Genomic DNA, 56,391 nt, shown 5'->3' with positions numbered 1-56,391 from the left:
CCATCATCGGAGTCCTGAAGATCCCTGGGGCGATGGTGCAGACGCGAATTCCTGAGCGCGCCAGGTCGCGCGCGACCGGCAATGTCATGCCGACGACGCCGCCCTTGGACGCCGAATAGGCAGCCTGGCCGATCTGGCCGTCATAGGCGGCGACCGACGCCGTGTTGACGATGACGCCGCGTTCGCCGCCGGCGAGCGGTTCGAGTTTCGCCGCCCGGTCGGCGACCAGGCGGATCATGTTGAAGGTGCCGATCAGGTTGATCTCGATCACCTTGCGGTACTGGTCCAGCGGGTGCGGGCCATCCTTGCCGACCGTCTTCACACCAATGGCAATGCCGGCGCAATTGACCAGGATGCGCGGTTCGCCGAGCTTTGCCGCCACTTCGGCGATCGCCGCGCTGCCACTGTCTGCGCTGCTGACATCGCATTGGACCGCGATGCCGCCGATATCGGCGGCAACCTTGGCCGAGCGATCGATGCCGATATCGAGTATCGCTATCTTGGCGCCCTTGGTGGCAAGGGCGCGCGCCGTCGCTTCGCCAAGGCCGGAGCCACCGCCAGTGACGATCGCGATCTGCCCGTTCGGGGTCATGCCGGCGTCCTCCCAGAATTTCGGATCATGCTACGAAGCGCGCTGCTGCGGCGCAACCTGAATGACCGGATCGATCGAGGACTGCGGATTGGCCGAGGCGCGGACCGCGACCTGGGCCAGGTCGGCAACCCTCGCCGTATCAGCATGACAGACCTCACCGACGAACCGGGCCACCGCGCCAAGCCTGATTTCGTGATGGAGCAGCCGGTCGAGATCGACCGGACGCGGCATGGTGATCTGCCCACGCGGGAAGCGCTTGAAGCCGAGCGGCCCGTAGTAGGGCTCGTCACCGACCAGCATGACGGCCGGCGCGCCGGCCTTCGCGGCGGCTTCGAGCGCGATCGCGACCAGCCTGCGGCCTATGCCGAGATTCTTGAAGGCGGGCCGGACGGCAAGCGGGCCAAGCATCATGGCGCGTCCGGCGCCTGCCGCCACGCGCGTCATGCGCACCGAGGCGATCACCGTCTCGTCCTTGACGGCGACAAAGGACATCGAGCGGTCGTGCCCGCCCGCCTCGCGGATCTTATAGGCGGCCAGCACGAAACGGCCCGGCCCGAAGGCCTCGTCGTTGATGGCTTCGATTTCAGGATCGTGCGCCGGGGTCTCCGGCAGATATTTCACGTCGGCAAGGCTCATGGTCTTTGCGTTCCGGTATGCGAGGAAAGGTTTGCTGCAAGCGGCAGCGTTCGCCAGTCAGCGCTTCATCAAGCGCGGGCGTCCTTTCGTCGTCGGTCGAACCGGATCGTGGCAAAGTCAAACATGGGCGCTTCCGCTAGCATCAATTGTTCCCGGCTGCAATCGGCCCTTTTCACCTTTCTTTTCGTCGTTTGACGAACTGTTCAGCGCCTGAGGGCTTCGACATTCCGGGTAAGCGCCTAGATGTCGTTGGAACCGCAGGGAGATTTCGCATGGGATTGCTGGTTGAAGGCAAATGGCAGGACCGCTCGACCGTTGCCGACAGCAGCGGCAGGTTCGTGCGTGCCGAAGCGCAATGGCGCGACTGGGTGGCGCGCGACGGTGCGCCGGCGCAAGGGCGCAAACGCGGTTTCAAGGGGGAGCCCGGGCGCTATCACCTTTACGTCTCGCTCGCCTGCCCCTGGGCGCACCGGACCTTGATCTTCCGCGTCTTGAAGAAGTTGGAAGACATCATCTCCGTCTCCGTGGTGCACCATTTCATGGGCGAGAACGGCTGGACCTTCACATCCGAGGACGGCGCAACCGGTGACACGCTCTACGGCCTCGACTTCCTGCACCAGATCTATGCCAAGGCCGATCGCGGCTATTCGGGCCGCGCGTCCGTACCGGTGCTGTGGGACAAAAGACAGGAAACCATCGTCAGCAACGAGTCGTCAGAAATCATCCGCATGCTCAATTCCGGCTTCGACGAATGGGGTGATGCGAGCCTGGACTTCTATCCGCGGGCGTTGCGTTCCGAGATCGACAGGATCAATGCGCTGGTCTATCCGGCGATCAACAACGGCGTCTATCGCGCCGGCTTCGCCACCTCGCAGGAATCCTATGAGGAAGCGTTCGGCGAGCTCTTCGCAGCACTCGACACGTTGGAAGAGCGGCTGTCAAAGCAGCGCTATCTTGTCGGCGAGCGGATCACCGAAGCTGACTGGCGTCTATTCACCACGCTGGTGCGCTTCGATCCGGTCTATGTCGGCCACTTCAAATGCAATCTGCGCCGGATCGCCGACTATCCGAACCTGTCGAACTATCTGCGCGACCTCTACCAGGTGCCCGGCGTGTCAGGCACGGTCAGCCTGCATCACATCAAGTCGCACTACTACGGCAGCCACAAATCGATCAATCCGACGGGGATAATCCCGGCGGGACCTAAACTCGACTATGCCGCACCACATGATCGCGGCCGGTTCAGGAAGGCGGCATGAGTTACCAGTAGGCCGAGACCTGCTCGCCGCTGAAAATTTCGGCAATCCGACGTCGCGTCGCCGGCGTCGCATCTGCCGGCAAACGGTCGAGCGGAAAGAACGCCGCCTCGGCGATCTCATGGTCCGCCGATTTCGGCGCCGTCTGGTTGAAGGCTTCGACCAGATAGAGGCCGACGTGGTCGCGTGTGCTGGCGCGACGGTTGAAGTGCATCGATCTCAGCACCGGCGGAGCCGTCAACGCGATGTTGCCCTCCTCGGCGAGCTCGCGCGCCAGCGCCTCGACAAGCGTCTCGCCGACCTCGACGCCGCCGCCAGGCAACTGCCAGCCCGGAACATAGGTGTGGCGGATGAGGAAGATGGAGTTGGATGCGCGGTCGTAGATCAAGCCGCGCACGCCAAGCGTCATCGGGCGCCGCAGCAGGAAATAGAGATGGAACAGCCTTGCCCGCAGTCCCGCCCAGCCGGTCTGGCGGAACGCCTGTTCCGGATCGGCGCCAGTCATCCACGAAACCGCGAGCGGACAGGAAACGTTGAGTAGAAAGCCCGGACCGGGTCGCTTAAGAAGGGGCTATGCTCAGGCTTGCACATATTTCCGATGTCCATCTGGGGCCGCTGCCCGATGTAACCTATCGCGATCTCGCGTCCAAGCGCGTGCTGGGTTACGTCAACTGGCAGCGCAACCGCCGCCGTCATATGCACGATGCGGTGATCGACACGATTGTCGGCGATATCAAAGCCAACGCCCCCGACCACCTCGCGGTCACCGGCGATCTCGTCAACCTGGCGCTCGATGGCGAGATCGAGATGGCGAAACATTGGCTGGAGACGCTGGGCTCTGCGAATGACGTATCCGTGGTGCCGGGCAATCACGATGCCTATGTGCCGGGCGCCTTCGACAAGGTTTGCCGGTCATGGGCGCCGTGGATGACGGGCGACGGCATCAACAGCCCGATCGACCGCAATTCCTTTCCCTATTTGCGGGTTCGCGGTGATGTCGCTCTGATCGGCGTCACGACGGCGCGGGCCACGGCGCCCTTCATGGCCAACGGCTTCTTCATGGAGGGCCAGGCGGAGCGGCTCGGCAACATCCTCGACGCGACGGCCAGACAGGGGCTGTTTCGCGCCATCATGATCCATCATCCGCCGGTGCGTGGCGCGGTCTCGCAGCATAAGCGGCTGTTCGGTATCGCGCGCTTCCACAAAGTCATTCGCCGGTATGGCGCCGAGCTTGTGCTGCACGGCCACTCGCACTTGCCTTCGCTGTTCACCATCGGTCCGCGCGGCGTCAAGGTGCCGGTGGTCGGCGTGGCCGCCGCCGGCCAGGCGCCGGGCGGCGATCATCCCGCCGCTCAGTACAATCTGTTCGAGATCGGCGGAAAAAAAGGTGGTTGGACCATCCGCCTGACACGGCGCGGCCTGACCGGTCCGGCACTGCCGCCGTCGGACATTCAGGTGATCGAGCTCGGTGCCGATATGCCGGTGGTGCGCGAGCCCGTCGTCAGAAGCTGATCTTCATCTGGGCGATGCGGTCCCAGAACAGCACCAGCGATACCGCCAGGCCGACCAGGGCGCCGGCGGCGATCAAGCCGAGGCCGGCGAAGAAGGTCGTCCAGCCGTTGCGGCGCGTTGCAGCCTGCAAGGGCGGCTCGGCTTCCCGGACCTCGGCTCGATGCAGGCCAGTCACCGCGCTCTCGACCGCGCCTTCCATCATCCGCTGCCGCTCGACGACACGCTCGGCCACGTATCGCGTAACGGCATCGGCGACGGGCTTCATGTCGGTCGATTCGGCCAGCACCACGCGGCCGATGCGCGTGTCCTTAAGGAAGCGGAAGGTGCGGCGATCCCGCCCCATGGCGACATGGCTGACGGCATCGACCCACAGCCGCGGCTGCAGGCCGGAGGAGACGGCGAAGTCGAAATTGTCGATATCCGCCGGCACGTCGGCGAAAACGGGGGCGAGCTCCGCGGCCAGCAACTCGAGCCGCATGCGGTGCGCCTCGCGCATGTCGACCACCACATCATCGCGGTCGGCGAAGGCGTTCTTGACGTCGCGGATCGCGTCCGCGAGCTTTCGCGATGGCTCGATCGGGGTGATTTTGTCGCCTGCATCCTTCATGGCGCTGCCTCGCTGTTGGTAAACAGCGAGTTAACACAGTCGCCGGCAAAATGCACTGCGAGATGGGCTCAGCTTGCGGCTGCGCTGAACACCGGTCTCTGGATTCTGCCGCGGCGACGCGTGTTGCGGCGCACGGCCTCTGCAATCAGGTCAGGCGCCTCCTCGACCAGCATGTGGCCCGCCTCCAGCACGTGGTGCAGGTGGAAATGCGGCGGCAAGTCCTCGGCCTGGGCGACGGGCAGGACGGGATCGTCCGTTCCCCAAAGCACCATCACCGGCATGCTCAGGGTTTCCAGCCGTTCGCTCGGGATGACACCTTGCCGGTCTTCCCTGGTGATCACGGCTGCAGCACCGACGAGGGTCCGCAACTGGCCCGGCCGTTTGCGCGTGCCGCACAGCGCCTCCACCACGTGTTGAGGAGGAGAACTTTGCGGCCCCGACATGGCGGCAAGACAGGCGCGGATCTCATCTCGATCGGCCGCGGCCGCATAGCGCCGCAGCAACGGACCGTTGATCTCGGGGCCGAAGCCGCCGGGCGCCAGCAAGGTCAGCGAGGCCACCCTTTCGGGATCGGCAGATGCCATCAATGTCGCGATCGCGCCGCCCATGGAATGGCCGACGACGTGAACTTTGCCCAGGCGGCGCTTGCCCAGATCGGCCAGGATAACCCCAGCGGCCTGCTTGACTCCTGCCGCCTGGCACTCCAGGGAGTTTCCGTGGCCCGGCAGGTCGTAGGCAAGTGTCCTCACATCGGGCGTCAATCCCGCAATCACGTCGCGCCAGATCGAATGGCAAGCGCCGAAGCCGTGCAGGAAGACGATCGTCTTCGAGCCAGCACCGCTTTCGGCGACGTGAAGAGAGTTAAACATCGAGATTGTTGGCTGTGAAGCAGTATGAGGGGCAATTCAAGATTGTGGCTGAATTGCTCCCTGAGCAGGTCGATAGCCAGTAAAATCTTCGCGAATTCGCCGTGCGCGCCCCAATCGAACGCGTAAGCAGGCCTAAGACTCGTTGAGTGTCGACGCCCGCTGTGCCGAGCAGATCCGGCGTGCGAATTTAATATTCCAATCAGTCCGCACGTCAGCGAATGCTCCACGTTCGCTCAGCTCGGATTGCCAATCCCCGCAGAGCGCAAGGATTGCACCAGCCGGTCGATGAGATCGGCGGGGTACTTCCTGTCAACAAAAGTGGCGCGCGGATTGGCGGCGAATTTCGGGAATTCGGCCGTGAGCTCGTTCGCCAATTCGTTTGCGAGCTTGTCGCGGCCTGAGATCTTGGCGCCGATCAGGCGCGCCGCCAGGTAATGCGATTTGGACGCGGTGGTCCGCAGCGACTCGCTGGCAATCGCTGCCCTCTGGGTGTCGCCTTGCATGAAGGCTCCGACAAACAGGCCATAGTCCCACCAGGTCGGATGACCGCTGAAGGCCTCGACGGCATGGCCCAGGATCGGCGTCCCTTCCTGGTATCTGCCAGCGAAGATCAGGCCGTAGCCATAAGCGGCGGCCATGCCGAGATCGTAGGGGTTGAGCTCATAAGCCTTGCGCATCCAGCGGATCGCTTCGTCGGTGTTGCCGAGGCGCGAGTTGAGGTAGCCGTAGGCGCGATGCGCGTGCGGGCTCATCGGTGCCATCTGAATGGCGCGGTGGGCAAACGACATGGCCTGCTCGACCGTTGCGCCGGGCGGATAGGCGTAGCGGTTGTTGACGGCTTCCAGATGCAGGGAAGCCAGTTCCGAGTAGATGAGCGATGATTTGGTGCTTTCTCTGACCAGCTTCTCCAGACAGCGATACGCAGCTTCGTGCGCCTTGGCGCTCTGGTCGAGATAGTAGAGGTCGTCGAGCACCAGACATCCTATCTGGCTGGTCCGGATATCGCTCTGGTCGATATAGCTGTAGATCGCGCCCGAAGCGGGGACGGTAGAGCTCAGGAGATTGGCGATGTTGCTCTCGACCGCACCAGGCGCGCTTTCGGCCGATGTCAGGTTGCGTGACAGGAGAACCCGTCCCGTCGCGACGCTCTGCAGCTCGATCATGACGTCGCCGGCGGCTGTCCCGGGGATAAGATCGAAAACGAAGCTGATCGGATCGGCGGAACGATTGCGCGTAGCGTCGGCGTCGCGTCCGATGAAGTCTATCGTATCGAAGCCGGCCAGACCGGCGCGCAGCGAGGAAGCAACACGGGCCGCCTCGGGTCCGTCGGCTTTGATGGCCAAGTAGATCAAAGGCAGGCCTTCGAACGTTTGGGAAGCGACGCTGCTGGTCGCGCCTGCCGTTTCGACTTCAACCGGCGCGACCGCGTCGTCACCACGAAGAAAGGCGTTACCCTGGCGGACGACAAGGATACCCAGCATGGCGATGACCAGCACCATGGCGGCCCAGAAGAACCGCAACTGGCGCGTCAGCGATGACGCGGATTGGGTCGGTGCCGGGGTCGTCGTCAGCGGCACGGCGTCGACCGGTGCGGCGGCGGCCTCGGGCTTCTCGAAATGCTTGGAAGGCCGGGCGATCGGGGCATCCGCGGGTTTGGCGTCGGCTGGGAGCCGTATGGCGTTCAACTCGTAAGAAGGCACATAGCCGCCGCGCGGAATGGCGATGCGTACCGGCTCGCCAATGCCTTCGCTGGCGAAATATTGATCCAAAAGCTCGCGCAGCCGCCCCGCCTGGACCCTGACGACCGCGTCGGTCGATCCGTCGAAATCGCCGTCCTTGCCGAAGACATCCATGGCAATGGACACACCCTTCAGCCGGTCGGCTTCGCCTGCCTGCTCGCGTTCGACCAGATAGCGTAACAGCCTGCGGGCCCGCTCGGATCGTCCGAACGTTTCGCTGGCAAGCAGTCGCTCCAATGTCTCGCGCACTGCGGGGGCGGCAGGCGTGGCAGGCTCCAAGTGTCGGACCTTTCAGAGTCGGCACAGGTTAGGGCGCGATAATATAGCGCGCGCTCCAGCGCACAAGGAACCTTCTGTTATGTGATCGCGTAAGCCACGGGAAATTTACCGGCCGGTTAACGAATTTGAACGCGGCTCGCGCCTGCCATGAAGCGTGGCACGTCCGATGAACGCGCCACGCTTTATCAATCGAACAATCAGGCGGCCTTGCGGCCCAGGATGCGGTTGGCGGCCGAGACCACGGCCTCCAGCGAGGCGGCGACGATGTTGGTGTTTATGCCTGCGCCGAACAGCTTGCCGCCGGGATATTCCATCTCGACATAGGAAATGGCCGAGGCGTTCGAGCCGCGCTGCAAGGAATGTTCGGAATAGTCGAGCACCGACATGTCGACGCCGATATGGCGCGAAAGCGCATCGACGAAGCCGTCGATCGGGCCGGTACCGGTGCCGGTGATGGTGACTTCCTTGCCTTTGTCGACGATTTCGGCCTCGACCACGCGACGGCCCTTTACCGCGGTGTCCGGATAGGTGCGATGGTCGAGGAATTTCAGCCTGGCGCCGGGCTGGTCGACATAGGCTTCGAGGAAGCGCTCGTGGATGCGCTTGGCCGGCACTTCCTTGCCTTCGGCGTCGGTGATCGCCTGGATGTCCTGGCTGAACTCGATCTGCAGGTTTCGCGGCAGATTGAGGCCATAGTCGGCCTGCAGCACGTAGGCGATGCCGCCCTTGCCCGACTGCGAGTTGATGCGGATGATCGCCTCATAGGTGCGGCCGACATCGGCGGGGTCGATCGGCAGGTAGGGCACTTCCCACACCGGCGTGTTGGCTTTGCGCAGCGCCTTCATGCCCTTGTTGATGGCATCCTGGTGCGAGCCGGAGAAAGCGGTGTAGACGAGCTCGCCGACATAGGGGTGGCGTTCCGGGATCTTCAGCTGGTTCGAATATTCGTAGACGTCCTTCATCCGGTTGATGTCGGAGCAGTCCAGCTCGGGATCGACGCCTTGCGTGTACATGTTGAGCGCCAGCGTCACGATGTCGACATTGCCGGTCCGCTCGCCATTGCCGAACAGCGTGCCCTCGACGCGGTCGGCGCCGGCCATCAGGCCGAGCTCGGTGGTGGCGATGCCGGTGCCGCGGTCGTTGTGCGGATGCAGCGAGATGATCAGCTTGTCGCGGTTGTCGAGATTGCGGCACATCCACTCGATGCGGTCGGCATAGACGTTGGGCGTCGACATCTCGACCGTCGATGGCAGGTTGACGATCAGCTTGTTGTCGGCCGTCGGCTTCACGATCTCGGTGACGGCGTTGCAGATCTCCAGCGCGACCTCGAGCTCGGTACCGGTGAAGCTCTCCGGCGAATATTCGAAACGGAAGCCGCCGCCGGCCTTGGCGGCCATTTCGGTGATCATCTTGGCGGCATCCGTGGCGATGCGCTTGATGCCGGCGACGTCCTTTTCGAAGACGACGCGGCGCTGCAGCTCGCTGGTCGAGTTGTAGAAATGCACGATCGGGCGGTGGGCGCCCTCGAGCGCCTCGAAGGTCCGCGTGATCAGCTCGGGCCGGCACTGCACCAGAACCTGCAGCGACACGTCCTTGGGCACGCCGCCCTCCTCGACGCACCAGCGGGCGAAGTCGAAGTCGGTCTGCGAGGCCGACGGGAAGCCGATCTCGATCTCCTTGAAGCCCATGTCGAGCAGCAGCGCGAACATGCGCGCCTTGCGCTCATGGCCCATCGGGTCGATCAGCGCCTGGTTGCCGTCGCGCAGGTCGACCGAGCACCAGATCGGCGCCTTGTCGATCACCTTGGACGGCCAGGTGCGATCGGCGAGGTTGACGGTCGGGTAGGGCTGATATTTGCGGGCGGCATCGGCCATGTGGCCGGGCGCTTGCGCGCCCGTTTCGGCCTCGCCGGCGCGGATTGCTTCTCTTCTATTCATCGTCGTTTCTCCCGGCGGCTCGTGGGACCGCCTTCAGGCGGATCGGTGCCGAGCGGCGCCTTTACCAAAGAATTTCGTTCGCTTGATGTGACTTGCCAATCTAGCCAAGGAGCAGGCGCCCAAAGCGGCGGTTTTCGACCGCCGGGCGCTCCTTCAGCGAACCCGGCGATCGCCGATAAGGCCGAGAAGGAGCAGGGTCGAAGCAAGCGCGCGCACGGTCTCGCGGGCAAAGCCGGGGCGAGAAGAAGCGACGGAGCGGGTGCGCGTGGTCATGCCGGCTCTCTTACAGGAGCGGCCATCCGGAGGCAAGTGCCGGCCCGGCTTTAAGTCTTTGGTTTCATGCATATCGTCTTCCCAAAACCGCTGCACAGTTTTGGTCGACATGCTTTGGCGCGGCTCTTCCCCGCATCAGCCAAATGCGCCACACTCGCCTCCGGAGGACCTGATCCGAGGGGGAGGTCGTGCATGAATTTCGTGTTCTTCTCGCCGCATTTTCCGGGCAACGGCGCCGATTTCTGCGACCGGCTGAAGAAGGCCGGCGCTACCGTGCTCGGCATCGGCGACGCGCCCTATGAGACGCTGAGCAGCAAGCTCAAGGCGGCGCTTTCGGAATATTATCGGGTCGCGGACATGGAGAACTACGATGCCGTATTCCGGGCGATGGGCCATTTCATCCACAAATGGGGCCGCATCGACCGCTTCGAGTCGTTGAACGAGCACTGGCTGGAGCTCGAGGCCAATATCCGCACCGACTTCAACATCTTCGGCACCAAGCTCGACTTCGTGAAGAATTTGAAGCGCAAGAGCCGCATGCGGGCCTTCTTCCGCAAGAGCGGCGTCGAGACAATCCCGCAACGCAAATGCTCCGATCGCGCAGGCGCCATGACCTTCATCCGCCGCGTCGGCTATCCGGTGGTAGTGAAACCGGATTCGGGCTCCGGCGCCTCGAACACGTTCAAGATCTCCAACGCGAAGGAGCTCGACCAGTTCTTCAAGGACAAGCCCGAAGGCGTGACCTTCGTCATGGAGCAGTTCATCGAGGGGCTGGTGGTGACCTTCGACGGGCTGGTCAACCGCGACGGCGAGGTGGTGCTGGCGGCGAGCCACCGCTACGACCAGAGCGTCATGGAGGTGGTCAACCGCGACCGCCATATGAGCTACACCTGCTTCCCCGAGATCACGCCCGCGATCGAGGAGGCAGGCCGCAAGATCCTCATGGCGTTCGACGTACGTGAGCGCTTCTTCCACATCGAACTGTTCGAGACCAGGGACAAGCGCATCATTGCGCTGGAGGTCAACATGCGGCCGCCAGGCGCCTGGATGACGGATGCGATCAACTACACCTTCGACATCGACGTCTATGCCGAATGGGCCAACATGGTGGTGAAGGACGTGGCCGGCGGGCCCTACAAGGGCAAGTATTTCACGGCCTATGCCAGCCGCAAGCGGCACCTCGACTATTTGCACAGCCATGAGGACGTGCTAGCCGCCCACGGCGACAAGATCGTCCATCATCAGGCCATCGAAGAGGTTTTCAGCCGCGCCATGGGGAACTACGCCTACCAGATGCGCTCGAAGGACCAGAAGGCGCTGCGTCAGGCGGTTGACTATATCCACGCGGAAAAGGCGTGAGCCGATGGACGTCTCCTATCACAAGGCCCATGCCCGCAATCTCGGCCGCGACATGGAATACAAGCGCTACGGCCATGCCGGGCGGCCGGTGGTGGTGTTTCCCACCTCGCAGGGGCGTTTTTACCAGTTCGAGGATTCGGGAGGCGTCGCAGCACTCGCCGAATTCGTCGACACCGGCCGCATCCAGCTGTTCACGCTCGACGGCATCGATTCGGAATCCTTCTTCGACAAGCATGGCGATCCCATCAGTCGCATCGCCCGCCACGAAGCCTATTTCCGCTATGTGCGCGAGGAGGCGCTGCCGGAGCTGCAGGCGGTTGCCGCCAAGGCCAATGGCGGACGCGCCCTCAAGCCGCTGTTCTGCGGCTGCTCGATGGGCGGCTACCACTCGTCGAATTTCGTGTTCCGCTTTCCGGAGCTGGCGAGCGGCGTGATCTCGCTATCCGGCGTCTATTCGACCCGCGACTTTTTCGGTCGGGCGCTCGAGGGCAGCATCTTCTACAATTCGCCGCTCGACTATCTGCCGGGCATCGTCGACCAGAAGCTGCTCGGGCGGCTGAGGGCGCTGAGGCTGATCTTCTGCTGCGGGCAGGGCGCCTGGGAAGAACGAATGCTCGTCGAAACGCGCGAACTGGAGCAGGTGCTGCGCGAGAAATCCATTGCGGCCTGGGTCGACTATTGGGGCGGCGACGTCAGCCACGACTGGCCGTGGTGGCACAAGCAACTCGTCTATTTCTTTGGCCGCTGGCTCGATAACGACCTGATGCACAGGATCGACTGATGACCGCGCCCGACCCGATCCGCCGCTTGTCGAAGCCACCAATGCCGGCGACCCGGGGCCTTTCTCGAACCCTCACCGCCGATGCCTTGCTCACCGATTGGGGCCGTTCCTTCCGCGGACGCGAGCAGATCTCGCGCTGGAACCAATCCGACAGTATCGGCGTACAATCCCTTTTGATGCGCGTCGCGGGGTTGGCCGCCACCTCGGGTCATGTGGAATGGCGGCGTGGGCGCGCTGTCGCGATCCTCGCTCAGTAGGTTGCGCGCCCGCCGGACAGATCGAAGGTGGCGCCAGTGGTGAAGGAATTCTCGTCCGACAGCATGAAGGCGACCATGGCCGCAGCCTCCTCCACCTCGACGAATCGACCGCGAGGCACCTTGCTGAGCATATAGGTCACCTGGGCCTCGGTGAGCTGTTCGAGGATACGGGTGCGGGCGGGCGAGGGGGTCAACGCGTTGACGGCGATGTCGAGACCGGCGAGTTCCTTGCCGAGCGACTTGGTCAGCGCAAGCACGCCGGCTTTGGCGGCCGAATAGGCGGCGGCGTTGGGATTGCCTTCCTTGCCGGCCACGGAAGCGACATTGACGATGCGGCCGTAGTTGCGCGCGATCATGCCGGGCACCAGACGTCGGCAGCAGTAAAAGACGCCGTTGAGGTCGATTTCGATGATCTGCCGCCAGGCGGCGGGGTCATAGTCCACCACGGTCGCGGCCGGCCCGGCAATGCCGGCATTGTTGACAAGGAGATCGACAGGCCCGAGCGCCTGCTCGGTTTCGATGGCGGCGCGGTCGACGGCCTCGATCTGCGACTGGTCGCAAAGCAAGGCATCGACCCGGCCCAAGGGAGCAAGCTCGGCCACAGCGCTCGCCATCGCGGCCTGGTCGATGTCCCAGATGGCGACGCTTGCGCCCGACGACAGCAGGCGTCGGGCGACCGCAAGGCCGATGCCTTGCGCGCCGCCCGTCACGACCCCGACGCGGCCAGAGAGATCGACAGCATTCAAACGACGGTTCATGGCCAATTCCTCTGCTTCTCCATGCACTTGGTAGCGCGGATCAGTCCCTGACGTTTCGCGCCACAAGCTTGGCGACGCTTGGCCCAACAAGCAGCACGACGAGGAAACGGGCCGATTGCAGCGCCATGACGAAGGAGATGTCGACGTTCTGCGCGGCGGCGGCGATGATGGCGACGCTGTCCATGCCGCCGGGGCTGGTCGCCAGATAGGCGGTCAGCGGATCGATGCCGAGCACGCCGCTGATGACGAAAGCCATGCCGCCGCAGAAGGCGATCAGCGCTACGATCGAGGCGATGATCTGCGGCAGGGCGCGTGCCGCGTGGCGCAGGATCGGCCGGGTGAAGTTCAGCCCGATCGACCAGCCGACCATGGCGTAGCTGACGGCCAGCAGCCAGGGCGGCAATTGCATCGGCACGCTGAAGCCGAGATGGATTACCGCGCCAAAGATGAAGGTGCCAAGGAAGAAGGGCGAGGGCAGTCTGAGCAGCTTGCCGAGCAGGCCGCCGACGACCGCGATGCCAAGGGTGGCGCCAAAGGCCAATGGATCGATCGGCGGAAACCAGATGATGGGCGGCACTTCGACGCCCGACGTGTCGACCCACATCTTGGCGACGAGCGCCGCCGTCACCGAAACGAAGATGACACGCAGATATTGCATGAAGGCGACGAGGCGCTGGTCGGCACCGAAGGCGCCGGCCATCAGCACCATGGCGGTGGCGGCGCCCGGCGAGGAACCCCAGACCGCCGTGGTGCCGGGCAGGATGCGCCAGCGACTGATCAGCCAGCCTAGCAGGCTGGAGGCGGTGAGCGTCGCCACCACCATCCCGAAGAAGAGCGCCCATTCGGCGTAGAAGACCGGAAATATGTCGACCGAGATCGAATTCGCCACCAGGCAGCCGACCACGGCCTGAGCGGAACCGAACAGCGCGCGGGGTACGCGCACCGTGGCGCCGTTGGTGCCGGCCAGGATCGCGGCAAGCATCGGGCCGATCAGCAGCGCCGCAGGCAAGGCGGCCAATTCCAGCGCGCCGGCAAAGAGCAGCGAGAGCACCACCAGCGCCAGCCACTGCTGCAGCGGGCGCAATCGCGTCATGCGTTGAACAGACGGTTGCTCCAGTGACGGTCCTTCTGATGAAGAGTCCATATCCGGCTCTTAGCCCGGGCACGGACAAATGCGAACCCATTTTCCCGCGGAAATGCCGTTGGCGACGGTCTCGCGCTCAGCTGCCCTTCTCGGGGGCCGGAAGGCCGAAGCCGCCGACAGGATGGGTCTCGACCTGGAATTCGAAGCCGGCGATGAAAGGACGCGCCTTGGCGATTGCCGCCTGGACTTCGGGCAGTTGCAGGGACGCCTTATGGCTTGCCTGATCGGTCCACACTTCGGTGACCCAGATCGCGTCGGCATCGGCCGGATCGGTGGCGATGATGTAGCTCAGGCAGCCGGGCAGGGCACCGGTCGTCTCACGCAGCACGTCAATGACTGCATCGCGCTGGCCGCGTGCCGCCCGCATCTTGCCGATCAGTCCGAACATTCCCTTCCTCTCCCTCCAGGTTGCACGCTGAGCTGAGTATGCAATCGCCAGCTCACGGCATCAACTGGCCACCATTGACCTCGATCACCTGGCCGATGATGTAGCCGCTCAAGCGGTCGGAAGACAGGAACAGGTAAGCGCCGACGCAATCTTCGGCCCTTCCGGCGCGACCCTGCGGAATGGTGGCGACCATGCCCTTCATCTGCTCGGCGGTGGAATAGCGCTCGTGGAACGGGGTCAGGATGGTGCCGGGCGCCACGGCGTTGACGCGGATGCCGAAGCCGATCAGCTCCTTGGCCATGCCGCGCGTCACGTTGGAGACGAAGGCCTTGGACGAGCCATAGAGGCCGGCGCCGCCGCCGGCGCCGTTGCGGGCGGCGATCGAGGTGGTGTTGATGATGAAGCCGCCCTGGCGCTTCAGCCATGGGATCGCTCTGCGCGAGGCCGTCAGCACCGAGCGCGCGTTGAGATCCATCACCGCATCGTAATGGGCCTCGGTCTGCTCGGCATAGGCAACGCGGCCGAGCATGCCGCCGGCATTGTTGACCAGCCCGTCGAGCCGGCCGAAATGTTCAGCGCTCCCCTCGACCACGCGCTCGACGTCGGCGGGAACCGAAAAATCGCCCTGCGTCAAGAACACCTCGCCGCCGTCGTCGCGGATGGTTTTGGCGAGCTCTTCGGCGGCTTCCCGGCTTGAGTTGTAATGCAGCGCAACGCGGCATTTCTGCCGGGCATAGGCGAGGGCGAGGGCTGCTCCGATCCCGGTCGACGCGCCGGTGACCAGCACCGCCTTGCCGGCAAGATCGGGAATGACAAGCGTGGTCGGGTCAGTTGGCACGTCGATATCTCCAGGATTGCGCTGGCAATTGGTAGACGCTTCCCGGCCAGGTGTTCAAGTCAAGGCAAGATCAGGGCGCGAATTCAGGGCCGCAGATAGACATAGCCCTGGCGCTGCAGCTCCGCGAGCTTGACCACGCCGCCTTTCTCCGCGACCTGGAAGCCGGCAAGCAGGTCGGTCAGTGCGATGTCCATGCCATGCATGGTGTTGCTGCAGGCCTGCGGAACAAGTCCCTGCTGGACGAGGCCGGCAAAGCGGCTGGAGGTCGCGCCGGAAGCGCTCTTTGCCTTGAAGGCCGCAAGCGCCCGCCCGTGCACGACCAGCACGACCTCGACATTGCCGCCGGTGCCCTCATAGTGGTTCTTGATGTTGCCGAGGACGAAGTTGACCTTGTCGGCGTCGCTGAGATGGTAGGCGACCTTCAGCCTGTCTTCGCCGGCGGCGGCGCTCGCCTGTCGCAGACCGAAAAAACCGCCCACTCCGGCAAGACCGGCGCGGAAAACGTCACGGCGCAGCATCGCATCCTCCTCGATCCGGCGGCTCTCGCAAGTTTGCGTGGCCCAGCCTTCGTGCCTAGACTAGCATGAATCGCAATCACGTCCTGTCGGTGCGAGGAGAGGATCACATGACGTCGAGGATGGTGGCAGGTGCGGTGCTGGGTGCCGCGCTGTTCATTGCCGGCGCGGCGCTCGCAGATGATGCCCCCAAGCTGACCGAACTCAGCCCGAACGGCGCCGACGTCTGCTTCGGCCGGGTCTATGATGCCGCCCATCTCAAGGCGCATCCGCACCAGAAGGTGGCGCGCATCTTCTTCTACCATGGCCACGATCCGGCCAGCCGGCCGAACGAGGAGCCGAGCTCGATGTCCGACGCTGCCTATAACGGCTTTCTCACCACCACGGTGCGCGGCGCCAAGAAGCCGGAATGGGCGGCTGGCTGGTGCAACAAGGAGGATCCGAGCGACAAGGCGAGCGGCATCCGCTGCGGCATGGAATGCGACCGCACGCTGGCCTCGCTGAAAGTCGACGACAAGGGCCGGCTGATCCTCTCCAACGTGCAGCCTGACGTCTATCTCGACGCCGGCGCGGAGGAGGATCTCGGCAAGGCGAAATACAACGAGCAGGCGCTGGGCAGCGAAGACGATAATTTCCGTCTCGATCCGATGCCGGCCGACACCTGCAAGGCGGAGTTCGCGCGCATCGATCCGATCGACCCGGCGATCGGGGCCCCGCTGCGCGAGCGGCTGAAGCCGGACCAGCCCTTCTGCTACGGCCGCGACTATGACGACGCGCATCTGAAATCCCATCCGGACCAGATGACGCAGTCGATCCGCGTCTTCCGCGGGCCGATCGAGCTCGCTTCCTTTGCCGCCGGTGGCGATGCCGCCAACTGGCCAGACGGCGCCGACATCGCCATCTCGGTGACGACCAGGCAGAAAGAGGCCAAGGTTACGCAGACCTATTCCTGCCAGGGCGAGGCCGATCAGTGGCGCTGCTCGGCCAGCTCCAAGATGAGCGACTTTGCCTGCGACATCTCGCAGAAGGAGATTTTTCTCAAGCGGGGCGCCAGCGGCACGATGCTGCTGGCCAACCCCAACAATGCGCTCGCCATCGTCGACCTCTGCTCGAAGATGGCGGGCGGCAAGACCACGTCCGACGACAAGGTGTACAGACTCAATCCGATGCCGCAGTCGGCCTGCACGCCGTGAGTGTGCCACTTCGTCACTCTAAAGTGTGGCGCTTCGTCATCCTATGCGGAGCAAGGAGGGAAGCGACGCGCGCAGCCATAGGATCCATGCCGTTATGCTAAAGCGTTGAAACGGTGCAGAACTCTGCTTCGCTGCATGCTTCGGCCAAGGCCACGGCATGGATCCCAGGGGTCTCGGCGATGGAGCTTCGCTCCTGCTTCTTCCAGGGATGACGACACCGCGGAGGCCCGGCCAATTTTCCAAGGCGTGCCTGGAAATCGCTTCAGGCGAAAGGCACCGCCGTTGTGCCTTTCGGCAGCTTCGCCTCGTCGTCCGGCTCGACATGGATGGTGACGCGCACCGAGGGGATCTCGGCCTTCAGCGCGTCCTCGATGCGGTCGCAAATGACATGGCTGGCGCCGACCGTCATGTCGGCGTCGACGACGAGGTGGAACTCGATGAAGGTCGCTCGCCCGGCGATGCGGGTTTTCAGGTCATGCACCTCCAGCGCACCCTTCGAATTGGCCGAGATGATATCGCGGATCTGCATGTGCTCCTGGGTGTCGACGGCACGATCCATCAGTCCGCTCAGCGACTCTCCGGTAAGCTTCCAGCCCTGATAGAGAATGTTCAGCGCAACAAGAAGCGCAAGCAGCGGGTCGAGGATATGCCATCCAGTCATCACCGCGGCGACAAGGCCCACGATGACGCCGACCGAGGTAAGCACGTCGGTCATGATGTGCTGGCCGTCGGCGACCAGGGCCGGCGATCGTTCGCTGCGGCCGTTGCGGATCAGCACGAATGCCCAGACGGCATTGACGAGCGCCGCGCCGGCATTGATCGCTAAGCCCTGCCAGGGCTGTTCGAGCGACGCGGGATTCTGCAGCGATTGCCACACCTTGGCGATGATCAGCAGCGCCGCAACGACGATCAGAACACCCTCGAGCACCGCAGAAAAATACTCGGCCTTGTGATGGCCGAAGGGATGGTCGCTATCGGCGGGCTTATGGCTGATGCGGATCGCCCAGAGAGCGGCTGCTGAAGTGATGACGTTGACGATGGATTCCAAAGCATCGGAATAGAGGGCCACGGAGCCGGTCATCTGCCAGGCAACGAATTTCAGCCCCATCACCAGGAAGGCGATGACGATCGACCAGAAAGCGAGGCTGGCGATCTTGCGCTTCGCGGCGGCTCTTGCGGCCGCCGTCGCCGTGTCTTCCACCGCGGCCATCGTTGCTAGGCAGCCTTTTCCTTGGCCTTGCGCGGCAGATGCGCAACGATGTTCTCGATGATGCGCATGCCGGCATTGTGGCCGAGCGTCATGATCGATTCCGGGTGGAACTGAACGGCGGCGATCGGCTCCTTGCGGTGCTCGAAGGCCATGATGACGCCGTCCTCGGTCTCGGCCGTCACCACGAAACCTTCGGGCAGGCGCACCGGATCGGCGAAGATCGAATGATAGCGGCCGACGGTCACTTCCTTGGGCAGCCCCGAGAAGATGATGCCCGGCTTCGAGACACGGATGCGCGAGGGCTTGCCGTGCATCGGAATGTGCAACTGCCGCAACTCGCCGCCATAGGCTTCGGCCAGCGCCTGCAGGCCAAGACAGACGCCGAAGACCGGCAGGTCGCGGGCGCGCGCTCGTCTGATGGTCGCGGCGCAATCGAAATCCTTCGGCGTACCCGGGCCGGGGGAGAGCACGACGAGATCGGGCTTCAGCCGCTCGAACACCTCTTCCGGCACCGGCGTGCGCACGGTGGAAACAGTGGCGCCGGTCTGGCGGAAGTAGTTGGCCAGCGTGTGGACGAACGAGTCCTCGTGGTCGACGAGCAGGATGTTGACGCCGTCGCCGACGCGCGCGGTGGTGCGTTCGGTGCCTGCGGCGTTGCCGGTCTTGGCGTCGCGTATGGCGGAGAGCATGGCGGATGCCTTCAGTTCGGTTTCGGCTTCTTCTTCCTCAGGAACGCTGTCGAAAAGCAATGTGGCGCCGGCGCGCACTTCGGCGATACCGTCCTTGATGCGGATGGTGCGCAGCGTCAGCCCGGTGTTCATGTCGCCGTTGAAATTGACCATGCCGATCGCCCCGCCATACCAGGCGCGCGGGCTCTTCTCGTTCTGCTCGATGAAACGCATGGCCCACAGCTTCGGCGCGCCGGTGACGGTGACCGCCCAGGCGTGTGACAGGAAGGCGTCGAAGGCGTCCATGCCTTCGCGCAGCCGTCCCTCGATGTGATCGACGGTGTGGATCAGGCGCGAATACATCTCGATCTGGCGGCGGCCGATGACGCGCACCGAGCCCGGCTCGCAGACGCGCGACTTGTCGTTGCGGTCGACGTCCGAGCACATGGTGAGCTCGGACTCGTCCTTCTTGGAGTTGAGCAGCTTGAGGATCTGCTCGCTGTCGGAGATGGCGTCGTCGCCGCGCTTGATGGTGCCGGAGATAGGGCAGGTCTCGACCCGACGGCCGTTGACGCGCACGAACATCTCCGGCGAGGCGCCGATCAGATACTCGTTTTCACCGAGATTGATGAAGAAGGAATAGGGAGAGGGGTTGATCGACTTCAGCTTGCGGGAAATGTCGGAGGGCTGGGTCTCGCAACGCTCGTAGAACATCTGTCCAGGCACGACCTCGAACAGGTCGCCGCGCTTGAAGCTCTCCATCGCCCGGCGCACCAAATTGGCATATTCGCCGGGTTCGTGATCGCCGCGCGGCGGGATGCGGTCGGCGGTCCTGAACGGCTCGACATGAGCATCGCGGGCCAAGCCTTCCGTGGAAAACCCTTCGCCGGAATAGTCGTAGCGGTCGGTCCAGGCCTTGGTCGAATAGTGGTCGACGACGAGGATCTCGTCGGGCAGGAACAGCACCAGGTCGCGCTGGCTCTGCTTACGCTCGAGCTTGTAGTCGACCGGGTCGAACTGGAAGGCGAGATCGTAGCCGAAGGCGCCGTAAAGGCCGAGATTGGCGTCCTCGGCAGTCTTGAACAAAGCCGTGATGGCGCGCAGCACCGTGAAGACGGACGGCACGCGGCTGCGCTCTTCCTCGGTGAAGACGCGGCCGGGCTTGGCGACATCGAGGCGGATCAGCTTTTTCGAGCTCTCGGCAATCGCCACCTCGCTCAGCTCGCCAAGCGCCTTGCCGATCACCGGCAGCAGCACTTCGCCGCGCTGGTTGAGCGCCTCGATGCGCATGGCGCGGCCGCGCGCCGAGATCACCAGCGGCGGATCGATGATGGCCGTGTCCCAGCGCGTGTAACGGCCCGGATATTCGTAGTTCGAGGAGAACACCGCGCCGCGGCGGGAATTCAGGCCGTCGACATAGGCGTCAATCGCGCCTTCATAGGGCTGGTCATGGCGTTCGCGGGTGATCGTCACCCCGCCCGCGGTGACGAAGCGCTCCGCCCCGTTGTCCAGAACTGTAGTCGTCATTGCCGTCTCCATCAGCGTTTTGGGCAACGGACCCGGGAATGGCTTGGAAAAACAAATGGCCGCCCGGACATTCCGCTGCGGCCACCCTCATTTTCACGCATGCGCGTTCGAACCGGCCGCTGTCAGCGAGCCCACCACCAAACGGTCTTGTTCGAACGCATGTTCATGGCGACTCCCATAGCGGCGAATGACGGCCCACGCAACTGGATTTCACGCGAACGGTAAAGCCGGCCCGTCAGTCCTCCAGCGTGCCGGAGCGCGCGTCGGCGCTCCTCTTGTCGCCGGCAAGCTTCAAAAGATCCTCGCCGGCGCGAATGATGCGGCGCGAACGACGGGTCAGGATGAAACCCGACTGGGGCGCGAACACCTCGGTGCGGCCGCCGGCTTCGCCGGGCGCATGGACGATCGTCGCCAGCCGGTCGCCCTTGTTGACGCGGTCGCCGGGCTTGACGTCGTAAAGGATGGCGCCGGCCTTGGGCGAAGGCATCATCTCGATGTTTTCCAGCGGTACGACGGCGCCGGAGAAGCTGCTCGCCTTCGGGACGGAAGGGTCCTGGATGACGCCGCGCGTCACCAGCAAGCGGTAGAGGCCGGCGGCATCGGAGGCGGCCAAGCCGCTGTCGACATCCAGCATGCCGCGATATTCGACCGTGGTGGCGACGCGCCGGTCGAAGCGCGCGACGCTCGCAGGCACATTTTGATAGGGCATGATCGAGGCGCCCTCGAAGGTGCCGCTACTGTCCTCGCTCCACAGCAGGACGGCATCGATGCCCATCGCAGCCGCGCAGTCGGCCATATGCGGCCACAGGCTGGTGTGGATGTAGAGATAGGCAAGGCCCTCATCGTCGCAGTGGAGATCGAGCACGATGTCGTTGCCGAGCGAGAGTTCGACGAGCCGCTTCTTCAGCCGGCGGTCGGCGCCGCCGAGGTTGACATCCGCTAACAGCCTGGCGTCCGGCGCGGCAAGCAGCGGGAAGGCACGGTTGAAGTTGGTGCGGGTGCCGAGATTGAAGCGGCCCTGGTGCTCGCCGAAATGGTATTGCGCCCGACCGATTGGATTGGCCCAGGGCACCAACGTGATGGCGCCTCTAATGCGGCCTTCCGCTTCCGCCTTGGCAAGCATCGGCATCAGCGCGTCGATGGCGACGACACCTGGCAATTCTCCGGCATGAAGCGCCGCCTGCAAATAGGCCGAGGGCGCCGACTTGTCCGTGCCCTCGAAGCGGAAAACTGGGAACTCATAAGCAACGCCTTCGCTGTCGCCTGCGATGCGCTCGATGGTCTTTTGCATGGGGTTCCTCCGGTGGGTGGCCAGACATGCATGGTTACGGCCAGGGTGTCAGTGGTCCAGTCCGCCCGCGCGATAGGCGCAAGCCGACCGTCGGACGCCTTGAGCACTGTTTGCCAAGATCGAGAAGCCCCGACGTGGAGCGGCGATCTGCCGTTACGCCAGAGGCTTCAAGTCCTGGGCGATGGTCGGCAGAAGCTCCGAGACGTTGGGGTGGATGTGCATGGCGCGCGCCAGCGTCGAGATCGGCGCCTTGGCATACATCAGGTCGAGCACTGAGTGGATCGCCTCGTCGCCGCCCGGTCCGAGCACCGAACAGCCGAGGATCTCGCCGGTGTCGGCGTCGGCCAGGATCTTCATGAAGCCTTGCGTCTCGCCCTTTTCGACGGCGCGGCCGACACGGGTCATCGGCCGCTGGCCGACAAGGGCGCGGCGGCCGGATTTCTTGACAGCGGTCTCGGTCATGCCGCAGCGGCCGAGCGGCGGATCGATATAGAGCGCATAGGCCTCGATGCGGTCGCTGACCTTGCGCGGATCGTTGTCGAGCAGATTGGCGGCGACGATCTCGTAGTCGTTGTAGGAGGTGTGGGTGAAGGCGCCCTTGCCGTTGCAGTCGCCCATGGCCCAGATGCCGGGCACATTGGTGCGCAACTGGTCGTCGACGACGATGTAGCCGCGCTTGTCGACCTCGACGCCGGCCTTGTCGAGGCCGAGGTCGTCGGTGTTGGGGACGCGGCCGAGCGCCAGCAGCACATGCGAGCCGACCGCCGGCGGCTTGCCGGCAGAGAAGGTCACGGCGATACCGTTGCCCTGCCTGGCAAAGCCGATGTCCTCGGCGCCGACATGGACGGTGACGCCTTCGTTTTCGAGGATCGACTGGATCGCGGCCGAGACGTCCTCGTCCTCGCGGCCGGTCAGCCGCGGCGCTTTCTCGATCACCGTGACCTCGGAGCCGAAACGGCGGAACATCTGGGCGAATTCGAGCGAGATATAGCTGCCGCCGACGACGACCAGATGGCTGGGCAGCACATCGAGATCCATCATCGAGGAGTTGGTGAGATAGGGGACGTCGTTGACGCCGGGCAGGTCCGGCACGGAGGCGCGGCCGCCGGTGTTGAGGAAGATTTTTGGCGCGGTCAGCAGGTCGTCGGCGACGCGCACTGTATTAGCGGATTCGAACCTGGCATGGCCGCGATAAAGCGTGCAGCCCTTTATCCGCGCGATCCAGCTTTCGAGATTGCCGCGGGCATCGTTGGTCACCTTGTCCTTGCGTGCCTTGATCCTTTGATAGTCGACCCCGACCGGACCGGAGAGCGCGACGCCATAGTCGGCGGCGCGGCGGGCAAGATGCGCGGCGTAGGCGCTCGCCACCATCGCCTTGGTCGGCATGCAGCCGGTGTTGACACAGGTTCCGCCAATAAGCTTGCGCTCGATCAGGGCAACGCTCATGCCGGCGGCGTCGAGCCGGCCGGCGAGCGAAGGGCCGGCTTGGCCGGCGCCGATGACGATGGCGTCGAAGTTTTTCGCGCTCATGCGACCGCCGCCACGATCAGCAGGCCGCCGATGATCGCCACCGCGTCCTCGATGAAGGCGGCGGGCGGATCCTTACCGAAGGCGGCAGCCATCCTTGCGCGTGCTTCCGCGCCGCCCAGCGTGCCGATCACCGCGCCGATCGCGCCGGCGATGAGGCAGCCGATGGTGGCGCCGACCGTGGCGCCGATCACCGCGCCGCAGAAAGGCGCCCGTGACGATGCGCGCGCCAAACTGCTGCGGCACCTTGCGGCTCGGCGTCGACGGCAACTGGTCGGTGACGAGTTCGACGATCGCCAGGACGGTGAAGATGCCGACCGCGATCCAGTGGCCCATGAAGCTTGCCCAGGTGCCGGCGACCGGGATCCAGCCGAGATACGAACCCCAGGCGACGGCGGCCGGCGCGGTCATGGCGCGAAGGCCGGCGACGACGCCAATCAGCAATGCCAGAATGTAGAGCATCATCATCCCCTCAAATTCGGAGCTCCGCACGGTTCCGCGGATGGCAAGCTAGCATAGGCCTGGCGTTTGGCCATGGGCTTTTCCGGTCGGGCGGATTGTGCTTTGGCAGCGGGACGGGAATGGAGGAGCAGCCATGACGACAAGCGAGCGCATGAAGATGGCGGCGGGTGAATGGTACAGCTGCATCGACCCGGAGCTGGAGGCGATGCGGGTGGCCGCCCGCGACGCAGTGTTCGAGCACAACAGCATGCCGCCCCGGCAGCGCGGCGACATCGGCGCGACACTGCGAGCGCTGCTCGGCGGCCTAGGCGAGGGCGCGCGCATCGAGGCGCCGTTCCACTGCGCTTACGGCTTCAACCTGTTTCTCGGCGAGGGCGCCTTCCTGAACGCCGGTTGCACCATTCTCGATACCGCTCCGGTGAAGATCGGCAGGAGGACGCTGCTTGGCCCCAATGTGCAGATCTATTGCGCCGAGCATCACCGCGAGGCCGCCGGGCGGCTGGCCGGATTGGAGATCGCCAAATCGGTGACGATCGGCGACAACGCGTGGATCGGCGGCAGCGCGGTGATCCTCGCCGGCGTCAGCATCGGCGAAGGCGCCATCGTCGGCGCCGGCGCGGTGGTGACGCGCGACGTTCCGGCCAATGCGACCGTGGTCGGCAACCCGGCGCGGGTGGTTACACGCCGCTGAGGGCGACCTGCGCGCTGCCCTTCGAGAATTCGCGCCGGTACTGCATCGGGGAGGTTCTGAGCCGCGCCGCGAAATGCTGGCGCAGCGACGTGGCGCTGCCGAAGCCGGCCTCGAAGGCCACCATGTCCATCGATTTGTCGGTCTGTTCCAGCAGCCTCTGCGCCAGCGCCAAGCGCTGTTCGGCCAGCCAGCTGCCGAAGCTGGTGCCGGTCGTCTTCTGGAAGCGACGCGTGAAGGTGCGGCGGGTGAGGCCAGCTGCTTCGGCGACGCTGTCCAGGGTGTGAGCTTCGCCAAGCGTTGCCCGCACCCCGTCAAGTGCCTTTGTGAACCGGTCGGCGTTTGGCGTCGGCGCGAGCGGGCGCTCGATGAACTGAGCTTGTCCGCCCTGCCGGTGCGGCGACAGCACGACGTGGCGGGCGAGCCGAAGCGCTGCCTCGGCGCCGTAGCGGGCGCGCACAATGTGCAGGCAGCAGTCCAGCCCGGCGGCGACGCCGGCCGAGGTAACGATGTCGCCTTCATCGACATAGAGCACGTCGGCATCGACGGCGATATCGGGGTGCAGCGTCTGCAACTGGTCGGTATAGGCCCAATGCGTGGTGGCCTTGCGTCCCGCCAGCAGTCCGGCGGCGGCGATGGCGAAGGTGCCGAGGCAGAGGCCGACGATCAGCACGCCGCGCTTATGTGCCCGTTCGAGCGCATGCTTGAGCGCAGCGGCCAGAGGAGCATCGAGATCTTTCCAGCTTGGGATGATGACGATGTCGGCCTGGTCGAGCGCCGAAAGATCGTGCGGGACCGAAATGCTCAAACCGGCATCGGTATGGATAGGTCCTTGCTCCGCCGCGCAAACGCGGAAGTCGAAGCGCGGCAGACCGAGCTTGGTGCGGTCCGCGCCGAAGACCAGGCAAGGCACGGAAAGGTGGAACGGGCTGATGCCGTCGAAGGCGACGACGGCGACGATCGGAGTGCGCATGGCAGACATCACCAGGTTACGGCAAAGAGTGTCCCAATTCTTTCGAATAATGTCAATTGGGCCACTTTCTGGGAATAGATGTTCGGCCTAGCTTCGCCACCTATCAACCCGCTCGAAAGGAACCGCCATGTCAGCACCAGCCACCCAGCCACGCCGCGCACTCGTCGTCGTCGATGTCCAGAACGACTACAATGGCGGCAATCTCGCCATCCAGCATCCGCCCTTCGCCGACAGCGTCGCCAACGTGGCGCGCGCCATGGACGCCGCCACTGCTGCCGGCATCAAGGTCGTTGTCGTGAAGCAGATGGCGCCGGAGACTTCGCCGATCTTCGCCAAGGGCAGCCATGGCGGCGAACTGCATCCCGAGATCGCCGGGCGCGCCCGCGACCACTATGTCGAGAAGACGCTGCCCTCCGCCTTCACAGGCACCGACTTCGAGAACTGGCTACGCGCCAACCACATCGATACGATCGCGGTCGTCGGCTACATGACGCATAATTGCGACCTGTCGACCATCATCCATGCGGTGCATATGGGCTTTGCCGTCGAGTTCCTCTCGGATGCCAGCGGCTCGGTTCCCTACGCCAACAGCGCCGGCTACGCGTCTGCCGAAGAAATCCATCGCGTGGTGAGCGTGGTGCTGCAGTCGCGCTTCGCCGCGGTGCTCAAGACCGCCGAATGGATCGATTGCCTGAAGACCGGCGCCCTGCCGGAGCGCGACACGATCTATGCGTCGAACCAGCGGGCGCTGAAGCGGAACGCTGCCTAAAGCATTCACCGTTTCACGGAAACGGCGAAATGCTCTGGCTTTTTGTTTTTGACGCAATTCCGGACGGAAAACGGCTCACACTTTTCCTGGAACTGCTCTAGCCGCACCAACTCCGAAAGAAAAAGGGCGCGGCAGCAGTGCGGCGCCCTTGGTCGTTTCAGCTCCCAACGCTGCCTAGAACAGGCCCTCGATCTGGCCCTGCTCATTGAGGAAGATCTTCTCCGAGGAGGGCGACTTGGGCAGGCCGGGCATGGTCATGATCTCGCCGCAGATGATGACGACGAAGCCGGCGCCGGCCGAGAGCCTGACCTCGCGCACCGGCACGGTATGGCCGGTCGGCGCGCCGCGCAGGTTCGGGTCGGTCGAGAAGGAGTACTGGGTCTTGGCCATGCAGACCGGCAGATTGCCGTAGCCTGCCTGTTCCCACGCATGCAACTGGTCGCGGATCGACTTGTCGGCGATCGCCTCGTCGCCGCGATAGATGCGCTTGACGATGGTGTTGACCTTCTCGAACAGCGGCATCTCGTCCGGGTAAAGCGGCGAGAACTGCGAGGCGCCGGATTCGGCGATCTCGACGACCTTCTTCGCCAGGTCCTCGATGCCGGCCGAGCCTTGAGCCCAGTGCTTGCACAGGATCGCCTCGGCGCCCTGCGCCTTGACGAAGTCCTTCATCGCCTGGATCTCGGCGTCGGTGTCGGTGGTGAAGTGGTTGATCGCCACCACCGCCGGCACGCCGAACTGCTTCACGTTCTCGATGTGACGGCCGAGGTTGAGGCAGCCCTTCTTGACCGCTTCGATGTTTTCCTTGCCGAGATCTTCCTTCTTGACCCCGCCATTCATCTTCATGGCGCGCACGGTGGCGACGATGACGGCGGCCGCCGGCTGGAGCCCGGCCTTGCGGCACTTGATGTCGAAGAATTTTTCGGCTCCCAGGTCGGCGCCGAAGCCGGCTTCGGTCACGACGTAGTCGGCAAGCTTCAGCGCCGTCGTGGTGGCGACGACCGAGTTGCAGCCATGCGCGATGTTGGCGAACGGGCCGCCATGCACGAAGGCCGGGTTGTTCTCCAGCGTCTGCACCAGGTTGGGCTGGATGGCGTCCTTCAAAAGCACGGCCATGGCGCCGTCGGCCTTGAGGTCGCGGGCATAGACCGGCGACTTGTCGCGGCGGTAGGCGACGATGATGTCGCCGAGGCGCTTCTCGAGATCCTTGAGGTCGGTGGCAAGGCACAGGATCGCCATGACTTCCGAAGCGACGGTGATGTCGAAGCCGGCCTCACGGGGGAAGCCATTGGCGACGCCGCCCAGCGAGCAGATGATCTCGCGCAGCGCCCGGTCGTTCATGTCCATGACGCGGCGCCAGGCAACGCGGCGGGTATCGATGCCGAGCTCGTTGCCCCAGTAGATGTGGTTGTCGATCAGCGCCGAAAGTAGGTTGTGGGCCGTGGTGATCGCGTGGAAGTCGCCGGTGAAGTGGAGGTTCATATCGTCCATCGGCACCACCTGGGCCAGGCCGCCGCCGGCGGCGCCACCCTTCATGCCGAAGTTCGGGCCGAGCGAGGCTTCGCGGATGCACACGATCGCCTTCTTGCCGATGCGGTTCAGGCCGTCGCCGAGGCCGACCGTGGTGGTCGTCTTGCCTTCGCCGGCAGGCGTCGGGTTGATGGCGGTGACGAGGATCAGCTTGCCGTCCTTGTTGCCCCTTACCGATTTGATGAATTCGGCCGAGACCTTCGCCTTGTCGTGGCCATAGGGCAAAAGGTGCTCGTAAGGGATGCCGATCTTGGCGCCGATCTCCTGGATCGGTTTCTTCCTGGCGGCGCGCGCGATCTCGATGTCGGACTTCACTTCGGCCATGACGGCTTTCCTCTGGATTGTGCGGTGGAGGGGACGGGTTCGATCACTAAAGCAATTCCAGGAAAAGTGTGAGCCGGTCTTCCGTCCGGAATTGCGTGAAAACGAGGAAACAGGGCGGTTCTGCGTTTCCGCCCGGACGCAAGGGCATGTTCTAACCCTGTCGCGGTCACGGCGTCAACTTCCATGCAACTATGTTTCCTGTGAAGAAATTATGCGTTGCCGGTCGACCTTCCCAAGGGTCTTTGGCGCCCGGTCGTTGCGAGCGTATAGAAGCCAGAGCAGGGATCGTTCCGCCGTCTCAAAACAGCCGCGCAATGCGCGGAATGCGACAGACGCGACGGCGCAAATCCGCCACCGTGCTGCGGTGGCGGCAGCGCTATTGGCTGAGCACGTTGCTGATCTCGACCATGTTGGAGCGCACGCGCAGGATATAGAAGCCCATGGTCGTCAGATGCGTCGGCAGCAGCCAGCCGTCCTCGCGGCCGTTGGCGATGATGAAGGGCTGGATGCGCAGTGCCGAGACGAATTGCGCGTCCATGGTGTCCCACAAATTCTGCAGGTGCTTTTCCTTGATCACGTCCTCAAAGTCGGCCTGCGCCGCTTTCATCAGGCCGTAATAGGCGTAGAGCTGGCCATAGGCGAACCAGAAGCGGTCGTCGGCGCGGAAGTCGAACCAGCCGTCATTATGGTTCTCGGCGCGCTCCTTCAAGATCGCGGAGGTCGAGCCGATGTCGCTGGCGATGCGGTCGATATATTGCTTCAGATTGTCGGCGCGGGCATCGAACGTCGCCTGACAACTGGCAAGGCGAGCGTTGAAGGAGCGCAGCTTGCGCACCGCGTCGCGGTAGTAGCTCGGCGTCGGCGTCTTGGGGCCGAACGGGTTGAGGCCGAAATACCAGGTCTCTTCGTCGAATTGCAGATTGCCGCGTGCATCCTGCAGGTCGGCGTCGATCTGCGAGGTGGTGCGCACGCGGCCGAGATTGTCGGCAAGCTCGGTGGCGGTGCGCCGGACCGCCTGGTTGATGCCGCGCTGAAAAGAGGCCTTGTTGTCCATCCACGGCGTATGGTCCCAGTCGATGCCGAACAAGCCGAGCTTGTAAAGGATCATCGAGGAGACCCAGGCATTCTGGTTGACGTTGAAGTCCGTCAGATCGGCAGCCACCTGGGCTATCCCTGAGTTGCCGCAGGTGTTGGCGGTGTCGGTGCCAGCGCCGGCGGAGACCTGCTCGCCGGCCGAGACGCTGCGCTTCTCGAAGGTGTATTTGTCAGGATAGTTCGGGTCGAAATTGTTCCACCACTGGGTGGCGTAGAAGAAGTTGGCGTAAAGGCCGATCAAAACCAGCAAGGCAAGGCCGACCACCGCCTTCAGGATCCAGCCGCGCTGGCCGTACCAGCGGCCGGCCCATATGAACGGCCAGAGAATAATGCCGACGACGAAGCCTATGCCGCGGCCGATCCACTGGAAAATCCGGGTGAAGAAACTCACGATCGGATCAAGCATGGCTCTCGTCCCCCCTCAGTCCGTCAAGCCGTAAAGGCGCGCGCGGAATGCCGCCTTGTCCTTCAAATATGTGGTTTTCAGAACGTCCACAACATGCGATCGCCACGCATCGCTGAAGCCGTCGAAGTCCTTGTAGAAGCCCGGTTTATTGAAGACGTAGCGCGAGACGAAGTCCTGTGGCACGAAGTCCGAGATCAACTGATTGGTGAGCCAGGCATCGGGATGATCGGGCTTGGCGCGCACAACCAGGAAGCGCTGGCGCGGCGGCACATCTTCAAGCTTCAGGTGGCCGAACTGGGCGATCTCGCGCTTGGCGGCGTTGAGGAAAGGGAAATTGCCCTCGCTGGCAATCAGGTCGGCATGGCTGTGGATCCAGGTCTGCAGCCAGACCTTGTCGACGTCCGTCAAGTTGCGGTTGGGCTCGGCATCGCGGATCAGTGCCCTCACCACCATCTCGGCGCGGTGCTCCAGATAGCCCGAGGTCTCGATCCAGGAAGCGCGCGGCAGGTCAAGACGGCCCCTGGCGGCGAGGAAGCGGAATACCTTGTCGGCGTCGTTGATCGACAGATAGCTCACCTGCCAGGGCCGCGAGCGGCGGAAGCCGGGCGCAGCCGGATCGCTGATCACCGTCGTCATGTCGGGGTCGACGAAGACGTAGAGCCCGCCGAAATGGCTGGTCCAGTAGGCGTTGTGGCGGAAGATCACCTGATCGGGCACCAGCGCGTTCTCGCGGATGTCGCCGCAGACCTTGGCGAGGCCGACCATGCGCTCGAGCATGGCGTTGTCGCGCCAGGCGTCGGGTTCCTGCTTCAGCCGGTCGACCAGCTTGCCGAGCTCGGCCGCCTTGCCGAGCACGTCCTCGGCCGACAATACCTTGAACTCGACCTGATTGATCGACAGCAGGTCCTCGATGTCGTCGACCTTGGGGACGGAGTCCTCGATCTCGCCGTAGATGACGTCCTTGATGGTCAGCGCGTCGATGGCACGCTGGTTCTTGGACATGAACTCGAACATCAGCTGCGAGGTGTTGGAGAAGGCGGTGTGCACGACCGGCAAATCGATCTGCGACGGCGTCAGGATGATGAAGCGGCGGTTGACCTCGTTGGGATCGAGATAGCCGTAATCGCCACATTCCTCGGCCACCTCGGGCGAGAAACCGGTGCGGTCGATCTGGAAGCTCGTCAGCTTGGTCGGCTCGAGGCCGAAGGCGACGAGAGCCTTGTTGTAGCGCTGAATGAGATGCGGCTCGTCGACGACGAGCAGCCTGCCATAGATCAGCTCGTTGTCGCGCAGAAGGTCGGGCTTTTTGGCGGGACGGGTCATTGGCAAAGGTCCGACGGATGTAGCCTCGAAAGGCGAACCGGCAACGCCGACGCCCCCCTCTCCCCGTTCTTGACGGGGAGAGGGTAAGGGTGAGGGGCGGCGCCAACGATCAAAGATTTGTCTCCCCGTAGCCGCTGGCAGCAATAAATCGAAGCTCGTGCGTCTCGATCAGACAATCGAGACGGCATTCGATCGCAGCAAGTATGGTTTCGAGCACCTCATCCCGCTTCTTCAAGACATCGACATTCCAGAAGCGGAGAACGGACCAATTGTTTGAGATCAGGAAGCGATCCCTGATCTGGTCGTAGCTGTCGCCTGCATGCTGGCTGCCATCGACCTCGACAACGAGCTGGCACTCCCTGCAGGCAAAATCAGCGAAATAATTGCCTATCGGAAACTGCCGCACAAACTTATGGCCATTCAATCGTCTGTCGCGCAGTTCCATCCAAAGAGCTGTTTCCGCGTCGTTATCCGACTGCCGGAGGCGTCTTGCCCGTTTCGTTGTAGCGACTTCTGGTCCACGCACGGCGCTGCCCCTCACTCTTACTCTCTCCCCGTGAAGGACGGGGAGAGGGACGCGCCGACGTTGGCACCACATCCTTCCGCACTTGCGGGCAGCGAAGGAAGCCTACGCATTCCAAAGCCCCTTCTTCTTCAGCTCCTCCATCTCGCGCACGGCGCGTTCGCGCAGCCGCGCGTCGCGCAAAAGCTTCTCGACCGCCGCGTCGTCGGACTTGTCGGAGTAGCGGAATTCGGAATCGGCGTAGCGGTTGATCTCCTGCATGACCATGTCCATCGAGAACGGCCCGCGCAACTCCTCGATCATCGCCTTCTTGTCGTCGTAGCTCTTGTGCATGAAGGCTTCCGGCTTCTCGAACCAGTCTTCCGGGAGCTCGATATCCATGGCGCGCATCTTGATGGCGTCGGTCACGTTCTTGATGGCGCGGCCGGTGAAGCGCGGCTCGGCATTCTTGATCATGTGCAGGTAGGTGCCGATATCGGCCATCGTCTTCGGCGCGCCGTTCTCCTTCATATAGCGCTCATAGACCTTCATCAGCCCGTCTTCCTGCGGCTTCTCGTGCTCCTCATAAGCCGCAGTCACGGCGCGCTGGATTTCCTGCGCGGCATAGAGCTCGTGCTCGCCCAGCGGGATCTTGTGGTTCTTGCCGGCGAGCAGCACGAAGATGTCGATGTAGTCGTCGCGGCTCTGCGGGCCGTCGACCAGCCAGCGGGCGCCGGCGCGCTGGCGCAGCGCATCGTCGACATTTTCGGGGTAGTTGGAAAACATGCCGAAGGAGCAGTTGCCGCGCACCACGGTGGAAGCGCCGGCAAAGGCGTCCATCAGGACGCCCGTGATCTCCTGCTGGCCGGCGGATGCGCGGTCGTCGGAGCGGCGCGCCGCCACCTGGTCGATGTCGTCGATGGTGCCGAAACCGATGGCCCGCGGATTGAGCACATTGTTGATGAACTGGCGGCAGTTCTGGCCGGACTTGCCCTGGTAGGAAGAAATCTGGTCGACCCCGAAATTCTCGTAGACGAAGGGATAGCCGGCGACCTGACAGTAGTTGTTGACGAGGCCGGCGATCATCTGGATCAGCGTCGTCTTGCCGGTGCCTGGCGCGCCGTCGCCGATGAAGGTGAACAGAAAGCCGCCGAGCTCCACGAAGGGGTTCAGCTCGCGGTCGAAATCATAGGCCATCAGCATCTTGGCAAGCTTTACCGACTGGTATTTGGCAATGTGATTGCCGACGACCTCTTCCGGCTTCTTGAAGGTCATCACCAGCGGCTTCAAGCGCTTGCCGGGCGCGACGTCGAAACCGTCGAGGGTGAAGTCGTCGGCATCAATGCGGATATGCGCGTTCTCGAACGGACCGATGCCGTCGAAGCGCCCCTTGCGCGCGAGCAGCCCGTCGATGGCGACGCGGGCGAATGCGCGCGCCCTGGTCATCAGATCGGCATCGTCCTTGGAGCCGGCAATCGCCTTGTCGAGGCCTGCCACGATCGACTTCACCGCGTCCTGCGGCGTGTCGAACAGGAAGTCGGGTTCGGGACTGTCGTTCGGCGCCTCGCCGTCGCTATCGATCAGCTGGAACAGGTAGGAGGCGAAGCTGAAAGCCGAAACGTAGGCGGAGGCCGACAGCAGCTTCTTGAATGTCGCCGCCTCGTCGCCTTCGAGCGGGGCACGCGCGTTCTTGGCCTGCAGGCTTTCGAGATCGGATCCTTCGGCAAAGACATCCGATATGGCCAGCGCGATCGCCAGGCCGCGGCGGGCGCGGTAGAGAAGCATGTGCTGGGGGATGCTCATCAGCTGGTCGTCGGGATGGATCGCGGCGACCGTTTTCGACAGTTCGACCTCGCGCGTGCGGCGCACCGAACCGGCCGAGACGGTCGAGACGAAGCGCCGGTTGGTGCCGGCGAGCGCGGTGCCGGACTCGCGCGATGGATCCTCCAGCACGACGATGCGGGTGATGAAGCTCTGCGCGGTGGCGCGATGCTTTTCGATTGTCGATTCCGAGATCGTGGTCAGCCCGGTGTCCATTACGGATACTCCGCGATTCGACGGTCACACATCGCTGATGACCTGCCCTTTGGACAGGATGTGGACCTTGTAGCCGGAAAAGATCTTCTGCGCTTCGCCCGCGGCATAGAGCGCCTGATAGGCCTCGTGCGGGATCAGCGCGTGGTTCTCGTAGCTGGAGACGCCTTGGCGCGCCGCTTCGAGGTCGTCGGTGTTGATGAAGAATTCCTGCGTAGACTTTTCGCTGGAGAACAGCCCCTTGCGGCCGGGCTTCTCGGACTTGGAAAAGACTTCCTGGATGGTCCAGGTGAGCAGCCAGGCGTTCTCCGGCTTGCGCACCTTGGCCAGAACCTCGGTCACCGTCGAATTGTTCTCGGTGATCCCGGCCGAATAGAACGGGCCGAGCACAACGCGCCGCAACTGCTTCGGATGCAGCGGCTCGAAATCCTTGTCGAGATTGACCGCGATGGTCGCCGGCGACAGCGTGTAGGCGGAATTCTTCTCGGTGAAATCGTCGAAGCGGTGGGCAAGCTCGGGGTTGAGCAGGCCATCGACAGGAAGCGGAATGTCGATCTTCTCGTTCAGCTTGCCGTTGGCGTCGACGAGCTGGCGCACCATGCTCTCGGAGGAGTCCTCGACCGTCACCATATAGATCAGCGGCAGGTTGGCGCTGCCGTCGAACGAGGCCCAGTGGACGAGGTAGTAAGGCCGCATGGTCTTCGGATTGACCGAGACTTTGGCCGTCTGCGCCAGGGTGAACGGACCGAAGGTGGTCTCGCTCTTGACACCCTCCAGATAGAGCCGCTCAGCCATCGACCTTTGCAGCGCCACAGGGAATTCCTTGTGGCGCAGGATGAAGTCGGCCATCTCCTCGCGCAACTCCCCGGCCTGCGGAATGTTTGCCAGCCGGCTGTCTGCCTGACGGCGGTCGTTCTCCAATTCGAGCAGGTTCTGGAACACCGGATAGCCGCTGTCGGCGCGCGAAATGCGGAACGTATCCATGAAGCCCAGCCGGTTGCGCCAGCAGTCGAATGAGTTTTCCAGCCGGGCGATGTATTCGGCGACGATCTTGGCGACGATGCCGTGCCGGTAGAGCGGCGAGCGGTCGTCGCGCATGAACAGTTCGAGCCCGCTCAGCGCTGCGGTGATGGCGAAGAAGTAGCGCGCCGCCGCTTCATTTTCGGGGGTCATGGCACCGCCGTGTCGAAGAATGCCGTCACACCGCCTACTGCTGCACGTAGTTCGCCGAATTGTGCTTCTTCATCACCTCGTCGAAGCGGCGGGCGAAGGCGTCGTCGGCGAGTTTCTTGCGGCGCTGGATGTCGGCGGTGGCCACCATATTCTTCTCGTGCATCTCCAAGAGATCGCCGATGTGCTTCTGCGAAGCGGCGCCGATGCCGGCCATCGTCTCCTCGGCCGTGTTGTCGACCTGGCTGCCCAGCGTGTTGATCTTGTGGGCAACGTCCTGCTGGGCGGCCGTCTTTAGCGAGTCTTCCAGAGCTTTGTAGAGCACGATGCGCTGCTCGGTGTCGATTGTCAGCTTGTTGATCAGCGTCGACTGCGCGGCGATCTGGTTGTTGAGGGAATCGACAAACGTCTGAAACATCGAGGTGTAGCGCTCCAGCGTCTGGCTTTCGGCCAGCAGCTCCTGCTCCTTGGCCTGCTTCTCGTTGTACTCGGTCGCCATCTTCGAACGCTCGCCCTCGAGCTGGGTGCGTTCCTTCTGGCTGGTCGAGGCGGCGATCTTGTTCTCGATGTCGAGCAGCATCGGGTTGAGTTCCTCGATGCGTTTCTGCACCGCCTCGAGGTTGGTCATGGTCGCCTTGCGGCGCTCGATCACCTGCGACAGGCTAGCTTCGGAGGTCTTGTAGCGCTGGTCGAGGATCTGCTTCTGGGCTTTCAGGATGCCGACGATGGTGTCCGATTTCGCCAGCAGCTCCTGCAAATTGCCGGCGAGCGACATGTTGCGCACGCGGTCGGTGCGCATGCGCTGCTTGCGCTGCTCGGAGAAGACGCCGACCAGATTTTCCCAGCCGGTGTAGCTCTTCATGCTCTCGAATTCGGCGCCGAAGACATTGGTGGCGTCCTCCAGCCCGATGATCAGGTCGGCGATATTGCCTTCCATGACCTTCTGCTGTTTCAGCACGTCCTCGATGCGGGCGTTCTCGAGGTCGAAATTGGCATCGCCGATCTTCCTGTCGGCCTGCGCCAGCGTGTCGAGCACGGTTCCGGACTGCTCGATCTTGGTGCGCATGTCCTCGACGACCTGCTTGGTCTTGGCAATTTCGGCATCGAAATTCTGCAACGTCGCCATAGGGGCCTCCCGCTTCGGCATCCGGTTTCGTGTCGCACGTCGCCGAATATATGTGGGGGCTCAAGCGATTGAAAGAAGGAAGACAGGGAGACGTGGCAAAACAAAAGAATTGGCCAGGTCCTTGAAAGATAAGGCAAGCATGCTCATGGCCAGAGTAATGCGCGCCGCATTCAGGCAGCTTTAGCTGGTATGCCTTAAGCTCTTGTATTTGCGGACAAGCTGCGGCGCTGGGAAGTGTGCAAAATCTCTTGTGGCGGGTCGTGGCAATCAAGCGGCCATCAGCCGGCGCATGGCAGCGATTGCCCAACTTAGTCGGAAGTCGCGAGGCTCCCCGTCTCAGTTGCGGGCAAAGCCGATGAAGTCGTCGGGCGCAGCCCTGCCCATTTCCTCTTCCCAGTGCCGGCGGCAGAGCGAGACATAGACGTCCTTGCTGATCGCCACCTGCTCGCCTTGCTTTGCCACCTTGCCGTCGGGACCGAGGCGAACGACCATCGTCGCCTTGCGGCCGCAGCGGCAGATGGTGCGCACTTCGCGCAGATCGTCGGCGATGGCGAGCAGCGCGCGCGAGCCGGAAAACAACTTGCCTTGGAAATCGGTGCGCAGGCCGTAGCACATGACCGGGATGTTCAGCCGGTCGGCGATGCGGGCCAACTGCCAGACCTGCTCCTCCTCGAGGAACTGCGCCTCGTCGACGAATATGCAATGCACGGTGGTGTGCTCATGATGCTCGGCGACGCGGGCGTAGAGATCGTCGCCGTCGCGGAACATCTCGGCCTCGGTCTCGAGACCGATGCGCGACGAGATCAGTCCCTTGTCGCCGTTGCGATAATGGCCGGCGACGAACAGCATCGTCGTCATGCCGCGTTCGCGATAGTTGTAGGATGCCTGCAGGAGCATCGTCGTCTTGCCGGCATTCATCGTTGCGTAGTTGAAGTAGAGCTTGGCCATATGGGTGTTTAAGCTCAATTGCTGCGGGGCGGGGAAGGGGCCGCGGGCTCCTTCCACCAAAAAAGCGGGCCCGCCGGAAAGCGCGGCATGTCGCTGAATGGCAAGCGCGCGCCGTTGATCGCGGTGTGGAACCGCTTGAAACCGCATCAAAATGGTGTTTGGCTGGCGAAACAAGGCGGGCGCAAGAACCGTGACTTCGCGCCGCTTTAAAAAACCGCAATGGGAGAAAGTTCATGTCGCGTATGAAATCCTTCGTCGCCGGCCTCGGGCTGGCGGCGCTTCTGTCCACGACCGCGGCCTATGCCGGCGATCCGGCGAGCTGCAAGGCCGTGCGACTGTCCGATGTCGGCTGGACCGATATCCAGGCAACCACCGGGGTGGCTTCGGTGCTGCTCACCGCGCTCGGCTACGAGCCGCAGGTGATCCAGCTTTCGGTGCCGGTGACTTATGCGTCGCTGAAGAACAAGGACCTCGACGTCTTTCTCGGCAACTGGATGCCGTCGATGACCAATGACATCAAGGACTATACCGCCGACGGCTCGGTCGAGACGGTAAGCACCAACCTGACCGGCGCCGGCTACGGCATCGTCGTGCCGACCTATGTCGCCGATGCGGGCGTCAAGACACTGACCGATCTCGGCAAGTTCAAGGACAAGTTCAACGGCAAGATCTACGGCATCGAGGCCGGCAATGACGGCAACCGCATCATCCTCGACATGATCAAGAACCCGAAGGACAATCTCGAAGGCTTCGAGCTGGTCGAGTCCTCGGAAGCCGGCATGCTGACGCAGGCCGAGCAGTCGATGAAGAACAATGAGTGGATCGCCTTCCTCGGCTGGACGCCGCATCCGGTGATGGGCGCCATGAAGATCACCTATCTCGACGGGATGGGCGACAGCGGTTTCGGCGCCGCCACCGTCTATACGAACACGCGCAAGGGCTACACCACCGAGTGCCCGAATGCCGGCAAGTTCATCTCCAACCTGAAATTCAATCTCGACATGGAAGGCGAGATGATGGACGCGATCCTGAAAGGCGGCGATGCCCAGACGGTCGCCACCGACTGGCTGAAGAAGCATCCGGACGCGATCGCGCCCTGGATCGCCGGCGTGACCACCTTCGACGGCGGCGATGCGGCTGCGGCCATCAAGACCGCGCTCGGGAGCTGAGCCGGCTTTGAGTCCGGCATGATCTCCGGAAAGGGGCAGCCGCTGGAAAAGGCTGCCCTTTTTCATATGCTGTGAGAAGGTGACCGCTCGGCAAGGGCGGCAAGGATCAAAGAGGGGAAAGATGGATCCGATCTCGAAATTTCTGGTCGCCTACAAGATTCCCATAGGTCCATGGGGCAAGGCCTTCTTCGGCTTCCTCACCGAGAATTTCGATACCGTCTTCAGGGCCTTTTCGAACGGCCTGAACTTCATCCTCGACGGGGCGGTGGACCTCCTGCTGATGCTGCCGCCGGTTCTGCTGGCGCTGGTCGTCGCCGTCATCGCCTGGTTCCTGCAACGCTCGCGGCCGCTCGCCATCGGCGTCTTCATCGGCCTCATCTTCATCATTAACCAGAACCTCTGGAAGCAGACGGTGCAGACCCTGGTGCTGGTGGTGGCCGCCGCCGCCATGGCAATGGCGATCGGCGTGCCGCTCGGCATCTGGGCGGCGCACAAGCCGAAGGTCTACCGCGTGATGCTGCCGGTGCTTGACCTGATGCAGACGCTGCCGACCTTCGTCTACCTGATCCCGGTGCTGACGCTGTTCGGGCTGGGCAACGCGCCCGGCCTCATCGTCACCATCATCTTCGTCATCCCGACGGCGGTGCGTCTCACCCATCTCGGCATTGTCTCGGTGCCCAAGGCGATCATCGAGGCGGGCGAGTCCTTCGGCGCCACCAAGAACCAGCTTCTGTGGAAGGTCGAATTGCCCTCGGCGCTGCCCACGATCATGGCGGGGCTGACCCAGTCGATCATGCTGTCGCTGTCGATGGTGGTGTTCGCGGCGCTGATCGGCGCCGGCGGTCTCGGCACCGAAATCAACCGCGCGCTGGGCTCCCGCAAGATCGACCTCGGGCTTGAAGCAGGCCTTGCCATCGTCGTGCTCGCCATCGTGCTCGATCGCATGACCCGCATCGGCGTTGGAGGCAAGAAATGACCGTCGCCGTCGATTTCAAGAATGTCGATATCGTCTTCGGTGCCGACCAGGCGCAATCCCTCGCGCTGATCGACCAGGGCGCAACCCGCGCCGAAATCCTCGAAAAGACCGGCAACGTGCTGGGCTGCGCCGGCGCCAACCTCACCGTGCATGAGGGCGAGATCTCGGTGCTGATGGGCCTTTCCGGCTCCGGCAAGTCGACGCTGCTGAGAGCCGTCAACCGGTTGAACGTGGTGTCGCGCGGCCAAGTGCTGGTCAATGACGGCGACCGCACGGTCGACGTGGTCACCTGCGATGAGCCGACACTGAGACGTCTGCGGCAGAAGCAGGTGGCGATGGTGTTCCAGCAGTTCGGCCTGCTACCGTGGCGAACGGTCGAGGAGAATGTCGGCTTCGGCCTGGAGCTCGCCGGCGTGCCGGAGGCCGAGCGCAAGGCACGGGTGCAGAAGCAGCTCCAGCTGGTCCATCTCGACCAGTGGTCGAAGAAATACGCGCATGAACTTTCTGGCGGCATGCAGCAGCGCGTCGGCCTCGCCCGCGCCTTCGCCACCGAGGCGCCGATCCTGTTGATGGACGAGCCGTTCTCGGCCCTCGATCCGCTGATCCGCACCAAGCTGCAGGACGAACTCCTGCAGCTCCAGGCGGCGCTGAAGAAGACCATCATCTTCGTCAGCCATGACCTCGAGGAGGCGCTGAAGATCGGCAGCCACATCACCATCATGGAAGGCGGGCGCATCGTCCAGACCGGCGCGCCGGAAGACATCGTGCTCAGGCCGGCCAACGACTATGTCCGCGACTTCATCGCCAATGTGAATCCGCTCTCGGTGCTCACCGCCTGGAACGTGATGCGCGACCGCCGCGATCTCGAGCAGGGCGAGAATGGCTGGGTCTGGCTCGACCGGCGCAAGACGACGCGCTTCAAGATCGACGAGCATGGCCTGGTGGCGGCGGCCGAACGCGACGGCAAGCCGGCGGTGTGGGTATCCTGCGCCGAGGTCGAGAGGCAGCCGGAGGAGGGTGCGCAGGTGTTCTGGGCCAATCCCGGCACGTCGCTGAAGACGGTGATGCTCGCCATGCACCGCTCGCAGACGGCACCGGTGGCGCTGTTCGACGAAGGCTCGCGCTTCGTCGGCGCGATCGGCATCCGCGACGTGCTGAGCGCGGTGCTCAGGCGGTAGGAGCTCGGCCTTAACTCAAGCATGAAGTGTTCGCTGGCGGGCACCTCATGCTTGATCTAGACTTGGTCGGCAGCCGGGGTGGGCCGCTCGCGCATGGGGCCGATAAAATGATCTTCCGTCAGCTTTTCGATTCCGTTTCGGGCACTTATTCCTATCTCCTCGCCAGCCGCCGCGGCGGCGAGGCACTGATCATCGATCCGGTGCTGGAGAAGGTCGAACGCTACCTGCAACTGGTCAACGAGCTCGACCTCAGACTGGTCAAAGCGGTCGACACACATCTTCATGCCGACCACATCACCGGGCTCGGCGCGCTGCGCGACAGGACGCATTGCGTCACCGTGATGGGTGAGCAGACCAAGGCCGACGTTGTGTCGATGCGGCTTGCCGACGGCGACAAGCTTGCCATCGAGGGGCTGGCGCTGGACGTCGTCTATACGCCCGGCCACACCGACGATTCCTACAGCTTCGTCCTGCCGGACCGCGTCTTCACCGGCGACACGCTGCTCATTCGCGGCACCGGCCGCACCGACTTCCAGAACGGCGATCCGCGCCAGCAATACGAATCGATCTTCGGCCGACTGCTCAAGCTTCCCGACGAGACGCTGATCTTTCCGGCACACGACTACAAGGGCGAAACCGTGTCGACGATCGGCGAGGAAAAGGCCTTCAATCCGCGCCTGCAGGTGAAGTCGGTGGACGAATACGTGAACATCATGAACAACCTGAAGCTGTCCAATCCGAAGATGATGGATGTGGCCGTGCCGGCCAACATGCGGGTGGGGCTGCATCAGGACGACATCGCCAGCCGCGGCTGGGCAGTAACCGCCGAACAGGCGCTGGCGCTGGTCGGTCGGCCCGACGTGGCGCTGATCGATCTGCGCGAGCAATCCGAACGGGATCGCCACGGCGTCATCCCCGGCGCGATCCATCTGCCCTATGCGCGGCTGCAGGAGAATATCGCCGCCGGCGGCATGCTGCACGAGCTGGCGAAATCGACAGCCAAGCAGATCCTGTTCTATTGCGCCTTCGGCGAGCGCTCGGCGATGGCCGTGCAGGCGGCGCAGGACCGCGGGATATCGAGCGCCCGCCACATCGAGGGCGGCATCGATGCGTGGCGGAAGGCCAGCGGTCCGCTGATGCACTGAGACCTGTCGATATTCAGGTGATGCCGGCCTGCAAACGCGCGTTTCCTGGTGCTCGTGTACTTCAACTACGCTCCGCTCAGGTTCTCGGAACCCGCCATTCTCGGCTCGGCCTGACCTCAATCGCAACACGCCCTTGGATGTGCCAGAAAATCAATTCAATCCGATCAGCTTCGCGCCTCTGCGGAACAGGGCTTCGCCGTCCCGGTCGAAGCGGAAGGTGGCGATGAAATCGTCCGCCCGATAGTCGGGCCACGTGGTGCGGATCGCGGCGGCGAAGTTTCGTGCCTCGTCCTGGCGGCCGGCCAGCGCCAGGCAATGCGCGGCGATCGCCAGGATGATGACATGCGCGTTGGGCCTAGCCGCAGCTTTCAGCGCCCATTCGGCGGCTTCATCGTATTCGCCCAAGCGTGCATGGGCCATGGCCCGCGCGCCCATCATGCCGAACAGCAATGGGTCAAAGGGGCTGAGATGGCGCGAGTGATCGGAGGAGCCGATCGCAGATTGCGGATCGCCCGACTGCGAATGGACAAAGGACAGGGCATAGTGGCCGAGCGCGAAGTTCGGGCTGAGGTCGACGGCCTTCGCCAGCTCAAGCAGCGAGCCGTCCTGCTCGCCGCGCAGCCACAAGGCGCGGCCCATCGCCCAGTGCGCGGCCGGATTGCGGTCATCGACCAGGAGGCTGTGACCGGCAGTTGCAAAAGCCAGCGACGCCTCACGGTCGCGATCGCCCCAACGCTGAAAGGCATTCTGCCAATGCGTGAAGGAGAGGCCTGCATAGGCTCGGGCGAAGGTCGGGTCGAGCTTCAGGGCGTCATTGAAGAACTGCTGCGCCAGTTCGTTTTCCTGGCGGGTGAAGCGGTACATGTGCCAGAGCCCGCGATGATAGGCTTCCCACGCATTCAGCGAATTCGGCGCCTTAAGCATTGCCCGGTTTCGCTCGACGGTCGCGATCTCGGCGGCGATCGAAGAGACGATGCTGTTGCCGATGTCGTCTATCACCGTGAAGATCTCGTCCAGCCTGTGCTCGAAGGTCTCGGCCCACACAATCCTCGCGGTGCGGACCTCGACGAGCTCGACCGAGACGATCACCCTGCCCGAAAGGCTGCGGACCGAGCCTGTCGCCACATAGTCGACATTCAGCCGGCGCCCGGCGTCCTCCGGCGCGATGTCCTTCTCGGCCAGCGCGAAAACCGATCCGCGGGCAATGACGAAGAAATCGCGAAGCTTGGCGAGCCGCGTTATGATGTCGTGGGTCAAGCCATCGGCAAGCCCGCCACGGAAATTGACGGCGCTTTCCGCGAACGGCATCACCGCCAACGAGGCCCGGCGCACCGATGCGGGTTCGGATTCGACGGCAACGATCGGTGCTTGTGGGGCCGGAAGAGCTAGTCCGGATCGCGCGCATGGCGTTGCGCTGGAATGGCGTGCCTTGATCTCGTGCCATGCTTCCCGCAACGGAGCGACATCCAGCTCCTCGGAGCGGAAGAGTTCCGCCGCGGTTGCAATATGCTCCTCACCGGCGCCGATCTGTCCCCGCCGCGCAAGGTTTTCCAGCAGCGCCACATGGGCGCGGCCATCGAAGGGCGCGAGTTCCAGCCATCTGTCCAGATAGGCGCCCGCTTCATCGGCTCCCTGGGGGAGCAGGCCGATGATGTGCTCCAGAACGGCGATGTGGCACGAGCTGAAACGGCGGCGTTGCGCGGTCAGCCAACTGGTGAAATGCGGGCTCCGATCGAGCTCCAGCCCGTCAAGGAAATCGCCGGCGAAGAGCTGCGCAAGCGTCCGAAGACGCCCGAGGCTGAGCGTCTCGATCCCTTCGGCGACCGCTGCGGCGGCTTCGACGGCATCGACGTTCGTATCGGCAAGACGAAGCGCCACGGTGTCGCCCTCGGTCTCGACCCTCTGCCGGCCCGGTTGGTTAAGCGCGCCGCGAAGCTTGCTCAGGCACCAGCGAAGCTCGCCGCGAGGATCGTTCGGCACGTCCCACAGAAGCTCGCAAAGCCGGCTGCGGCTGACGGGATGTGGCGCGAGCGCCAGATAGGCCAGCAACGCGCGCAACTTGCGCGAAGAAGGCAATTTAACCGGCTCGCCGCCACGCGCGATCGTCAGTTGCCCAAGCAGTCGCAAGGACAGGGCGGCGGCAGTGTCGTTCGGGCTCGATCGGCTGGATTCCACGTATGTTCCCACGCTTTCTCCAACGCTCACCAGTTGGTCCATGTTCTATCACCAAAGACGACAGGAAGCATCCGGCAGCCCAATTCCATGCCGGAATGCCGCCGTTGCCGCATTCGCGGCAGGTCAAGCAACCTAACGCGGCAAGGTGTCGAAACCGCGCCGCCCAAGCCGCCGGTCTGTAACCGGCGCGTGAGATCGCGAGGAGAAAAGCCCATGTTGCAGAAGTTGAAAATCAGGACCACTGCCGGTCGCGGCCGGCTGTTCGACAGCATTCTCGACACCGTCGGCGACACGCCGGTCATCCGTATCAACAATCTCGGCCCCGGCCACGCGACCATCTATGTGAAGGCCGAGTTCTTCAATCCGGCGGCCTCGGTGAAGGATCGGCTGGCGCTCAACATCATCGAGGAAGGCGAGCGTAGCGGCAAGCTGAAGCCGGGCCAGACCGTCGTCGAGGCGACCAGCGGCAACACCGGTATCGGCCTTGCCATGGTCTGCGCGCAGAAGGGCTACCCGCTGGTGGTGACGATGGCCGACAGCTTCTCGATCGAGCGCCGCAAGCTGATGCGCATGCTTGGCGCCAAGGTGGTGCTGACGCCGCGCGCCCAGAAGGGTTTCGGGATGTACAAGAAGGCGGTGGAACTCGCCAACGCCAACGGCTGGTTCCTGGCGCGCCAGTTCGAGACGGAAGCCAATGCCGCCATCCACGAGGCGACCACGGCGCGCGAGATCATCAACGATTTCGCAGGGTCGCGCCTCGACGTGCTGGTCACCGGCTACGGCACCGGCGGGACCGTGGCCGGCGTCGGCCGGGTGCTGCGCCGCGAGCGGCCGGATGTCCGCATCGTGCTTGCCGAACCGGCGAACGCGCAGCTTATCGGCAGCGGCAAGCCGCAGGAGCGTGGCCAGGGCGGTGCGCCGTCCGCCAGCCATCCGGCCTTCGAGCCGCATCCGATCCAGGGCTGGACGCCGGACTTCATCCCCAACGTGCTGCAGGAGGCGATCGACAAGCGCTACTATGACGATGTGGTGCCGATCGCCGGCCCGGAGGGCATTAAATGGGCCAAGGCCCTGGCGCAGCAGGAAGGCATCTTCACCGGCATTTCAGGCGGCGCCACCTTCGCCGTCGCGCGCCAGATCGCGGGCACCGCTCCGGCTGGCTCGGTGATCTTGTGCATGCTGCCCGACACCGGCGAGCGCTACATGTCGACCCCGCTCTTCGACGGCATCGAGGCTGAGATGGATGTCGAGGAGACGGCACTGTCGCGCTCCACACCAGGCTGCCGGTTCGACGCCTGAGGACAAATCGCGGCGCTGCTGTCCACTCGGATGGCGGCGCCGCGCGACGATCCAGGAATGATGGCGGGGGAGCAGCGAATGGACACTTTGCAGGAAGCAGCGGTGATGGATGAGACGCTCGACCCGCCAGACTGGGCTGAGATGCAGGCCCTGTCGCATCGGATCGTCGAGGATGCCGTCGCTTATCTCAAGGATGTCCGGGACCGTCCGGTGTGGCGCCAAATGCCGGTCGAGGTTCGCGCCTTCTTCTCGGCGCCGCTGCCGCGCTCGCCGGCACCGATAGCCGACGTCTATGGCGATGTCGCCCGCAACGTCATGGCCTATCCGATGGGCAACATCCATCCGCGCTTCTGGTCCTGGTATATGGGCTCGAGCAATTTCACGGGCGCGCTGGGCGATTTCCTGGCGGCGATCCAGGGCTCGAACCTCGGCGGCGGCAATCACGCCGCCGGGCTGATGGACAGCCAGGTGGTCGACTGGTGCAAGGAGATGGTGGGCTTCCCGGCTTCGGCCAGCGGCACGCTTGTCAGCGGCGGCTCGATGGCCAACCTCATCGGTTTGACCGTGGCGCGCAATGCCAAAGCAGGCGTCGACGTGCGCGAAAGGGGTGTCGGGGCGATCCCAAAACCGTTGCGCTTCTACGCCTCGGACCAGGTCCATTCCTGCCACCGCAAGGCCATGGAAGCGCTCGGCCTCGGCAACCGGGCGCTGCGGCGGGTCTCGACCGACGCCGATCTGCGCATCGATGTCGATGCGCTCAAGACCGCCATCGCGGAAGACCGCGCGGCAGGTTTCAAGCCGGCTTGCATCATCGGCACCGCAGGAACCGTCAACACGGGCGCGATCGACGACTTGCGGGCGCTGGCCGTGTTGGCGGCAGAGGAAGACCTCTGGTTTCATGTCGATGGCTGCATCGGCGCCCTGATCGCCCTCGCGCCTGAAAACAGATCGCTCGTCGCCGGCATCGAACGCGCCCATTCCGTCGCGCTCGACCCGCACAAATGGCTGCACGCGCCCTTCGAAGCGGGCTGTGCGCTGGTTCGCGACGCCGTCGCCCACCGCAACGCCTTCGCCGTCACGCCGGAATATCTGGAATCGACGCCGCGTGGCCTCGCCTCAGGGCAATGGCTGCACGACTATGGCCTGCAGACATCGCGCGGTTTTCGCGCGCTCAAGATCTGGATGTCGCTCAAGGAGCATGGCATCGAGAAATTCGGGCGGCTGATCGACCAGAACATCGCCCAGGCCGGCTATCTGACCGAGCTGATCCGGGTCGAGGCGGCGCTTGAGCTGACGGCGCCGACCACCATCAACATCGTCTGCTTCCGCCATCGCCTGGACGGCGCCTCCGAGGAACAGCTCAAGTCGTTCAACACCGAAATCATGCTCAGGCTGCAGGAAGAAGGCATTGCAGCCGTGTCAGACACCACGGTGCACGGGCAGCACTGCCTGCGGGTCGCGATCACCAACCACCGCACCCGCCGCGACGACCTCGATCTCCTGCTGCGTGAGACGCTTCGCATCGGAGCGGAAATCAAGACCGCGGCGCTACCAGACTGACGAGAGAGCGCCAAGACATGTCATTCCGGGAGGCCGGCTAGCCGTAGCGCCTCGACATATTTGGCGAAATATTCTGGCCTGATCTGCCCTACCCGATGCTTGAGGTTGGAAAGCTTCAGTTGCGGGTCGAGCTCCAGCGAGCGCGCGATGTGCCTGCTCGCGGCATCCAGCCTGCCGGCCATGGCGTTGCTGGCGGCCGCCACACGCAGGCCGGTGAGATAATAGGGCTGCGCGCGCGACGCCGCCTCGGCGAGCGGCCAGGCGGCGTCGTAGCGGCCGGCCACGAAGTGAGCGAAGGCAGTGAAGGTCTGCATAAAGAAGGTCAGCGGATCGAGCGGGCTCAGCCGCCTTGCCCGCGACATGTGCTCGATTGCGATGTCCGGGTCGTCATGGCAGGCCTTGAGGCAGCCGCTGGCGCTCCAGGCGGCTGCGCAGTTCGGGTTGAGCACGAGCGCGCGGTCGGCCAGTGCCGATCCGGCCTCGTAATCGCCGGTGACATAACCCAGCGCCAGGCCGCTGAAAGCCAGCGCCACCGCATCGTCCTTGCCGGCGATAGCCACGTCGCCGACCAGCCTGGATACCTCGGCTGTTTCCTTCTGCCGGTCGATCATCCAGCCATTCGCCATGCGCCAGAAATAGCACCAGGCGGCAGCGCCTTCCGCGGCGGCAAAATCGGGGTCGAGCTGGATGGCCCTGTAGAACTGTGGCAACGCCTCCTCCAGCCCTTCTCTCGTCCAGCGGTAAAGGCTCGCCATGCCGCGCAGATAGTGGTCATAAGCGTCGAGGCTCTCGGTGGGCTTGCGCTTGGCGCGCGCCATCTCGGCCTGTTCGAGTCTGGGTGAAATTGCGCCGATGACACTGGAGGCAACGAGGTCCTGCAGTTCGAACACTTCCGAGACATCGCCTTCGAAGCGGTCGGCCCAGAGATTTACTCCCGCCGACGCCTCGATAAGCTGACCTGCCACCCGAAGCCGGCTGCCGGCCTTGCGGACACTGCCCTCCAGCACATAGCGCACCCCGAGCTCGCGTGCCACGCGGGTGACGTCAACCGCCTGGCCCTTGTAGGCGAAGGCAGAATTCCGCGCGATCACGAACAGCCAGCTGACATGCGACAGCGCCGTCGTGATCTCCTCGACAACGCCGTCAGTGAAATATTCCTGCTCGGCGTCGCCGCTCATGTTCTGGAACGGCAGGACCGCGATCGACGGCTTTTCCGGCACCGAAACGACAGAGCGAGGCGCCTTCGCTTCCAGGCGGGAAAGTTCGGCCTCGGGTTGGCCATAGTCGGCTATCGAACCCTTCAGCTCCATTGGCGCCTCGATGCGTTCGATCAGCGCCCGCGTCGCTTCCTCAGGCTCGACACCGAGCTCGCGCTTGAGCGCTTCCTTACAGGCCAGGAACTGGCGAAAGGCGTCGTTGGTGCGGCCGTGGCGGCGGAAGACGCGGATCAGGGCGCGGTGGGCCTGCTCGGCGCATGGGTCGGACGTCACTAGCCGCTCAGCCAGTCTTTCGCAGGCCTGCTCCTCGCGTTCACCGAGTTCCGGCAGGAGGCTCAGCCGTTCGGCCAGGTCCAACGCCTTGCGGGTGTAGTTCGCCCGAAGCGGCGCAAGCCATTCGTCGATTTCGCCGGGGGATGGCAGTCCGTCGAGCAGGTCACCCCGGTACAGGTCGGCAGCTGCCGCGAGGCTCGCGCCGTCATCGGCCTGGCAGTTCCGGTCGAAAATCCAGATGTCGGCCTCGTTGTCATTCGCCACCACCCAGATGGTGTCGGCATTGCCTTCGATGCGAATGGCCTCGTTGCCGGTGGACGGAAACAGCCGCCTGATGTCGACCAGGGCCTGGCGCAGGCTGTTTCGCGCCTGCTGCTCGCCGCTGCCGGTCCACAGCATCGCCGCCACCTTCTCGCGGCGAAGCCCTTTCGGGCCGGCCAGAACCAGCGCGGCAAAGAGCAGCGACGTCTTGCGCGTCGCGAAGTGCAGAGGTTGCCCGCCTGCGGAGACAACCTCGATGCCGCCAAGCAATCGAATGTACATCCGGGGCCCCGTGAAACAGCGTTAAGCAGAATACCATGTCCCGCCGCCGACTTAACGACGATTTTGCGGGCTTTTTCCTGCGGTTTCACGCCTGGACGAACGTTGCCAAAGCGCGCCGATGAGACACTGCCCTCGTGAGTTCGAACGAGGGAGAATGACAATGACCTACATCAATATCAGAACCTGCCAGCCGAGCACCCGAGTTGCCGGCACGCTCGCCGCCAAGATCGCGTTAATCTTCGCCGGGTTCCAGCGCCGGTATCAGGACGCCATGCAGCGCAGGGCTTTGGCCGGTCTGTCCATTTCGGAGCTGAAGGATTTCGGCTATCCGGCCGATGAAGCCCCCGCGGATGCTGCGGCGCGCAGCCGCACCGCCGGGCGCCGCCCGCTGCGGTGAATCCGTCGCTACTCCCGGAATTCAGGCCAGCGGCGCGCCCGGCAGATAAAGCGCAATCGGCCGGATCTCGTAGACGGCGGTGGGATTGACGCGCCTGAGATCGCGCGCCACCGCTATCGCCTCGTCCTGGTTGGCGCAATCCAGCACATAGAGGCCCAGCAACTGCTCCTTGGTCTCGGCAAAGGGGCCGTCGATCACCATGCCGTCGCCCGGACCGCGCAGCGTGACGGCTTTCGCCGTCTCGCCCAGCCTTGCCGCCGGGCCCAGCTTGCCGGCGCGGGTCAGCCTGTCGTTGATCTCGAGCAGGTCTTTCATGACGGCTGCATCCTCGTCGGGCGTCCAGGACTGGACGGTCTCTTCGACGTGATAGGCAAGGATTGCGTAGAACATGGTTCGGTTCCTCGTGCGGGGATCCGAAAATCAGAATCGATTTTTGCGTCGCTGACCTTCGGTTCGGTAAGGGTCATGCACCAAATTGAAGTGCTACAGCATCCCGCGTCCTGGAGGACGCACGGCGCTTTAGGGCGGGCTGCACTATCACAAGGATGGCGCGACTGATCCAGTCCTCTGGAGCAGCCGGGAAAGCGCTTGCTGACTCAAGCTGCCAGCGGCAGGCGCAGCTCCGTCAGCAGGCCGCCGCCGGGATGGTTGGAAAGGCTGATCTCGCCGCCGGCGCCGCGGGCGATGTTGCGGGCGATGGTCAGGCCGAGGCCGAGCCCGCCGGTCTCGCGGTTGCGCGACTGTTCGAGGCGCACGAAGGAACCGAACACCTGATCCAGCTTTGCCTGCGGAATGCCCGGCCCTTCATCGCGGATGCTGAGCGTGATTGTATCGCCAGAGCGCTGCACGCCGATATGCGCCTTCTTGCCATAGGTGACGGCGTTCTGGACTAGATTGGTGATGCAGCGGCGCAGCGCCACCGGCCGCGCGATGCAGACCAGGCCGCGCGACGGCGTGGCGTCCTCGTCGAACGAAGCGTCCTCGAACATGTCGGCGACCGCCTCCACCAGCGACCAGAAGTCGATCCGCTCGGCCTTTTCCTCGGTGACCTCGAATTTGGCGAAGTCGATCACCGAGCTTGCGATGCTCTCGATGTCGGCAAGGTCATGCGCCAGCGCTTCACGGGCCGGCGATTTGCGCAGCAGCTCGAGACGCAATCGCATCCTGGTCAGCGGCGTGCGCAGATCATGCGCCAGTGCCGCCGCCAGGTGCTCGCGGTCCTCGACATAGTCGCGCAGGCGCATCTGCATGGCGTTGACCGCCTTTGCCGCGGCGCGGATTTCGCGGCTGCCGGTTTCGGCGATGGGCGGGCTTTTGAGGTCCTTGCCGATGCGGTTCACCGCGGTCTCCATCATGCGATAGGGTGCGGTCAGCCGGCGCAGCGACCAGATCGACATCACGATGATCAGTCCCGCTATCAGCGAATAGAGCGGTAGGCTGTCCCAACTCAGGATCGGCCCAGCCGGCGTGATCGGCTCGGTGAAGTTCAGCCACTGGCCGTCGGAAAAGCGCAGCGACGCCGTCAGCTTGTCGCTCTGGGCGAAATCCGCGGCCAGCACCAGCAGATCGCGTTCGACCTGGCCGACATCCTTGTTCATCACCTGGCCGTCCGGGACATCGGCTTCCTGCGTTGCCGGATCGCGCCGCACACGCGCGTCGGTGATGCCGAACTTGGACAGGCGGCCGACCAGGATGTCCTCCAACTCGGCTAGCTGGTCATCGCCGGCGATCGAGGAAGTGACGGCGGGGGTGTCCGAAACGGTCAATGCGTAGGTGGCATTGAACAGACCGGAAGCGGTCGTCTTGCGTTCTTCAGGCGTGGCGTCATGCATAAGCTGCACCAGCGAATAGGCGCGGTCGTTCAGCCGATAGAGATCAACCACATCGTTGGCGGCGGCGCGGTCGCGCGCCACGATATAAAGCGTCGCGACCTGGCTGATCATCAGGCCGGCAATGACGATGAGCAGAACCCAGACAGGCAGGGTTTGCGGCAGCAAGCGTCTCATTCGGAGGTCGTTTCGGGCAGAAACTGATAGCCACCGCTGCGAACAGTCAAGATCAGTTTCGGCGTCTTGGGATCGTCCTCCATCTTGCGGCGCAGGCGGCTGACCAGGATGTCGACGCTGCGATCGAAGCTGTAACCGGTGTCGCCGCCGGACAACTCGATGAGCTGCTCGCGGGTGAGAACGCGTTGCGCGCTCTTGACGAAGGTCTGCAGCAGGTTGAACTCCCCCATCGTCAGTTCCACCCGCACGTCGTCGGGCGCCGTCAGCCGGCGGCGCGAGCAATCCATGGTCCAGCCGGCAAAGCGGTAGATCTGCTTGGCTGTGGGCCGCCGCGGCTCGGCCGTGCCGTTGCGTCTCAGCACCGCTCGAATGCGGGCGAGCAATTCGCGCGGATCGAAGGGTTTCGGCACATAGTCATCAGCCCCCATCTCGAGCCCGACGACGCGATCCGTCGTCTCGGTCACCGCGGTCAGCATGATGATCGGTGTCGTGTGATTGGCGCGGATCTCGCGGCACAGTTCCAGCCCGCTTTTACCGGGAAGCATCACATCGAGCACGATCAGGTCGATCTGCGCCCGGCGCAGGATCGACTCCATCTCGGTGCCGTCGGCGGCCACTGTCGTGCGCAGCCCCCGTTTCTGGAAAAACTCCTGAAGCAGGTCGCGTATGCCCTTGTCGTCATCGACGATCAGTATGTGCGAGTCGGATTTCACGAGAACCCCGCGATTTGTGTAGCCAAGCTGCCCTTCTGTGATCACCCACACGATAGAATTCGGGCCACATCTTGGCCAGTGGCGGCGACGTGGGACGGAATGGCTTCCCCAGAAACAATTCAGAAACAAAATTCTACACTCGGGAAAAACTCGTGAAAAATTTCAAGGGCATAACTGGTGCCGTGGCGGTCAGGTCATCGGCTGCGACGCAAGTTTCCGGAGTAACGGGCAAGACCGATGCAGAGGTTCTGGATCAGCGTGATGGGTGCTTTGCTTAGCATGTCGCTCATCACAGCCGCAGTCGGGGCCTCCAACGCAAAGGTAACGCCGCTGACCCGGACCGAGCGCTGCACCAATCTCAACCGTCAAGTTGACGAAGCCCTCGAAACCCATGCCGCGGCAACGCAGGTCACCGCGGCGAAGGCACTTCAAAGAAAGGGAAACCGGTTCTGCGCTGCCAAGAAACAGGCGCAGGGCATCCGGATGCTCGCAAACGCTTTGAAGCTGCTTGGAGTGACACCGATCGACCCGGTTCAGTGACGCTCAACTCCTCGACCCGCATGAAAAAGGAAATGAAGCCATGACAAAGTCCCTCCTCTCCGCCCTCGGCCTCGCTGTTGCTCTCGCTTTCTCGATGCCGGCTGTCAGCAACGCCGCCGCCACGACGACCGCCGCTCCGGCCGCCTCGACCACGACCACGGCTCCGGCCGCTGACGCTACGGCGAAGACCGCTCCGAAGAAGGTCGCCGCCAAGAAGGCCTGCAAGGTGACCAAGACCCACAAGTGCCCGGTCAAGAAGGCCCCGAAGAAGGACGCGAAGAAGTCCTAATCCAGGCTTCGATCCTGATCTTTCAAGACCGCTCCGGCCGAAACCGGCCGGGGCGGCTTCCAGCGGCCGAATCCTGACACCGGCAGCTTGCGCCGCGCCACTTCCTTAACCCGATCGCAATGCCGGTGCGGTAGGACAATCCGCATGAAGAAGCGGCTTTCGTCCATGATGCGCTCGCTGGCTCTCGGCGGCTTGGTTGCCACCGCGGCAGCAAGAGCGCTGATCATCTTGACAGCCAGCCCAGTGCCGGATCCCGCCAGCGGCAGGACCGAGCCGGAACTTTTCGCGCCGGCCATCTCATCGAGCTTCGACTACATCACGCCGGCACAGAGCTGGGTCCTGATCGTGCTGACGGGCGCGACGCTGATCGGCATCGCCGCCTGGATGATTGGCGCGTTCATGGAGCGCGGTTCCAACATGGACGACGGTGCGTCGCACGATCGGTCGGCAGGGGCATTGAAGCGCAAACAGCGCTATCCCACATAAGCCTTCATCGTCCCTCGATTCTCCGCTCTCCAGCGGACAAATGGACAAATGCTTCCCTGCCTGAGGAAGTGCAAGCCAGACCCAGTTTCCAACTGGTGAATTCCAATGCCTGAGACCGTCCTTAAACCGCGTACCAAGACGCAGCCGAAGACCGAGCGGCCGAAGCTCTACAAGGTCATCCTGGTCAATGACGACTTCACGCCGCGGGAGTTCGTGGTGACGGTGCTTAAAGGCGAGTTCAAGCTCAGCGAGGATCAGGCGCATCGCGTGATGATCACCGCGCATACGCGCGGCGTCTGCGTGGTCGCCGTCTTCACGCGCGACGTTGCCGAGACCAAGGCCGCGCGAGCAACCGACGCCAGTAAGGCCAAGGGCTATCCGCTGCTGTTCACGACCGAGCCGGAAGAGTAGGGCGGCTCTGCCTCGCCCGTGTCCTGGAGAGGGAAAGCGAGGCCGCCGGCCGAGCAGGGTGAGGGTGGGGGCAAGCGCCGTATTTGATTGTTGCGCGCCGCCCCTCATCCGCCCTTTCGGGCACCTTTCCCGGAAGGGGAGAAGGAAAAGGCTCTACCTTCCTTCTCGATACCACATCGAGCCGATGGCCAGGAGCAGCAAGCCGAGGCCGAGGAAGCCGCCGAACAGCGGCACGCGCGAGACGGCCTTCAGCGTGCTGTCGTCGGTGGTGCGCAGCCCGATCCAATCGTTCCCCGATGCCGCCCCCGAGGAGCGGACCGGTACGATCGAAGGCAATGCCACACCGCCGGCAAGATCGCCAAGCATGGAGGATGGCGCGAGCCGGCGCACGCTGCCGCCGGTCGCCTCGGCCGGCGCCTTCAGCCTGTCCTCGGTGGAAACGACATCGGCGAATTCAGGCGCATTGATCGGGCCGACATGGGCAAGCGCGGTGAGGTCGCCGTTGCCGACCTGATAGAGGCCGATCTCGCTGGTCTGCAGGCTGCCCGTGAAAATCCCTGGTTCGGCTTTTTCCAGCTTGACCGTCATCGTCTTGCCGGAAGGCGTGATCACCTGGGCGGGGCCGGGATCGTCGCTCATCGTTTGGCGGCGGATTTCCAGCACCATGCCGCGGCCGTCGGCGGTTAGCCGCTCTTCTTCAAGTTCAGGTTCCTTCATCAGCCAATGGGCGATGCGCCGATAAAGCTGGACATGCGGTCCGCCTCCTTCGAAGCCGCGCGCCCACAGCCAGCCCTGATCGGAAAGCAGCATGCCGACCCGGCCTTCGCCCTTGCGGTCGAGCACAAGCAGGGGGCGGTCGTCGGCTCCTTTCATCACCACCGCGCCCTCGGGGTTCTTGACGCCGATGGTGCGGAACCAGCGGCTCCAGCGCGGCGGATCGGCGGCGGAGCCGTCGAGCCCGCGCGTGACCGGGTGGCGCTGGCCGAGATCGGTCAGACGCGGGTAGAAGGCCTTATCGACGACCTCGCCGCTCGGCATCGCGGGCAGGGCCGACATCAGCGGCGTTCGGGCGATGGAGCTTTCGCCGGCATATTCGGGCCCGGCTGCAATCAGCAGCGCGCCACCCTTTTCGACATATTCGGAGATGTAGTCGTAATAGAGGATCGGCAGCACGTCGCGGTGCTGATAGCGGTCGAAGATGATCAGATCGAAGTCCTTGATCTTCTCCACGAACAGTTCGCGCGTCGGGAAGGCGATCAGCGACAGCTCGTTGATCGGCGTGCCGTCCTGCTTTTCCGGCGGTCGCAGAATGGTGAAGTGGACGAGGTCGACCGAAGCGTCGGATTTCAACAGGTTGCGCCAGGTGCGCTCGCCGGCATGCGGCTCGCCGGAGACCAGAAGCACTCGCAGATGATCGCGAATGCCGTCGACCAGCGCGATGGCGCGGTTGTTGGTGTCGGTCAGCTCGCCCGGCTCGTGGTCGATCGAAAGCTGGACGATGTTGCGGCCCGCGTTGGGAATGGTGACTTCAAGCTTCATCGGCTGACCGATGGTCGCATGCTCGACAGAGACCTGCTCGCCATTGACCGAGACCCGCACGTCGACCGGGCCGCCCTGGCCTTCCGTGGAAAGCACCCGATAGCTCATGTCGAGCGGCTTGCCGACGAGGCCAAAGCGCGGCGCGTTCTCGAAGCGGATGCGGCGGTCCTTCTCGTGCTCGTTGCCGGTGATCAGCGCATGGAGCGGCGCGTTGAATTCCGGAGCGCCGGCCGGCGCGTCATGCACCTCGCCATCGGTGATCATGATGGCGCCGCCGATGCGCGAGGGCGGCACATCGCGGAAAGCGCTTTCCAGCGCGCCGAACAGCCTGGTTTCCGTACGCTCATCGGCGGCCTCGGATTTGCCGGCTTCGACGACGCGGACGTCGAATTGCTTGAAGCGGCCGAGGCGCTGCTGAAGGCCCGTCAGCGCTTCGTCGGTTTGCTTGGTGCGGTCGCCGATGTCCTGGCTCTGGCTGCGATCGACGATGACCGCGACGACGCTCTTCAATGCCTCGCGTTCCTCATCGAGGAAAACGGGATTGAGCAGTGCCGCGCCCAGCGCCAGCAGGGCGATGAAGCGCAGGACAGAGCCGCGCTGACGGAACCACAGGCCGGCCAGCGCGAGCAGCGCGAGCGGCACGATGACGACCCAGAACAGCGGCCAGGAAACGAGCGGCTCGAAGGAGATCGACCAGTTCATGAACTACTGTCCCAGCCGTTCGAGCAGGACGGGCACATGCACCTGGTCGGATTTGTAGTTGCCGGTCAGCATGTACATCATGATGTTGACGCCGGCGCGCAGCGCGTAGACGCGTTGCATCGGATCCGGCGGCACGGTCGGCAGCATCGGATCGCCGTTCTCGTCGACCGCCCAGGCGCCGGCGAAATCATTGCCGGTGATCATGATCGGGGAGACGCCGTCGCCGGTGCGCACGGGACGGTTCTCGGTATTGCTGGCATCGAGCGAGGCTTCGACCCAGAGCGGACTGCCGTTGAAGCGGCCGGGAAACTCGGGAAGGATGAAGAAGGACTTCGTCAGCACATGGTCCGAGGGCACCGGCTCCAGCGGCGGCACGTTCAGATTGCCGAGAATATCGCGCAGCCGCTCGGTGGCCGAGCTTGCCGAGCCGGCGCCGATGCCGTTGGAGAACTGGTCGCGCGTGTCGAAGAGAACCGTGCCGCCCTGCTGCATATAGGCGTCGATGCGGGCGATCGCGGCTTCGCTGGGCATCGGCGCGGTGGCGTCGATCGGCCAGTAGATCAGCGGATAGAAGGTCAGTTCGTCCTTGGAGATGTCGACGCCCGCCGGCGGGCCGGGTTCCAGCGCGGTCTTCTCGATCAGGAAGCGAGTGAGGCCTTCGAGGCCGGCGCGGCTGATTGAATCGACGCCGGGCTCGCCGGTGATGACATAGGCGATCCGAGTTTTCGAAATGTCCTCGATGGCCTGGGAATCGCCCGGCTTCGAATCATCGGCGCGGGCAAAGTCGGCGTGGCCGAAGAGCCCGCCGAACACGATCAGCAGGGCAGCGGCGGTCGCCGCGGCGCGGCGCGGCCGGCGCGAGAACAGCCCACCCATCCAGAACACGGCAAGCGTGTCGAGCACCATCAGCAAGAGGGCCAATGTGACCAGCGGGCCTTTCAGGTTCTCCGATTCGTCGAAGGCGTAAGGGATGGCCGTCACCGGCAGCGAGACCTGTGGCCGAGCAAGCGGCGTCAATGTGCTCGAGGCGTTGAGCAGGTTATGCGCGAAAACGCCGGTTTCCGAACCGTAGACGCCGGGCGGGTTTTCCAGCGTCACTGGAAGCGGGCCGGCGGCGGGCACGAGCGGCCGCGCATCGGGTGTCGGCGGCACCAGCGCGCCGTCGGCGCCGATCATGCGATAGGGCGCCAGCGATGCTGCGGCCGCCTCGGCATTGGCGACCGCGGCGCCCTGGTTGCGCGACAATTGCACTATGCGTCTCAGCATC

Annotated in this window: 52 protein-coding genes and 1 pseudogene (2 of these 53 only partly in view); 20 read left to right on the top strand and 33 right to left on the bottom strand. The window is 63.9% G+C overall.

Annotated elements, in window-relative coordinates; translation table 11 throughout:
* Both CK222_RS21370 and CK222_RS21365 read right to left on the bottom strand, forming a co-directional pair.
* Positions 1 to 592 carry the 5' portion of a 3-hydroxyacyl-CoA dehydrogenase gene (locus CK222_RS21370; protein ID WP_066994178.1) on the bottom strand. Its footprint begins 170 nt before the window's first position, so the window shows 592 of its 762 coding nt (coding positions 1-592); the start codon lies at positions 590 to 592; the stop codon falls past the left edge of the window.
* A 30-nt stretch (positions 593 to 622) separates the two neighbouring features.
* Positions 623 to 1,228, bottom strand: a complete 606-nt coding sequence (locus CK222_RS21365) for an N-acetyltransferase (protein WP_095801710.1) — start codon at positions 1,226 to 1,228, stop codon at positions 623 to 625.
* Positions 1,229 to 1,500: 272 nt separating this feature from the next.
* Between CK222_RS21365 and CK222_RS21360 the strand changes: the two genes are divergently transcribed.
* Positions 1,501 to 2,487, top strand: coding sequence for a glutathione S-transferase family protein (locus CK222_RS21360; protein WP_095801709.1), 987 nt, complete (start codon positions 1,501 to 1,503; stop codon positions 2,485 to 2,487).
* Between the two features lies 1 nt (position 2,488).
* Here the strand turns inward: CK222_RS21360 and CK222_RS21355 are convergent, their stop codons facing one another.
* Positions 2,489 to 2,989: an NUDIX domain-containing protein gene (locus CK222_RS21355; RefSeq protein WP_095801708.1), complete on the bottom strand. Its 501-nt coding sequence runs from the start codon at positions 2,987 to 2,989 to the stop codon at positions 2,489 to 2,491.
* A 68-nt stretch (positions 2,990 to 3,057) separates the two neighbouring features.
* Between CK222_RS21355 and CK222_RS21350 the strand changes: the two genes are divergently transcribed.
* Entirely contained in the window at positions 3,058 to 3,996 is a 939-nt protein-coding gene (locus CK222_RS21350) for a metallophosphoesterase (RefSeq protein ID WP_066994187.1), read from the top strand.
* Here the strand turns inward: CK222_RS21350 and CK222_RS21345 are convergent.
* The 4 genes from CK222_RS21345 to leuA all read right to left on the bottom strand — a co-directional run bounded on the left by CK222_RS21345 (position 3,986) and on the right by leuA (position 9,364).
* Positions 3,986 to 4,603 carry a hypothetical protein gene (locus CK222_RS21345; RefSeq protein WP_095801707.1) on the bottom strand — a complete coding sequence of 206 codons (618 nt, stop codon included), beginning with the start codon at positions 4,601 to 4,603 and terminating at the stop codon, positions 3,986 to 3,988. The genes CK222_RS21350 and CK222_RS21345 overlap by 11 nt on opposite strands.
* 68 nt (positions 4,604 to 4,671) lie before the next feature.
* The gene (locus CK222_RS21340) at positions 4,672 to 5,472 is read right to left on the bottom strand and encodes an alpha/beta fold hydrolase (RefSeq protein ID WP_095801706.1); all 801 of its coding nucleotides are present in this window, start codon (positions 5,470 to 5,472) and stop codon (positions 4,672 to 4,674) included.
* 233 nt (positions 5,473 to 5,705) lie between these two features.
* A complete protein-coding gene (locus CK222_RS21335) occupies positions 5,706 to 7,490 on the bottom strand; it encodes a tetratricopeptide repeat protein (protein WP_095801705.1) in 1,785 nt (594 codons plus the stop codon).
* A gap of 197 nt (positions 7,491 to 7,687) precedes the next feature.
* Positions 7,688 to 9,364, bottom strand: coding sequence for a 2-isopropylmalate synthase (leuA, locus tag CK222_RS21330; RefSeq protein WP_067327095.1), 1,677 nt, complete (start codon positions 9,362 to 9,364; stop codon positions 7,688 to 7,690).
* Positions 9,365 to 9,892: 528 nt separating this feature from the next.
* Between leuA and CK222_RS21320 the strand changes: the two genes are divergently transcribed.
* From CK222_RS21320 to CK222_RS32420, 3 genes are read left to right on the top strand one after another with little or no spacing between them, the layout of a single operon-like run.
* Complete coding sequence (locus tag CK222_RS21320; RefSeq protein ID WP_067326422.1) at positions 9,893 to 11,059, top strand: ATP-grasp domain-containing protein; 1,167 nt, start codon at positions 9,893 to 9,895, stop codon at positions 11,057 to 11,059.
* Positions 11,060 to 11,063: 4 nt separating this feature from the next.
* Positions 11,064 to 11,840: an alpha/beta hydrolase-fold protein gene (locus CK222_RS21315; RefSeq protein WP_095801704.1), complete on the top strand. Its 777-nt coding sequence runs from the start codon at positions 11,064 to 11,066 to the stop codon at positions 11,838 to 11,840.
* On the top strand, positions 11,840 to 12,097 hold the full coding sequence (locus CK222_RS32420; protein ID WP_067326429.1) for a hypothetical protein: 258 nt from the start codon (positions 11,840 to 11,842) through the stop codon (positions 12,095 to 12,097). The genes CK222_RS21315 and CK222_RS32420 overlap by 1 nt, the downstream gene beginning before the upstream one ends.
* Here the strand turns inward: CK222_RS32420 and CK222_RS21305 are convergent.
* The 5 genes from CK222_RS21305 to CK222_RS21285 form a co-directional block, all read right to left on the bottom strand.
* Positions 12,091 to 12,843 (bottom strand): SDR family NAD(P)-dependent oxidoreductase, encoded by a 753-nt coding sequence (locus CK222_RS21305; RefSeq protein ID WP_067327099.1) that lies wholly within the window; start codon positions 12,841 to 12,843, stop codon positions 12,091 to 12,093. The two genes, CK222_RS32420 and CK222_RS21305, sit on opposite strands and share 7 nt — an antisense overlap.
* Positions 12,844 to 12,895: 52 nt before the next feature.
* Entirely contained in the window at positions 12,896 to 13,999 is a 1,104-nt protein-coding gene (locus tag CK222_RS21300; RefSeq protein ID WP_095801703.1) for an AbrB family transcriptional regulator, read from the bottom strand.
* Positions 14,000 to 14,075: 76 nt separating this feature from the next.
* The gene (locus CK222_RS21295; RefSeq protein WP_067326436.1) at positions 14,076 to 14,387 is read right to left on the bottom strand and encodes a putative quinol monooxygenase; all 312 of its coding nucleotides are present in this window, start codon (positions 14,385 to 14,387) and stop codon (positions 14,076 to 14,078) included.
* A gap of 52 nt (positions 14,388 to 14,439) precedes the next feature.
* Positions 14,440 to 15,225, bottom strand: a complete 786-nt coding sequence (locus CK222_RS21290) for an SDR family oxidoreductase (RefSeq protein ID WP_082953952.1) — start codon at positions 15,223 to 15,225, stop codon at positions 14,440 to 14,442.
* Positions 15,226 to 15,308: 83 nt separating this feature from the next.
* A complete protein-coding gene (locus CK222_RS21285) occupies positions 15,309 to 15,743 on the bottom strand; it encodes a DsrE family protein (protein WP_067326442.1) in 435 nt (144 codons plus the stop codon).
* Between the two features lie 107 nt (positions 15,744 to 15,850).
* Between CK222_RS21285 and CK222_RS21280 the strand changes: the two genes are divergently transcribed.
* On the top strand, positions 15,851 to 16,933 hold the full coding sequence (locus CK222_RS21280; protein ID WP_095801839.1) for a hypothetical protein: 1,083 nt from the start codon (positions 15,851 to 15,853) through the stop codon (positions 16,931 to 16,933).
* A 262-nt stretch (positions 16,934 to 17,195) separates the two neighbouring features.
* On the opposite strand, the gene CK222_RS21275 is transcribed toward CK222_RS21280, so the two are convergent.
* The 5 genes and pseudogenes from CK222_RS21275 to CK222_RS21255 form a co-directional block, all read right to left on the bottom strand.
* Positions 17,196 to 18,143 (bottom strand): cation diffusion facilitator family transporter, encoded by a 948-nt coding sequence (locus CK222_RS21275; RefSeq protein ID WP_095801702.1) that lies wholly within the window; start codon positions 18,141 to 18,143, stop codon positions 17,196 to 17,198.
* 5 nt (positions 18,144 to 18,148) lie between these two features.
* Positions 18,149 to 20,338, bottom strand: coding sequence for an anthranilate synthase (locus CK222_RS21270; RefSeq protein WP_095801838.1), 2,190 nt, complete (start codon positions 20,336 to 20,338; stop codon positions 18,149 to 18,151).
* A gap of 235 nt (positions 20,339 to 20,573) precedes the next feature.
* Entirely contained in the window at positions 20,574 to 21,629 is a 1,056-nt protein-coding gene (locus CK222_RS21265) for a succinylglutamate desuccinylase/aspartoacylase family protein (protein WP_095801701.1), read from the bottom strand.
* Between the two features lie 153 nt (positions 21,630 to 21,782).
* The gene (locus CK222_RS21260) at positions 21,783 to 23,159 is read right to left on the bottom strand and encodes an FAD-containing oxidoreductase (protein WP_095801700.1); all 1,377 of its coding nucleotides are present in this window, start codon (positions 23,157 to 23,159) and stop codon (positions 21,783 to 21,785) included.
* Positions 23,156 to 23,618: pseudogene (locus tag CK222_RS21255) on the bottom strand (DUF4126 domain-containing protein). Before CK222_RS21255 ends, CK222_RS21260 begins: the two are co-directional and overlap by 4 nt.
* 133 nt (positions 23,619 to 23,751) lie before the next feature.
* Between CK222_RS21255 and CK222_RS21250 the strand changes: the two are divergent.
* On the top strand, positions 23,752 to 24,309 hold the full coding sequence (locus tag CK222_RS21250) for a sugar O-acetyltransferase (RefSeq protein WP_095801699.1): 558 nt from the start codon (positions 23,752 to 23,754) through the stop codon (positions 24,307 to 24,309).
* Here CK222_RS21250 and CK222_RS21245 read toward each other — a convergent pair.
* Complete coding sequence (locus CK222_RS21245) at positions 24,296 to 25,279, bottom strand: helix-turn-helix domain-containing protein (RefSeq protein ID WP_095801698.1); 984 nt, start codon at positions 25,277 to 25,279, stop codon at positions 24,296 to 24,298. The genes CK222_RS21250 and CK222_RS21245 overlap by 14 nt on opposite strands.
* A gap of 127 nt (positions 25,280 to 25,406) precedes the next feature.
* Here CK222_RS21245 and CK222_RS21240 point away from each other — a divergent pair, with 127 nt between their 5' ends.
* Complete coding sequence (locus CK222_RS21240; RefSeq protein WP_095801697.1) at positions 25,407 to 26,048, top strand: cysteine hydrolase family protein; 642 nt, start codon at positions 25,407 to 25,409, stop codon at positions 26,046 to 26,048.
* A 174-nt stretch (positions 26,049 to 26,222) separates the two neighbouring features.
* Here the strand turns inward: CK222_RS21240 and CK222_RS21235 are convergent, their stop codons facing one another.
* From CK222_RS21235 to CK222_RS21200, 8 genes are all read right to left on the bottom strand, one after another.
* A complete protein-coding gene (locus tag CK222_RS21235) occupies positions 26,223 to 27,902 on the bottom strand; it encodes a formate--tetrahydrofolate ligase (protein ID WP_067326468.1) in 1,680 nt (559 codons plus the stop codon).
* Positions 27,903 to 28,278: 376 nt separating this feature from the next.
* A complete protein-coding gene (locus tag CK222_RS21230) occupies positions 28,279 to 29,403 on the bottom strand; it encodes a DUF2333 family protein (protein WP_095801696.1) in 1,125 nt (374 codons plus the stop codon).
* A gap of 15 nt (positions 29,404 to 29,418) precedes the next feature.
* Positions 29,419 to 30,726, bottom strand: a complete 1,308-nt coding sequence (locus CK222_RS21225) for a DUF6638 family protein (protein ID WP_095801695.1) — start codon at positions 30,724 to 30,726, stop codon at positions 29,419 to 29,421.
* 109 nt (positions 30,727 to 30,835) lie between these two features.
* Positions 30,836 to 31,252 carry a DUF559 domain-containing protein gene (locus tag CK222_RS21220; protein ID WP_095801694.1) on the bottom strand — a complete coding sequence of 139 codons (417 nt, stop codon included), beginning with the start codon at positions 31,250 to 31,252 and terminating at the stop codon, positions 30,836 to 30,838.
* Positions 31,253 to 31,354: 102 nt separating this feature from the next.
* Positions 31,355 to 33,265 (bottom strand): ATP-binding protein, encoded by a 1,911-nt coding sequence (locus CK222_RS21215; RefSeq protein WP_095801693.1) that lies wholly within the window; start codon positions 33,263 to 33,265, stop codon positions 31,355 to 31,357.
* A 24-nt stretch (positions 33,266 to 33,289) separates the two neighbouring features.
* A complete protein-coding gene (locus CK222_RS21210) occupies positions 33,290 to 34,435 on the bottom strand; it encodes a hypothetical protein (RefSeq protein ID WP_095801692.1) in 1,146 nt (381 codons plus the stop codon).
* 34 nt (positions 34,436 to 34,469) lie between these two features.
* Positions 34,470 to 35,558, bottom strand: a complete 1,089-nt coding sequence (locus CK222_RS21205; protein WP_095801837.1) for a hypothetical protein — start codon at positions 35,556 to 35,558, stop codon at positions 34,470 to 34,472.
* 336 nt (positions 35,559 to 35,894) lie between these two features.
* The gene (locus CK222_RS21200) at positions 35,895 to 36,506 is read right to left on the bottom strand and encodes a thymidine kinase (RefSeq protein WP_095801691.1); all 612 of its coding nucleotides are present in this window, start codon (positions 36,504 to 36,506) and stop codon (positions 35,895 to 35,897) included.
* Between the two features lie 87 nt (positions 36,507 to 36,593).
* Here CK222_RS21200 and CK222_RS33400 point away from each other — a divergent pair, with 87 nt between their 5' ends.
* The 5 genes from CK222_RS33400 (at position 36,594) to CK222_RS21180 (ending at position 40,974) form a co-directional block, all read left to right on the top strand.
* Entirely contained in the window at positions 36,594 to 36,716 is a 123-nt protein-coding gene (locus tag CK222_RS33400) for a hypothetical protein (RefSeq protein WP_259979959.1), read from the top strand.
* Between the two features lie 23 nt (positions 36,717 to 36,739).
* Positions 36,740 to 37,675: a choline ABC transporter substrate-binding protein gene (locus CK222_RS21195; protein ID WP_066994256.1), complete on the top strand. Its 936-nt coding sequence runs from the start codon at positions 36,740 to 36,742 to the stop codon at positions 37,673 to 37,675.
* Between the two features lie 121 nt (positions 37,676 to 37,796).
* Entirely contained in the window at positions 37,797 to 38,651 is an 855-nt protein-coding gene (gene choW / locus CK222_RS21190; protein ID WP_066994259.1) for a choline ABC transporter permease subunit, read from the top strand.
* The gene (gene choV, locus CK222_RS21185; RefSeq protein WP_095777280.1) at positions 38,648 to 39,829 is read left to right on the top strand and encodes a choline ABC transporter ATP-binding protein; all 1,182 of its coding nucleotides are present in this window, start codon (positions 38,648 to 38,650) and stop codon (positions 39,827 to 39,829) included. The genes choW and choV overlap by 4 nt, the downstream gene beginning before the upstream one ends.
* A gap of 107 nt (positions 39,830 to 39,936) precedes the next feature.
* Entirely contained in the window at positions 39,937 to 40,974 is a 1,038-nt protein-coding gene (locus CK222_RS21180) for an MBL fold metallo-hydrolase (RefSeq protein WP_095801690.1), read from the top strand.
* A 150-nt stretch (positions 40,975 to 41,124) separates the two neighbouring features.
* Here the strand turns inward: CK222_RS21180 and CK222_RS21175 are convergent, their stop codons facing one another.
* The gene (locus tag CK222_RS21175; RefSeq protein WP_095801689.1) at positions 41,125 to 43,191 is read right to left on the bottom strand and encodes a BTAD domain-containing putative transcriptional regulator; all 2,067 of its coding nucleotides are present in this window, start codon (positions 43,189 to 43,191) and stop codon (positions 41,125 to 41,127) included.
* A 171-nt stretch (positions 43,192 to 43,362) separates the two neighbouring features.
* Between CK222_RS21175 and CK222_RS21170 the strand changes: the two genes are divergently transcribed.
* Together CK222_RS21170 and CK222_RS21165 are read left to right on the top strand one after the other, a co-directional pair.
* A complete protein-coding gene (locus tag CK222_RS21170; protein WP_095801688.1) occupies positions 43,363 to 44,448 on the top strand; it encodes a pyridoxal-phosphate dependent enzyme in 1,086 nt (361 codons plus the stop codon).
* A 78-nt stretch (positions 44,449 to 44,526) separates the two neighbouring features.
* A complete protein-coding gene (locus CK222_RS21165) occupies positions 44,527 to 46,008 on the top strand; it encodes an aspartate aminotransferase family protein (RefSeq protein ID WP_095801836.1) in 1,482 nt (493 codons plus the stop codon).
* A 20-nt stretch (positions 46,009 to 46,028) separates the two neighbouring features.
* Here the strand turns inward: CK222_RS21165 and CK222_RS21160 are convergent, their stop codons facing one another.
* On the bottom strand, positions 46,029 to 48,041 hold the full coding sequence (locus CK222_RS21160) for a BTAD domain-containing putative transcriptional regulator (protein WP_095801687.1): 2,013 nt from the start codon (positions 48,039 to 48,041) through the stop codon (positions 46,029 to 46,031).
* Between the two features lie 160 nt (positions 48,042 to 48,201).
* Here CK222_RS21160 and CK222_RS21155 point away from each other — a divergent pair, with 160 nt between their 5' ends.
* The gene (locus CK222_RS21155; RefSeq protein ID WP_040996927.1) at positions 48,202 to 48,438 is read left to right on the top strand and encodes a hypothetical protein; all 237 of its coding nucleotides are present in this window, start codon (positions 48,202 to 48,204) and stop codon (positions 48,436 to 48,438) included.
* 21 nt (positions 48,439 to 48,459) lie between these two features.
* Here CK222_RS21155 and CK222_RS21150 read toward each other — a convergent pair whose 3' ends face one another.
* The 3 genes from CK222_RS21150 to CK222_RS21140 all read right to left on the bottom strand — a co-directional run bounded on the left by CK222_RS21150 (position 48,460) and on the right by CK222_RS21140 (position 51,157).
* Positions 48,460 to 48,828: a YciI family protein gene (locus CK222_RS21150; RefSeq protein ID WP_066994274.1), complete on the bottom strand. Its 369-nt coding sequence runs from the start codon at positions 48,826 to 48,828 to the stop codon at positions 48,460 to 48,462.
* 206 nt (positions 48,829 to 49,034) lie between these two features.
* On the bottom strand, positions 49,035 to 50,444 hold the full coding sequence (locus CK222_RS21145; RefSeq protein WP_095781266.1) for an ATP-binding protein: 1,410 nt from the start codon (positions 50,442 to 50,444) through the stop codon (positions 49,035 to 49,037).
* Positions 50,441 to 51,157 carry a response regulator transcription factor gene (locus CK222_RS21140; protein WP_095801835.1) on the bottom strand — a complete coding sequence of 239 codons (717 nt, stop codon included), beginning with the start codon at positions 51,155 to 51,157 and terminating at the stop codon, positions 50,441 to 50,443. The genes CK222_RS21145 and CK222_RS21140 overlap by 4 nt, the downstream gene beginning before the upstream one ends.
* 237 nt (positions 51,158 to 51,394) lie before the next feature.
* Between CK222_RS21140 and CK222_RS21135 the strand changes: the two genes are divergently transcribed.
* The 4 genes from CK222_RS21135 (at position 51,395) to clpS (ending at position 52,883) form a co-directional block, all read left to right on the top strand.
* Positions 51,395 to 51,697, top strand: a complete 303-nt coding sequence (locus tag CK222_RS21135) for a hypothetical protein (RefSeq protein WP_066994286.1) — start codon at positions 51,395 to 51,397, stop codon at positions 51,695 to 51,697.
* A gap of 40 nt (positions 51,698 to 51,737) precedes the next feature.
* Positions 51,738 to 51,986, top strand: coding sequence for a hypothetical protein (locus tag CK222_RS21130; RefSeq protein WP_066994288.1), 249 nt, complete (start codon positions 51,738 to 51,740; stop codon positions 51,984 to 51,986).
* Positions 51,987 to 52,130: 144 nt separating this feature from the next.
* Positions 52,131 to 52,472 (top strand): hypothetical protein, encoded by a 342-nt coding sequence (locus CK222_RS21125; RefSeq protein WP_245433116.1) that lies wholly within the window; start codon positions 52,131 to 52,133, stop codon positions 52,470 to 52,472.
* A gap of 105 nt (positions 52,473 to 52,577) precedes the next feature.
* A complete protein-coding gene (gene clpS / locus CK222_RS21120; RefSeq protein ID WP_095801686.1) occupies positions 52,578 to 52,883 on the top strand; it encodes an ATP-dependent Clp protease adapter ClpS in 306 nt (101 codons plus the stop codon).
* A gap of 153 nt (positions 52,884 to 53,036) precedes the next feature.
* Here the strand turns inward: clpS and CK222_RS21115 are convergent, their stop codons facing one another.
* Together CK222_RS21115 and CK222_RS21110 are read right to left on the bottom strand one after the other, a co-directional pair.
* Positions 53,037 to 55,124, bottom strand: coding sequence for a hypothetical protein (locus CK222_RS21115; protein ID WP_095801685.1), 2,088 nt, complete (start codon positions 55,122 to 55,124; stop codon positions 53,037 to 53,039).
* Positions 55,125 to 55,127: 3 nt separating this feature from the next.
* Positions 55,128 to 56,391, bottom strand: the end of a protein-coding gene (locus CK222_RS21110; protein ID WP_095801684.1) for a DUF4159 domain-containing protein. It continues 1,553 nt past the right edge of the window; 1,264 of the gene's 2,817 nt are visible here — the last part of the coding sequence; the start codon falls outside the window, past its right edge; it ends in the stop codon at positions 55,128 to 55,130.

Origin of the sequence: Mesorhizobium sp. WSM3866 (genome assembly GCF_002294795.1) — a bacterium.
GTDB lineage: Bacteria > Pseudomonadota > Alphaproteobacteria > Rhizobiales > Rhizobiaceae > Mesorhizobium.
This window is presented reverse-complemented; position numbering and strand designations above follow the sequence as displayed.

Bases quoted from the DNA above. Each gene is read 5' to 3' on its own strand.
- CK222_RS21365 (WP_095801710.1), bottom strand. From the start codon at position 1,228: ATGAGCCTTGCCGACGTGAAATATCTGCCGGAGACCCCGGCGCACGAT.
- CK222_RS21360 (WP_095801709.1), top strand. From the start codon at position 1,501: ATGGGATTGCTGGTTGAAGGCAAATGGCAGGACCGCTCGACCGTTGCC.
- CK222_RS21355 (WP_095801708.1), bottom strand. From the start codon at position 2,989: ATGACTGGCGCCGATCCGGAACAGGCGTTCCGCCAGACCGGCTGGGCG.
- CK222_RS21350 (WP_066994187.1), top strand. From the start codon at position 3,058: ATGCTCAGGCTTGCACATATTTCCGATGTCCATCTGGGGCCGCTGCCC.
- CK222_RS21345 (WP_095801707.1), bottom strand. From the start codon at position 4,603: ATGAAGGATGCAGGCGACAAAATCACCCCGATCGAGCCATCGCGAAAG.
- CK222_RS21340 (WP_095801706.1), bottom strand. From the start codon at position 5,472: ATGTTTAACTCTCTTCACGTCGCCGAAAGCGGTGCTGGCTCGAAGACG.
- leuA (WP_067327095.1), bottom strand. From the start codon at position 9,364: ATGGCCGATGCCGCCCGCAAATATCAGCCCTACCCGACCGTCAACCTC.
- CK222_RS21320 (WP_067326422.1), top strand. From the start codon at position 9,893: ATGAATTTCGTGTTCTTCTCGCCGCATTTTCCGGGCAACGGCGCCGAT.
- CK222_RS21315 (WP_095801704.1), top strand. From the start codon at position 11,064: ATGGACGTCTCCTATCACAAGGCCCATGCCCGCAATCTCGGCCGCGAC.
- CK222_RS32420 (WP_067326429.1), top strand. From the start codon at position 11,840: ATGACCGCGCCCGACCCGATCCGCCGCTTGTCGAAGCCACCAATGCCG.
- CK222_RS21300 (WP_095801703.1), bottom strand. From the start codon at position 13,999: ATGGACTCTTCATCAGAAGGACCGTCACTGGAGCAACCGTCTGTTCAA.
- CK222_RS21295 (WP_067326436.1), bottom strand. From the start codon at position 14,387: ATGTTCGGACTGATCGGCAAGATGCGGGCGGCACGCGGCCAGCGCGAT.
- CK222_RS21285 (WP_067326442.1), bottom strand. From the start codon at position 15,743: ATGCTGCGCCGTGACGTTTTCCGCGCCGGTCTTGCCGGAGTGGGCGGT.
- CK222_RS21280 (WP_095801839.1), top strand. From the start codon at position 15,851: ATGACGTCGAGGATGGTGGCAGGTGCGGTGCTGGGTGCCGCGCTGTTC.
- CK222_RS21275 (WP_095801702.1), bottom strand. From the start codon at position 18,143: ATGGCCGCGGTGGAAGACACGGCGACGGCGGCCGCAAGAGCCGCCGCG.
- CK222_RS21270 (WP_095801838.1), bottom strand. From the start codon at position 20,338: ATGACGACTACAGTTCTGGACAACGGGGCGGAGCGCTTCGTCACCGCG.
- CK222_RS21265 (WP_095801701.1), bottom strand. From the start codon at position 21,629: ATGCAAAAGACCATCGAGCGCATCGCAGGCGACAGCGAAGGCGTTGCT.
- CK222_RS21260 (WP_095801700.1), bottom strand. From the start codon at position 23,159: ATGAGCGCGAAAAACTTCGACGCCATCGTCATCGGCGCCGGCCAAGCC.
- CK222_RS21250 (WP_095801699.1), top strand. From the start codon at position 23,752: ATGACGACAAGCGAGCGCATGAAGATGGCGGCGGGTGAATGGTACAGC.
- CK222_RS21245 (WP_095801698.1), bottom strand. From the start codon at position 25,279: ATGCGCACTCCGATCGTCGCCGTCGTCGCCTTCGACGGCATCAGCCCG.
- CK222_RS21240 (WP_095801697.1), top strand. From the start codon at position 25,407: ATGTCAGCACCAGCCACCCAGCCACGCCGCGCACTCGTCGTCGTCGAT.
- CK222_RS21235 (WP_067326468.1), bottom strand. From the start codon at position 27,902: ATGGCCGAAGTGAAGTCCGACATCGAGATCGCGCGCGCCGCCAGGAAG.
- CK222_RS21230 (WP_095801696.1), bottom strand. From the start codon at position 29,403: ATGCTTGATCCGATCGTGAGTTTCTTCACCCGGATTTTCCAGTGGATC.
- CK222_RS21225 (WP_095801695.1), bottom strand. From the start codon at position 30,726: ATGACCCGTCCCGCCAAAAAGCCCGACCTTCTGCGCGACAACGAGCTG.
- CK222_RS21215 (WP_095801693.1), bottom strand. From the start codon at position 33,265: ATGGACACCGGGCTGACCACGATCTCGGAATCGACAATCGAAAAGCAT.
- CK222_RS21210 (WP_095801692.1), bottom strand. From the start codon at position 34,435: ATGACCCCCGAAAATGAAGCGGCGGCGCGCTACTTCTTCGCCATCACC.
- CK222_RS21205 (WP_095801837.1), bottom strand. From the start codon at position 35,558: ATGGCGACGTTGCAGAATTTCGATGCCGAAATTGCCAAGACCAAGCAG.
- CK222_RS21200 (WP_095801691.1), bottom strand. From the start codon at position 36,506: ATGGCCAAGCTCTACTTCAACTACGCAACGATGAATGCCGGCAAGACG.
- CK222_RS33400 (WP_259979959.1), top strand. From the start codon at position 36,594: ATGTCGCTGAATGGCAAGCGCGCGCCGTTGATCGCGGTGTGGAACCGC.
- CK222_RS21195 (WP_066994256.1), top strand. From the start codon at position 36,740: ATGTCGCGTATGAAATCCTTCGTCGCCGGCCTCGGGCTGGCGGCGCTT.
- choW (WP_066994259.1), top strand. From the start codon at position 37,797: ATGGATCCGATCTCGAAATTTCTGGTCGCCTACAAGATTCCCATAGGT.
- choV (WP_095777280.1), top strand. From the start codon at position 38,648: ATGACCGTCGCCGTCGATTTCAAGAATGTCGATATCGTCTTCGGTGCC.
- CK222_RS21180 (WP_095801690.1), top strand. From the start codon at position 39,937: ATGATCTTCCGTCAGCTTTTCGATTCCGTTTCGGGCACTTATTCCTAT.
- CK222_RS21175 (WP_095801689.1), bottom strand. From the start codon at position 43,191: ATGGACCAACTGGTGAGCGTTGGAGAAAGCGTGGGAACATACGTGGAA.
- CK222_RS21170 (WP_095801688.1), top strand. From the start codon at position 43,363: ATGTTGCAGAAGTTGAAAATCAGGACCACTGCCGGTCGCGGCCGGCTG.
- CK222_RS21165 (WP_095801836.1), top strand. From the start codon at position 44,527: ATGGACACTTTGCAGGAAGCAGCGGTGATGGATGAGACGCTCGACCCG.
- CK222_RS21160 (WP_095801687.1), bottom strand. From the start codon at position 48,041: ATGTACATTCGATTGCTTGGCGGCATCGAGGTTGTCTCCGCAGGCGGG.
- CK222_RS21155 (WP_040996927.1), top strand. From the start codon at position 48,202: ATGACCTACATCAATATCAGAACCTGCCAGCCGAGCACCCGAGTTGCC.
- CK222_RS21150 (WP_066994274.1), bottom strand. From the start codon at position 48,828: ATGTTCTACGCAATCCTTGCCTATCACGTCGAAGAGACCGTCCAGTCC.
- CK222_RS21145 (WP_095781266.1), bottom strand. From the start codon at position 50,444: ATGAGACGCTTGCTGCCGCAAACCCTGCCTGTCTGGGTTCTGCTCATC.
- CK222_RS21135 (WP_066994286.1), top strand. From the start codon at position 51,395: ATGCAGAGGTTCTGGATCAGCGTGATGGGTGCTTTGCTTAGCATGTCG.
- CK222_RS21130 (WP_066994288.1), top strand. From the start codon at position 51,738: ATGACAAAGTCCCTCCTCTCCGCCCTCGGCCTCGCTGTTGCTCTCGCT.
- CK222_RS21125 (WP_245433116.1), top strand. From the start codon at position 52,131: ATGAAGAAGCGGCTTTCGTCCATGATGCGCTCGCTGGCTCTCGGCGGC.
- clpS (WP_095801686.1), top strand. From the start codon at position 52,578: ATGCCTGAGACCGTCCTTAAACCGCGTACCAAGACGCAGCCGAAGACC.
- CK222_RS21115 (WP_095801685.1), bottom strand. From the start codon at position 55,124: ATGAACTGGTCGATCTCCTTCGAGCCGCTCGTTTCCTGGCCGCTGTTC.